We start from the raw sequence: 57671 nt of genomic DNA, 5'->3' as shown, positions 1-57671 counted from the left end.
GTGCACCAAGTCCGGCGATCTCGCCGGGGCGATAGACGGTGCCCAGTTCGGTGCTTTGGCTGATGCTCAAAGCACGCGGCTTGGGGAAATGCAGGTCATTGCGGCTGGTGGCGATGCGTTCCACATCCGCAGGGTCCAGTTTGCCAAGGGGACTGCGGGCGAGCAGGATTTTCGAGCCGTGGCTGAAAAACTCCGGCGCGCCGCATTCATCCGTCTCCACATGCGCCTCATGCGCGGTGATGATGCTGTTGTAGCTGCGGCACAGCGTCGCAAGCGCGAGCGAATTGGCCGCCGTGCCGTTGAAGACGAAGTACACATCGCAATCGGTCTCAAAGAAGCACCGGAAGGTCTCGCAAGCTTCCGCCGTGATCGAATCGGCCCCGTAGCTCGGCTGGTAGCCCTGGTTCGCCTCTTCGAGCGCCTGCCAGGCCTCAGGGCAGACGCCGGAGGTGTTGTCGGAGGCGAAGTGGTATTTCAATTCAGTGCTCATGCCTTGGATTTCGGTTTGCCGTGCCAGACCAGCACGATGCCCGCCGCCAGCAGCAGCAGGTCACGCAGAATAAGGTCGCGGTAATTCGAAGACGCGTCCGAGTGTCCGAAACAACCGCAGCGGATGTCGATACCACGCCACCAAGAGATGCCGATGGCAATGAGGAAGACCAGCAACGAGGCGTTCAGAATCATGAGGCCGCCGGAGCGCATGAAACCGCTCATCACGGCCAGTCCGGCCAGGATTTCCAGCCAAGGAAGCCCCATCGCCACCCATGCGGCCCAGGGATCTCCCAGCAGATCAAAACTGCGCACGTCATCGAGGAAGGAAATCGGGTCAGCGACTTTTAACAAGCCTGAATATACAAACACGCCGCCGAAGAAAAAGTGAAGAAGGAGTCGAAGCATGGGTTGGCAAAACTTACGGCACCAGTTCCGTCATCGGCAACAGCCAGATGACGAGCTTTTTGTCCTCATAACCTTCACCAGCCCGTGGCAGGCCGCGCACCTCCACCGGACGCCCGAGCAGCATGCCAAGCTGCGTGGCGAATCCGGCCTTGGGCGATTCGGCACCTCCGCCAAAGCTGAGCTGCGGATCGTCAAAGACGCGCAGCAATTCGCTGCCATGCAGGACAATGGGGGATTTCGCACTCGGCTCGATGCCCTGGATGGAAATCAGGTCCGCGCCTTCATCACCCAGCAGCCGAGCGGTGTTGAGAGGATCGAGCCTGCGGCTCAGATCACCGGAATCCGCCTGCTCCAGAATGGTGGCGTTGATGATCGGCGTCTCGGTGCTGACGAGGCGCGGGAATTTTTCACGCACCTGCTTGTTCACCGCCAGCGCGACGGCTTTCATTGCCTCCGGGGTCCAGTGGCTGTCCTGCGCGAAGAACACCTGCTGCCGGTCGCGGAATTCCCACAGCGCGTCGGTCATGTCCATCACCTCAATGCCTGCCGCCTTGAGCTCCGCGACTTGGGCATTCTCCTCCTTCAGACGCACCGGGCCCGTGTAGCGCCCATCGCGGATCTGCTCGGGATAAAGCGCCGCGCGTCCGGGGATCAGCACCACGAGCAGGCTTGTCTCCTGTGCTTTCAGACGCGAAGCCAGCGCAGTCAAACGGGCCTGGGTCTCGTTGCTTTCGCGTTTCGCATGCACCAGACGGTCGATCTCGGCGTGGGGGAAGAGCCAGCCCTCGCGTGCGAGATACACGTCGCGATTGCCCTCATGCAGCACATGCGTCAGCACCCACTGCATGCCGCTGCGCACGCAGGCGGCGGCCAGATTGGTCCTTGAAGGCGTGAAACAGGTAGCGATCTCAAACACCAGCGGCACCACGAGCGCGATCACAAACACGCGCACGAGTTTCAGCGCCTCCTGGGGGCTGAATTCCGGCTCCGGCGGCACCACAGTGCGCTTGGCGGGATCAATTTTGGGCAGGGCGGGCTTCATCACGCGGGAGGGGAATGAGTCCACAGCAGCGCCATGGCGAAGAAGAACACACCGAGGCAGATCGCGCCCTTCCAGAAGGCGGGAGTGCGCAAAAAGTCACGCGAGTAAGGCAGGCCAAGAAAGCAGGCCAGCGCTGCGACCATCGTGATGGTGTGATAATCACTCCACACACGCGCTTCCTGGAACACCGTGGCAATCGTTTTGACCGGAGGCGTGAACAGCGCCCGCAGATGCAGCCAGGCATCGCCCCAAGTTACCGCGTCCGCCGACAGGCTCAGTACCGTGAGAAGGATCAACAAAGGAAGCAGCCGGATAAGTTTGCCATGCGTGAGGAAACGCAGATCGATCAGGGACTGCACCTTGTCCTCAATCTTGACGCCCATCATGCCGCCGAGACCAGCGATCAAATCTCCCGCGCTCGTGAAGGCGAAGTGCAGGCTCAGCAGCCGCGCCAGAAATCCCATCCATGCCACGCCCTTGCTCAGGCTTTCTGTGCCGCCAAGCATCACCATGCCGGAGAGATGCCACAGCGGACCGACCAACAGCACCCACTTGCCCATGCCTAGGCAGAAGCGCATCACGCCCTGCGCCACGTCCAGCGTGGCCGGTCGCGGCTTCAGCGCCATGCGCGCCGCCAGCGCGAGCGGCAGCAGCACAAACAGCAGATGGTGGGTGGTCGGAAACACGGCGTATGCAGATGGCGACGGCTTCACGGCAGTCAATGGCGGAATCTTGGGGGCTGACACAAGTCTGGAGTTCCTTGCAACACTCCCCTTGGGCTGTTTCGTTTGAATGATATGCACGATCTCGATCCCAACCTCCCAGAGCACCTTGTCCGCCGCGATTTCTTGAAGAAGCTCGCCGCCGCTTCCACCGCCGCGTGGATGACTGGCGCGCCGAAGGCGATCTGGGCCAAAACCGGCGACAAAGTCACGCATCCACCTGCGAAAGCCGACGCCTGCATCTTGCTCTGGATGGCGGGCGGGATGGCGGCACCAGACACGTTTGACCCGAAGGGTTATCTGCCGTTCGAGAAGGGTCTCGAAGTGAAGCGGATGCTCAGCACCTTCCCGGCAATCAACACGAGCGTGGACGGCATCAAAATCTGCCAGGGTCTCGAAAACATCGCCAAGGTCATGGATCGCGGCACGCTGATCCGCAGCGCGGTGCAGCCGGATCTCGGCAGCATTTTGCACTCGCGGCACCAGTATCATTGGCACACGGGTTATGTCCCTCCGCAGACGGTGGCGTGTCCGCACATCGGCTCGTGGATGGCGAAGGTGCTCGGCCCGCGCAACAAGGTGATGCCCGCGTTCATCAACATCGGCCAGCGGCTCGAAGGCGTGGGCGAAAGCGAGGAGTTGAAGGCCTTCACCACCGCCGGATTCTTTGGCAGCGAGTTCGGACCGATGAATCTCCCCTTCCCCGAGGAAGCGGCGCAGTCCGTGAAACCGCCGAAGGGCATGGACGCGAACCGTTTCGCCAATCGCGACCGTCTGTTCCGTAAACTCGTCGATCAAAGCCCGCAGCGCGAGTTCATGAGCGATTACCAGCAGGAATCCATGCTACGCAGCATGGACAACGCCTACCGACTGCTCAGCGCGAAGGAGCGCGAGGCCTTCGACATCACGCTGGAGCCGAAGGAGAGTTACGCGAAGTATGACACGGGCCGCTTTGGCCGTGGCTGTCTGCTCGCACGTCGTTTGGTCGAGGCGGGCACACGATTTGTCGAGGTCACCACCGAGTACGTCCCCTTCTTCCAATGGGACACGCACAAGGACGGCCACACGACCGTGGACGCCATGCACAAGGAAATCGACGCACCCATCGCTCAGCTCGTGCTCGATCTGGAGGCGAAGGGCCTGCTCGACCGCACGCTCATCGTCATCGCCAGCGAGTTCAGCCGCGATGCGCTCATGGAAGGCAAGCCCGGCTCCACCGCGAACGACCAAACCACATTCAAGGTCGATACGCTCAGTGAGATGAAGCACTACGGCCTGCACCGCCATTTCACCGGCGGCACCAGCGTCATGACCTTCGGCGGCGGTGTGAAGAAAGGTTTCCTCTACGGCGAAACCGCCGACGAACGCCCGCTCATCGCCACGAAGAACCCCGTCAGTGTCATGGACTTGCATGCCACGATCATGACTGCGATGGGCATCAGCCCGAAGACCGAGTTCGAAATCGAAGGCCGACCGTTCTACGTCACCGAGGACGGGAAAGGGAAGGCTGTGACAGAAATCTTCGCGTAAACGATTGTCAGCGGTGGTTTGCCCCGTTTAGGCTGGCTCATGAACGCGCACCGCCTTCTCCGCATCGGGGTCACGACTTTGGTCCTGGCCGTTTCTTCCATAACTCTTGCTGCTGACGGCGATGCCGAATGGCAGAAGGTCAATGACAGCATTGAGGGCATCAAAAATCCAAAGGAGAAGCCACAGTCGCGTGAGCAGGCCATCGAGCTGCTCAAAACCGGTCTCGTCAGCTTCGACGCGGCCTACGCAGCTGCCATGAAGGCGGCCCCGGCCAATGTTGCTCGTTATGACGCGGCCTTGTTTGAAGCAATGGTGGGACGTGCGCGTGAGATAGCGGGTGTGCCAGCGCCTACCAAAGCCGCCATCAGCCTTGCTGATATCATCAAAGCCGAGGACGCCAAACCCGAGACCAAATCACAGGCAAGTCTGATTGATGTCATGGAATCTGCGGAGGCTGCCGAAGGCCCCGGTGGAGACACTGCCGCTTGGATCGCCAAGGCGGAGAAGCACCTGAAAGACTTCCCGGCTGAGAAAATGAACAAGATGGTCGAAGGCAAGGTGAAGAGCATCAAGGCCGCCGCCGAGATCAAGACCAAGCCGCTGGAGATGAAATTCACCGCCGTGGATGGCCGTGAGGTCGATTTGGCGAAACTTCAGGGCAAGGTCGTGCTCATCGACTTCTGGGCCACCTGGTGCGGACCGTGCGTGGCTGAGCTGCCAAACGTGATCAAAGCCTACAAGGAACTGCATCCGAAAGGTTTCGAGATCGTCGGTATCTCGCTCGATTCCGATAAAGCGGAGTTGCAGGCATTCGTGAAGGACAAAGGCATGGAGTGGCCGCAGTACTTCGACGGCAAGGGCTGGCAAAACGAGATCTCCACCAAGTATGGCATCAACTCGATCCCGGCCATGTGGCTGCTGAACAAGAAGGGCATGGTCGTGAGCACCAATGCGCGCGGCGGTCTGGAGGAACAGGTGGCAAAACTGCTCGCGGAGTAAGCTCATGATCCAGCGCTCGTTGTTCACGGCTGTCTTGCTGGCTGCCTCGTTGCTGCATGGGCAAGAGGCGGCTCCCGAAGTCCAAAAGAACGTCATGGTGCCGATGCGCGACGGCGTGATGCTTGCCACGGACATCTACCTGCCTGCCGGAAACAAGGACAAGCTGCCCGTCATCCTGACGCGCCTGCCTTACAACAAGGACGGCGCGAAGAGCTTCGGTGAATACTTTGCCGCGAATGGCTATGCCTTCGTGGCGCAGGACACGCGGGGTCGTTATGCTTCGGAAGGCGTTTGGCACTGGATGACCGATGATGGCGTCGATGGAGCCGATTGCGCCGCGTGGATCGCCGCGCAGCCGTGGTCGAACGGCAAGATCGGCATGGTAGGAACCTCGTATGTCGGCGGCACGCAGCATGCGATGGCGCTCGAAAAAGTGCCACAGCTCACCACCGTCATTCCCGTCGATGCCGTGTCCAACATGGGCCGCCAGAGCATGCGCAACGCGGGCGCGTTTGAAATGCGCTTCTGGAACTGGATCATGCTCAACGCGGGCAAAGGCAGCAACGCCGCGCTCGATCCCGCCACGCAGGCCGAGTTGAAGGAGATGGCGGACAACCGCTGGGATTATCTGAACCATCTGCCGCTGCGTCCAGGCTCCACGCCGCTCAAGCTCGCTCCCGAATACGAGGACTGGCTCATCCAGGCCATGCGCCACGGCAAGGACGACGCTTTCTGGGCGCAGAACAACATCCTGGCCGATCCCACGCGCTACAAGGACATGCCCGTCTATCTCGTCGGCGGCTGGTATGATTCATGGGCCGGCAACACCTCTGCCAACTTCACCACGCTCTCGAAGACGCTGAAAAGCGATGTTTATTTGATCATGGGGCCGTGGATTCATGGCGCGCAGGGCAAATCCGCGCACGGCCAGGTCGAGTTCGGTAGCGAGGCGGCCATCGCGGATCAGCTCGCGTGGCGCAAAGAGTGGTTTGATCACTGGATGAAGGGTCTCGACAACAGCGTCGGCAAATCCGCGCCCTTCGCCAAGAAAGTGCGCATCTTCGTCATGGGCACCGGCGATGGCAGCAAGACCAAGGACGGCCTGCTCAATCACGGCGGCCAGTGGCGCGATGAAAACGAGTGGCCGCTCGCTCGTGCGAAGCCCACGCCGTTCTATTTGCATGCCGACGGTCTTTTGAGCGACGTGAAGCCAAAAAACGAAGGCGGAGCGACGACCTACGCCTTCGATCCGAAGAATCCTGTTCCCACGCTCGGCGGCAACATCTCCTCCGGCGACGGCATCATGCAGCAGGGCGCGTGGGATCAGCGTGGCGGTGAAAAATTCTGGAACTGGACGAAGCCCATCCCGCTTTCTGCCCGCAGCGACGTGCTCGTATTTCAGACGGCACCGCTTGCCGAAGACATCGAAATCACCGGCGAGATCGAGGTGAAGCTTTGGGCCTCGTCTTCAGCCGTGGACACCGACTTCACCGCCAAACTCATCGACGTTTATCCGCCCAGCGCCGACTGGCCGCATGGCTTCGACCTCAATCTCCAGGACGGCATCGTCCGTGCCCGTTTCCGCGACTCGCTCCAGGAAGAAAAGCTCATGGAGCCGGGGAAGGTCTATCCTTTCACCATCAAGCTCTACCCCACGAGCAATGTCTTCAAAAAGGGTCATCGCATCCGCGTGGACATCAGCAGCAGCAACTTCCCACGCTTCGACGTGAATCCAAACACCGGCGAGCCGCTCCAGCAGCACCGCCGCACGGTCATCGCCACGAACACGATTCATTACGGTGCCGAGCATCCCTCGCACATCGTGCTGCCGTGGGTGCAAAAGTGAAGTACACGCCCAACGGCCTTTAAGGATCCAATCACTTTTTCATCAAACCCAGCACCGCAGAAGTCATCGCCTTCACTCCCGTTTCAATGCTGGGCTCGGGAACCGGTTTGAAGAAGGGGGAATGCAGTGAGGGCAGCGTGGTGCCTTTCGCCTTGGCCTCGGCGACGACCTCCGGCGGCTGTGTGCCGAGCCAGAACATGCACAGCGGCACTTTTTCCTTGGTGAGGCCGTATTCGGCAAAGTCTTCGGCTCCCATCACGGGTTCGCGGGTGAGGACCTTGTCAGGACCGATGGCGGAGCCGACCAGGCCGCGCACTTCAGCGCACAAGGCGGGCTGGTTGTAGAGCGCGGGCGCTTGGTCGTCGGAGACGATGACCTCGGGCATTTTGTCGACGGGCATGTTGGCGGACTCGGCCTGGGCTTTGACGATGCGCTTGATGGATTCGACGAGCTTCTTGCGCGTGTCCGTCTGATAGCTGCGCAACGTGAGCTGGAGGCGCACCTCGTCGGAGATGATGTTGCTCTTCGTGCCACCGTGGATGCTGCCGACCGTCACCACCGCCGGATCACCGGGCCGCACCTCGCGGCTGACGATGGTCTGCAAGGCCAGCACGATGTGTGAGGCGAGCACGATGGGGTCTCTGGTCAAATGCGGCATGGAGCCATGCCCGCCGACGCCTTTGACGACGATCTCGACGCTATCGACATTCGCCAGCGCGTAACCTTCGACGATGCCGATCTGGCCATGCGCCATGTCGGAGGCGCAATGCAACGCGATGGCCTTGTCCGGCTTCGGAAACTTGGAAAACAGGCCCGCTCGCAGCATGAGTCGAGCGCCGAGCACGCGCTCCTCCGCATGTTGCCCGATCATGACGACCGTGCCCTTCCATTGATCGCGCAGCTTGCTCAAAGCCCGCGCCGTGCCGATGAAGCTCGCCATGTGGATGTCATGCCCGCAGGCGTGCATCACGTTCACCTCGCGACCGAGATCATCCTTCACGACCTTCGTGCTCGCGTAAGGCGCACCGGTTTGCTCCTTCACCGGCAGTCCGTCCAAATCGGTGCGCACCAGGATCACCGGGCCATCGCCATTTTTGAGCACGCCGACGATGCCGTTGCCACCAACCTTCTCCGTGACCTCCAATCCGGCCTCGCGCAGCTCCTTGGCGATGCGGGCCGCCGTCTCGACCTCATGCAGCGACAGCTCCGGGTTCACATGCAGTTCTTTATAAAGCTCCACGAGCGAGGGCAGCTCCTGATTCGTCACGGAAGCGACATCAGCAGCGAAAAACGAGGAGGTGGCGAGCAGGGACAGGAAGATCGGCTTCATGGGGAAAGTTTCAGGTTTCAAGTTTCAGGTTCCAAGCAGGTGCTGAAGTCGCAAACGACTTGGAACTAGAAACCAGAAACGCGAAGCCATTCTTACAGCCTCGGCTTCTCCGGCTTGATCGGCGCGTCAGCCGACCGCACGCCCTTCACCGTCGTCTTGCGTTTGAAAATCTTGTCGCTGCTGCACACGAACAGCTCGTCGAAGTTCGCGCCGCCGAAGACCGCGTTCGCCAGCCACTTGCGCTGCGGTTTGGCGATGATGCCGTTCACGCGACCCGCCTGGTCGCAGAACTGGAGGCCCGCATGCGTCGTGACGTAGAGTCGGCCCTTGGCATCCAGCGTCATGCCGTCCGCGCCGCTTTCCATCACGCCATCGGGCAGGCGCAGATGATGATACGGCTGCTTCGCGCTCAGCGAGCCGTCCGCCTCGATGTGATAGCTCCACACAAACTGCCCGCGCATGTCCGCGACGAGCAGGAGACTTTGATCCGGCGTCAACCGCACGCCGTTCGGGAAGGCGATGCCGTTTTTGTCATTCGTATCGACCACACGCTTCTCGCCCTGCGGCGTGATGAGCCACACCTGCTTGTGCGGCGGATCGGTGACGTAGAGATTGCCGTTCTGCGCCACGCACAGGTCATTCGAATCGATGTCGCTGGCGATCACGCTCCCCTTCCCCGCTTCGTCGTAGGCCACGATCTGCTTCTTGCCGCTCGCGCAGGCAAACAAGCGCCCGTCCGGGCCAAACATCAGCCCGTTGGCCTCGCCCGTGTCTTCAGCGAAGACGCTGACCTTACCATCGAGCGCGACCTTGTGGATGTGGCTGTTCGGGATGTCGGTGAAGAACACCTCGCCCTTCGCGTTCACCGCCGGGCCTTCAGTGAAGCCGTGCCCTTCGCTCACGAGCTGCCATTCGCTGTCCGCACCGAGCACCTCCATCACCGGAGCGCGTGAGTTCACGCCCTTCGTCACCGGTTTCGGCCAGTCTTTCCACAGCCAGCGCATCGCGTCCGGGAAAATCGCCGTGGCATGCTTGCCGTTGTGGCCGCCATCGCCCCAAACGTGGTTCACCTCGTAACCGGCGAACTCAAAGGCCGACAGCATCTCCTGGTTCGCGAGGAACCAGTTCCCGCCCGTGCCGTTCGCGTCATTGCTGCCGTCTTGCAGGAAGACTCGCAGCGCCTTTGGCTCGTTCTTGCGGATCATCACCGGGTAATCATTCCCACCGCGCTGATCCACATAGGTGCCGATGGTGCTAAACACCCGGCTGAAAGCCTCCGGCCGCTCCCAGGCCGCCGTGAAGGCCGCGATGGCCCCGCTGCTGCTGCCCGCGATGCAGCGGTCGTTGCCGCTCTTCGAAAGGCGGATCGCCCGCCCGTCGCTCGTTTTCTGCTTCTCCACCTCGGGCAGCAGTTCTTCGAGCAGGAAGCGCGCATACGCATCGCCCAGGCCGTCATACTCCACGCTGCGGTTGAATCGATCCAGCGCCGCGTTCCCGTCCCGTGCTGGCACACGGCCATGCATCACAAAGACGCCGATCGTCACCGGCATTTCCTTTTTGGCGATGAGGTTGTCGAACACCACCGGTGCCTGATTTTGGATGCCATCCTGGTTCACATGCACGCAGGCCGGTTTCTCCGGCGAGTATTGCGCTGGCACATAGATCCAGTAATCCCGCACCGTGCCGGGAAAGATCTTGCTGCCCTTGAACTCGAGTTTGATGACCTCACCCTTCGGCACGCCGGGTTGCGGCTTGGAGTCCGGCCCTGGCACATAATCATCCACCGCGAAAGCGGCAGCGGCGGTCATCATCAACAAGGCAAGAGCAAGTGGTCGGGAGAGCATCATGGCGGCGCGACTCTGGAAACCCCGCCCCCGATGTCAAAGGAAACACCCCGTCACTGCGGCACCTCACCATTGCCCGAGGCAACCCTGGCACCACCCACAAAAACAGCCCGCCGAAAGCTCGTCTCGAACGTATCACATACCTGCGAGAACACCCGCGGCCGACCTACGCCGCTTGACCCACCCTTCGCCCCACCCACATTGACTTCCATGTCAGCCATCCCTGTGACAGCCTCTTTCGACACCCCACCCGCCCCGCGCTTTCCCTCCGTGAAGGAGTGGAAGGCTATCGTGGCCGAATTCCAGCACCCGTCCGTCAAACGGGCCGTCTGGCAGTTGGTGAACACCCTCGTTCCCTATGCCGTGCTCTGGGTGCTCATGTACCATTTCCTCAGCGTCTCCTGGTGGATCGTCGTTCCGCTCGCCGTGCTCGCCGGCGCGCTCATGGTCCGCGTCTTCATCATCTTTCATGACTGCGGCCACGGCTCATTCTTCTCCTCCCGCCTTGCCAACGACATCACCGGCTTCCTGACCGGCATCCTCACCTTCACGCCCTACCACCAGTGGCGCTGGGAGCACGCCCTCCACCATGCCACCACCGGCGACCTCGACCGCCGTGGCATCGGCGACGTCTGGACCATGACCGTGCAGGAGTACCTCGAATCCTCGCGCTGGAAACGCTTTGCCTACAAGCTCGCCCGCAATCCCATCGTCCTCTTCGCTATCGCCCCCTTCGTCCTCTTCGTCATCCTCCAGCGCATCCCCAACAGCCGTGCCGACGCCCGCGAGCGCCGCTCCGTCTGGTACATGAACCTCGCCCTCCTCGCCGTGGGCGCCGCCCTCTCCTCGGTCTTCGGGCTGGGCACCTACCTCATCCTCCAGACCATCATCACCAGCGTCGCCGGCGTCTTCGGCGTGTGGCTCTTCTACATCCAGCATCAGTTTGAAGACGCCTACTGGGAGCGTCACGAAGACTGGGACTACACCGCCGCCGCCTTGCAGGGCTCCTCCTTCTACAAGCTGCCGCGCATCCTCCAGTGGTTCTCCGGCAACATCGGCTACCACCACATCCATCACCTCAGCTCGCGCATTCCGAACTACAACCTCGAGCGCTGCCACGACTCCCACCCCGTCTTTCAGCAGGTCAAGCCCATCACCCTCCGCACCAGCCTCAAATCCCTCGGCTACCGCCTGTGGGACGAGCAGCTCAACAAGCTCGTCGGCTACCGCCGCATGCGCGAGGTGCGGCGTGAGCAGGCCGCCGCCAAAGCCGCGCAGGACAAGGTCGCGGCCGTGCAAAGCTTCGAAAACGAAGGCGGGCATCCCATCGCGCCGGAGAAGCAGCCGTAAACCCGGCCGCTTCGTGCTTCCTCCCGCCTGGACCGGGAGATTCGCTGCGCTCAGGAGACTTGGAGACTTGGAGTTCCGTCTCTCCAACCTTCGGAATTCGGCAGCGATTCGCTCGCGCCTCGGCTCGGCATCCCTTGTTCGAAATTCTCTCCCTCCCCTTGTCTCCAAGTCTCCCCTTCTCCCAGTCTCCGGCTCGGCCTCACTCCACCCGCACCACGCTCTCGATCCGTCCGGTCTCAAACACCTCCGTGCCCAGACGCAGACGCAAGCCCCTGCCCTGAGTCGTCTCCTCGGCCACAAACAAGCAGCCCTCGCGCTCCCGTGCCTCGCCGCGCAGTTGCACCCGCACCGGCTTGCCCAGCGGCACGCCCCAGCGCTGCTCAAAGGCCCGCCTCGCCGCCTCCGCCTCGGATTTCCACGCCGCATAGCCCGCGCCATCGCCCTGGGCCGGCAGTTCCTCCGCGCGACGTGCCTCAGCCTCCGCCGCCCGTGCCTGGGCCACCTCCACCTTCCAGCGCGCATACCCATCGTCCGCAGACGCGCCCTGAAACAGCTCCAGCCCCGCCGTCTCCCCTTCAGGCACGTTCAAAGTCTCGGCCATGCCATCACCCGCCAAGGCCCACCGGCGTGGGGCGGCAGAAAAGAGCGATGGTTCCTCGGGTGGCATCAGAACTCGCTCCATGCCTCATCGTCTTGCCCGCTTCAACTTCTTCGCTCCGACTCACCGTCCCCAAGTCTCCCCCTCTACTTCAACCCCGCCGTCTTCATCGTCCGGAAAAACACCCCAGAACCCCCAGCCTGCTTCTCATCCGTGTCATAATAGATCGTGCCGAGCGTCTCGGCGTCGATCTCGACCGTGCGCGGGCAGGCACGTCCGCCGGTGGGACGACCGGGATTGTAAAACTCCACGGGATGCGCCAGATCCCACGTCTGCCCATCATCGCGCGAGATGATGAAATTGATGATGTCACCACCGACACCCGGTCCGACGATTTGCGAGGCGAGCAGCCAGCCGTTGTTCAGGCCCATCATCTCATGCCGCCAGCCTTGCGTGAAGACATCCGGGAAGGGCTTGATCGACTGCCAGGTCTGACCGCCATCGGTGGAGCGCTGCCCTTTGCCGCTGATCAGCGTCCCGGCAGGGGTGCGCACGAACGGCACGAGACCGTGGCTGGTCCCGTCGCCAAAGGCGGTCTCCTTTCCGGTCTTGGGATCATAGACCACCGTGCGGTCGGCCAGCGGCAGCAGCCAGGCGGTCGGCGACAGCTCGACAATGGGATGGCGGATGACGCTGTGAATCTTCGGGTCGGCATTCTTGGCGAGATTCACCGGCGCGCTCCACGTCAGGCCATCGTCGCTGCTCAGCGAATAGGCGACGTAACGCGATTTGATCTTCTCCTCCGGCGCAAACCACACATTCCAACAGTGCAGCAGCCGGCCGTCCGACAACGTCGTGAGCGACCCCGGGTAGATCGCGATTTTGTCCGTCGGCGGAAACAGCGCCGGCGGCGACCACGTCCTGCCGCCGTCCGTCGAGCGCGTGATGAGATGCGGCATGAACTCCTTCTTGCAGAACGTGGCCACCAGCGTGCCCTTCGTGCTCAGGCACAGCGCCGGATGAATGTGCCCGCTCACACCGGATTCGATGCGCACCGGCGCGGCGAGTCCTGGCTCCTGCCCCATCACCGCACTGCAGAGCAAGGCCGCGACCACCCAGGCGGCTGAAAAACGTCCAAGCGGGTGATCGAAGCGGAGTGGGGCAGAAGGGTTCATGCGTCGAACAAGTACGTCGCGAGTGGCTGCACTTCTTCGAGTTACGAGTTGCGCTCCGCCACGCGGGGCGGCTGCCTGCCGTTGGCACGGCCTGAGGTGCCGGTGGTCCGTCCACTTCCCGATGATGGTGGATACGCTAGCTCGCGAAATCCACATATGTCTGAGACTTGATTCCCCTCCTCATCGCAGCAAGACTACTTCATGGCCTACATTAATCACATCAGCCTTACTAACTTTCGCTCGTTTATGGCGGCGAATTGCCGGCTGAGTCCGTTCACATTAGTCGTGGGTGCCAACAACTCGGGGAAGACCAATTTTTTGCGTGCCTTTGCAGATTATTCATCAGCGCGATTGCTTGGAACACATCCGCCACCGCATCACAACACCCCACAGGACCAAGCCGTTGTAGCGCTTGGTGCCGGAGATCAAGCCTCCCTTGTCATTCGCCATCTTTTTCCCATCTACCGCTTTGATCCCGATACCATCAGCCGACCTGAGGCGGCTGCACAGGCCGATCCATTCGTGCGCGAGAATGGTGAAGGTGTCACGCAGGTGATTGAACGCCTCAACGAGGAAGGCTCGTCCGCCTTCGATGCCATTCTCACTCACTTCCGCTCAGCCATCAGCGAGATCGAATCACTCACTCTCCGCACCCTGCCACCCGGGGGTAAGAAGACGATCATGTTGCAGGAGCGCGGTCTCAAAGACAAAACACCGCTCAGCGAGGTTTCGGAAGGCACGCGGCTGGTACTCGCTTTGCTCACTGTGCTGTATCAAAAGGAACCGCCGCAACTGATCCTCATCGAGGATCTGGACCGTGCGCTGCATCCGCGGCTTTACGAGCGGCTCGTCGGCATCATCCGTCGCATCGTGCGTGACACTGGTGTGCAAATCATTGCCACCTCGCACAACCCTTATCTCATCGATTACTTCCAAGATGAACCCGAAGCCGTCGTCCTGGTGGAGAAGGCCGACGGCGTCAGTTCGCTGGCCAATCTCGACGACCGCCTCAAGGCCATCGACTGGGATTCTCCGACGGTGGAAGAAATGCCGCTGGGGCAGATGTGGTTCTCCGGCCTCGTGGGCGGCGTGCCAACGTTCCTGCGCAAACCGGCAGCGTAAATTCCTCACGCCATGCCCTTCATCTACATCGTGGCTGAAAGCGAGGGAGATGCGCTCTTCTACATCGCCTGCGCCGAGCGCATCCACGGCACGGCGTTCGAATCTAAGTTCTATGAGAGCCGTCGAGGCACGGGCATTGCTCAGGCGCGCCGCATGCTGCGTTACATGCTCGCCGACGTGCGGCATTCCAGTGGTGGTGGTCCCGGCATTTTCTGGATCGCCGCCCTCGACAATGACCGCTCACCACAACATCCCGATGGAGCCAGGCCTCCAGGCATACTTTCCGCCTTTGATCAACGCAAAGCCAACCGATATGCCGAACTTCAAGCGGAAGTTTCTAATCATGGCGTCTCCTGCCCAGGTGCCATTGCCGTGCCGGTGGAGATGATCGAGAGCTGGATTCTCCAAGCTTTGTCACCCAGTGCGATGTTGAATCTCCCAGCCTTTGCCGAGCAGACTGCTGCGCTCGCTATTGATTACTACCGCATCAATCTTAACTCGCCTCCTCCACCCCAACTGAAGGATCTGGCCTACGCGGCAATGAGGCAACACCATTGCCAGGAATGGTATGAGTTTCTCATTGAGGTCGCCGGCACTTTGGACGCGAACACGCTCGCGCAACAGTCACGCAGCTTCGCATTATTTCGTGATGCTCTGCTGCAATGGCAGATCACCTGATCCCACGTTCGCTTTCGATGGAGCGGCGTTCACCAGCATGCCGTTCCTTCAGCTTGGTGAGGACTTTCATCAGCCCATCTGATACTTCATGCCAGCCCAGTGATTGCGGACGGTGGTCCTTGATCGGTTTGCCGTCCTTCGGCAATGCGATCAGATGGTTGAGGCGGCCACAGGCTTTCCACTGGCAGCGGTGCAGGATCACCGGCACCACTTCGGCGCTTCTTTGTTCGCGACGTTCCAGAGCGCGGGTGATCTCCACGCGGTTGATGTAGTCGGACGTGAGCGAGTGATCGCTCACCAGCAGCACAAAGACATCCATCGCCTCCAATTGCTGGGTGATGCCACGGTTCCACTCCTCCCCCGCAGCGAGATCGGCATCCTGCCAGAAGTCCACCAACCCGGCGGTTTGCAGCACCTTGAGCTTGAGCACGAGCTGATCCTTCGCCGCGTCATCGTGATGGGAGTAGCTGATGAATACACGGGGCTTCCACACATCCGTGCGCGCATCATGCTCCGTCAGGCGGTTGTTCTCCTCCGTGGCGTTCACTTCCAGCGGGCCTTGCGGAGTGAGCATCTCGACCAGTGGCTCGGCATTTTTCTGTGCCGCCTTCTTCTCCGTATTTTCCAATCCCGTCACAGAGGCCCAGACTTCCGGTGCGTGGGAAAGTTGCAGTTCCTCTAGTGGATTAAGTCCTTTGATCTCACCATTCAAATCGCGCATCTCCGTCTGGATTGTACCGGCAAGTTGCTGACAATCCGGCTCTGGGCCGAGAACCGTGGCGGTGATGCGGCGGTCTGTCGCATCGGCACGCACCACGGCGCGGGCCTGACCCAGTTCCAGCAGCGTGCCATTCAGCCAGCGCGCGAGCCCCTCGCTCAGCGTGTGCGTGCGGGTGATGAAGCGGGGCACCAGTCCCTCCGGCAGCGCGGCATAAGTCCAGCGCAGGCGCGTCGCTTTGCCCTGCCATTCCTCTCCCAGCAGCGGTTGGGAATCGGCCAGCGCCTGCGGCACCAGCCAGAGCTGCTCATCCTCTTTCAGCGGGAAAGCCAGGTCATACTTCTGCATCAGGCGAATGAGGAACATCACTCGGCGAGGCTCTTCTATGGGCAGTTTGCGGCACGCGGCCTCCAGCGACAGCTCCGCCCGCTCGTTGGGTGCCTCGCGCAGCAGCAGGTAAATGCCATCCGTCACCCAGTGTGGGTTCAATACGGTCGTGTCGCGCAGGCGCGGATCATCGCCGTAGTTCAGCGCCAGCCCGAGGCGGTGCAGGTTTTCCGCCATCGACCTCTGCTTCTCCTTGTCCGTCACGCCGGCTGCCATGCACACTTCTTCAAAGACCGGATAGTCGAGATAATTCGTCTGCTGCTCATGCCAGCGCTGCCGCAGCGCTTCCTTCACCTGGAAATATTCCGCGCCAGTCTTCTCCCTCACGCTGGCATCGTTGCCGATGATCTCTGCTAGCTTCGCCTTCAGGTCCGCGGTGCCCTGGCCCGTCTCACAGTCCGTCTCCATGAAACCGATGATGAAGGGGTACTTCTCCCGCAGGGCCTCACGGTCCAGTCGCACTGGAGCCACGGCCCATTTATTCAGGGCCACGAGCACCTTCGAGGTCGTTCCGTCCTCGCTGCCAAAAGCACGGATCAGCCGCAGCCAGTACTCTGCATCCTCCCGCTGGCTGTCTTCCCGCGCCGTGAGCACCAGCACATAAACGCTGCGTGCGCTAAGGAAGAACTGATGCGTCGCATGGGCAATCACCTGCCCGGCAAAGTCCCACACATGCACCGTCACATCCTCACCACCCGGGCAGGGCAGCTTCCAGTCTTGCAGTGCGATCCCGGTCGTAGATACCTGCCTTTGGTCAAACGTTCCCCGGATCAGTCGCTCTACCAGACTCGTTTTTCCTGCGCCACCACGCCCCACCAGCAGCATCTTCACCTCATTGAGTGGGCGAGCTTCCTTGCTATGCTGTGCATGATAGTAATCTAGAATGGCTCGGGGATCGGCCGGCTTTGCGCTTTCGACACCTTGAACCTCCTCAAGCGTCGGCCCTAGAACTTCGAGCGGCAAACCCAACGCAGGATTATCGTGCAGGAATAAATGCGTCAAGTTGGCGAGCTGGCCGATCTCCGGCGGCAGGGTGACAAGTTGGTTGTTATAGAGATGAAGCGCCGTCAGCGCCGTGAGTTGGCCGATCTCCGGCGGCAGCGTGACAAGCTGGTTGGTGGAGAGATAAAGCGCCGTCAGCAGCGTGAGCTGGCCGATCTCCGGCGGCAGCGTGACAAGCTGGTTGGTGGAGAGATTAAGCGCCGTCAGCAGCGTGAGCTGGCCGATCTCCGACGGCAGCGTGACAAGCTGGTTGGTGGAGAGATTAAGCGCCGTCAGCAGCGTGAGCTGGCCGATCTCCGACGGCAGCGTGACAAGCTGGTTGGTGTAGAGATGAAGCGCCGTCAGCGCCGTCAGCTGGCCGATCTCCGGCGGCAGCATGACAAGCTGGTTGCTGTAGAGATGAAGCGCCGTCAACGCCGTGAGTTGGCCGATCTCCGACGGCAGCGTGACAAGCTGGTTGCTGGAGAGATGAAGCGCCGTCAACGCCGTGAGCTGGCCGATCTCCGGCGGCAGCGTGGCAAGCTGGTTGGTGGAGAGATGAAGCGCCGTCAGCGCCGTGAGCTGGCCGATCTCCGACGGCAGCGTGACAAGCTGGTTGGTGGAGAGATAAAGCGCCGTCAGCAGCGTGAGCTGGCCGATCTCCGGCGGCAGCGTGACAAGCTGGTTGGTGGAGAGATTAAGCGCCGTCAGCAGCGTGAGCTGGCCGATCTCCGACGGCAGCGTGACAAGCTGGTTAGTAGAGAGATTAAGCTGCGTCAGCGCCGTGAGCTGGCCGATCTCCGACGGCAGCGTGACAAGCTGGTTGCTGGAGAGATGAAGCGCCGTCAGCGCCGTGAGCTGGCCGATCTCCGGCGGCAGCGTGACAAGCTGGTTGCTGGAGAGATGAAGCGCCGTCAGCGCCGTGAGCTGGCCGATCTCCGACGGCAGCGTGACAAGCTGGTTTTTGGAGAGACTAAGCTGCGTCAGCGCCGTGAGCTGGCCAATCTCCGATGGCAGCGTGACAAGCTGATTGGTAGAGAGATGAAGCGCCGTCAGCGCCGTGAGCTGGCCGATCTCCGACGGCAGCATGACAAGCTGGTTGTCAGTTAGGCCGAGTTGAACCAACAATCTGAGACGACCAATTTCCCGCGGCAAGCCCGTAAGTTGGTTGTGACTGAGATCAAGCACCTTTAATGCCTTAAGATGGCCTATTTCCGGTGGTAATGTGGTAAGTCGATTGTTAGGAAGATAAAGTGATGCCAGCACCTTGAGATTCCCAATCTCGGGTGGCAAAGTTCTGAGTTCTGTCTTTGAAAGATGAAGCCCCCTAAGCGCCTGAAGTTGACCTATTTCCGGTGGTAATAATTCGAGGGGATTGCCATTAAGCCTGAGATCTCGAAGTGAATTGAGCTGACCAATTTCCGGCGGCAATGTGCTAAGACCTAGACCGCTTAAATCAAGCTCGACGCCGTCATTTCCTTTCCACCAGCACGCCTCAATTCTCTTTAGCGCCTCATCATAGGCTTTCTGGGCTTCGGGGTTTAGTATCGGCATGGCGCATGGTGAATGACGAAATCTGAATGTCGAATGCCGAATGCAGCCAGAGGGAGGAGACGACAGGGAAACGGCGTCCATTGGCAGGCCTGCCAATGGACGCATTGGCGAGGTTTGCTAAGCAGTCGGCCCGAACACCGGAAAACCGATGTCGAAATGCCGCCGCAAGCGCCCGAAACCCAAGCAGCTCTCTTGGCCGCGTTTCAAGCTCACGCTGCGCTGGCGCTTCAGCAAATCGCGTGCGCTGTCGGTTCCCGATATCATCGTTGATTGAATACTGGGCGTTCTCCCGTTCCTGACCGATGTCTTCCTCCTCCCGCGTCCGCTACCGTGTGGTCGGCTTCATGCTGGCGCTCGGGGCCGTCACTTACCTCGACCGCGCGTGCATCGCCACGCTGGCACCGGACATCCGCCGCGATCTCGGGCTGAGCAAGGATGAGATGAGCTGGATCTACAGCGCCTTCGCCATCGCGTACGCGGCGTTTGAGATTCCCACGGCCTGGTGGGCGGACCGCATGGGCACGCGCCGGGTGCTCACACGCATTGTGACGTGGTGGTCGGCGTTCACGATGGCCACCGCGGCGGCGTGGAGTTTCTCGTCGCTGCTGGTGATCCGCTTTCTGTTTGGTGCTGGCGAGGCGGGCGCGTGGCCGAACATGGCCCGGACGTTCTCACGCTGGATCCCCCGCTCCGAACGCGGCACGATCCAGGGCATCTTCTTTGCTGCGGCGCATGCCACGGGCGGGCTGACGCCGCTGATCGCGCTGGCGGTGGCGGGCCTGTGCGGGTGGCGCTGGACCTTTGTGATCTTTGGCATCCCCGGCATCGTGTGGGCCATCGCCTGGCACCGCTGGTTCCGGGATGATCCTGAGCAACATCCTGCGGTGAGTCCGGCGGAATTGGCCAAGATCGTAGCGGGTCGTGATCAGAGCACAGAGCATCACGAGGGCTGGGCCTATTGGAAGCAATTGCTGGAGCACCGCAATACGCTGCCGCTCTGCCTCATGTATTTCCCCAACAGCTTCGGCTTCTACTTCTGCATCACCTGGCTGCCGGATTATCTGCGGGAGCAGCACGGCTTTGAGTCGATGCGGCTGGGCTTTTTCACCGGCCTGCCCCTGCTGCTGAGCCCGGTGGCCGACTTGCTCGGCGGAGTGACCACGGATGCCGTGACGCGGCGCTATGGCTTGCGCATCGGGCGTGTCGGTGTCGGTGCCGCCTCCTACCTCGTCGCCGGCGGTGCCATGCTTTTGGCCACGACCACCGCGCATCCCGAGCTCGCGGCGTGGTGCATCGCCACTGCGGTGGCGGCCAGCATGTTCACCCTCGGTGCATCATGGGGAACGGTCATCGACGTCGGCGGCAGTCACACAGGGGTGGTGGGCGCGGCGATGAACACGAGCGGCCAGATCGGCAGCATCGCATGTCCGCTGATCGTGATCTGGCTGCAGCAGCACTACGACTGGAATGCTCCGCTGTATCTCATCGGTGGTCTGTTCTTGGTGGGAGCCGTCGCCTGGGGCTTCATCAACCCGCACCGGAAGATTTTTGAGTAGCGGTGGCAGGGGGTGACACAGGCAGCCTGTGGGTTCGAATCCACCGGCTGGCAGCCGGTGTCACGTTTCGGAGAGGAGCGTGGGCACTCCTGTCCGCTGTTCCAAGCTGCGGACAAGAGTGTCCGCGCTCCCTTCAAGATTCGTGGATGCTGAAGAAAAATGCACTCATGAGGGAGAACGGGTGATGAGGACGTCGATGGGGAGCGGGAGGCCTTCAGGTGAGAGGAGGACATAGGCGGGGTGAACGTCCCAGATGTCAAAGCCCTCGAAACGAAGCGAGAGGGAGCCTTCGTAACCGATGCCACGCCAGGGGAGCAAGACTTCCCAATGCAGCTTCAGCGCTCACTCACTTCCCCATCCACCCCATCGCGCCCATCCATTCGGCGCAGCGTTGCGGCCAGGCGTTGATGGGCTGCTTGTTATCGCGCATGCCGAAGCCGTGGCCGCCTTTCGTGAAGAGGTGGAGCTCGGCGGGGATCTTGTGCTTCTTGTATTCGAGGTAGAGCAGCGTGGAGGCGACGGGGTTCTGGCCGTCATCGTGAGCGCAGGCGATGAAGAGCGGCGGGGCATCCGCAGGCACGGTGAAGCCGTCTTTGAGCTTGGCGGGGTCTTTGCTGTCCAGAAAGCCGCCGCCGTAGATCATGACGCCGAAGTTGGGCAAGGCGGAGGCGGCGGGGCGATCACAGGCAATGTGGGCGAGGAGATTGCCCCCGGCGCTGAAGCCGAGCAGGCCGACGCGATTCGGATCGAGGCTCCATTCCTTGGCGTGTTCACGCACGATGGCGATGGCCTGGGCGGCATCGGCGACGGGCTTTTCATGCGGCGCAGCTTCGTCACGAGTGGGTGTGCGGTATTTGAGCAGAATGCCGGTGACGCCGATCGTGTTGAGCCATTCGCAGACCTGCGTGCCTTCGTGAACGGCGGAGAGGAAGATGTACGCGCCGCCGGGGGCGACGATGACGCTGGTGCCGTTCGGCTTCTCGGGTCGATAGACGGTGATCGTCGGCTCGTGGATGTCGGTGATCGTGCTTTTGCCGGCCTTGGTGCGGATGAAGTCGGCGGTGGCCTTGGAATGCGGCAGCATCTTTCCCGGCGCACCAGTGGGCCAGAGTTTCAGCTCGACGGGGTCGGCGGCGTGCAGGGACAGCGTGGCAAGAACAAGCAGGGGCAGGATTTTCATGAGCGGAGCAGGCGCATCCTACCGTTTGAGACTGTCATGATGAAACAACTTTCTTTGCTCCTGCTGAGTGTGGCGATCGCGAATGCGGAGATCCGCGTGATGACCGACTTTGAGGGCGGGAACGCGGAGGTGGTGAGCCTGGATCAAGCGGCAGGCAGGCTGCGGATCATGCCCGCACTGCATGAAGGGCGTGGCTGGCCGTGCTGGTGGTCGCTGCGGCTGGAGGGCGTGAGCGCGGGCCAGGAGATCACGCTGGAGGTGCAGGCGCAGGTGAAGCCATTTCGTCCGAACACGGTGCTGAACGCGTCGTGGTGCCAGCCGGACTTTGCCTCGGTGAGTCACGATGGGAAAACGTGGCGGCACACGACGCAAACGGAACGCACGGCGGAGAAGATCGCGATTTACAAGATCAAAGCCGAGGGCACGAGCCTGTGGCTGGCCTGGGGACCGCCCTTTGTGCCAGCGGACGCGGAAAAGCTGCTGGCGGAGGTGCAGGCGAAGCTGGGGGATGAAGCGGAGCGCTTTGAGCTGGCGAAGACGCGCGATGGCAGACCGGTGAACGGCATCCGCATCGGCAAATCGGACGCGCCCAAGCAGGTGTGGGTGAACGCACGGCAGCATGCCTGGGAAGCCGGAGGCGCATGGGTGGGGCGCGGGTTGCTCGAATGGATCGCCAGTGATGAGGCGAAGACGCTGCGCTCACAGTGCTGCGTGCATTTCATTCCGATCATGGACGTGGACAACGTGGCGCTCGGCGCGGGTGGCAAGGAGGCGCTGCCGCAGGATCACAATCGCGACTGGTCGGCCGCGCCGCATTACCCGGAGGTGGCTGCGGCGCAGAAACGCCTCACGGAGATCCAGCAGCAGCACGGGCTGGACGTGTTCATGGACCTGCACAATCCGGGCGCGGGAGATCGCGTGCCGTTTTTCTTCGGACCCTTCGGCTTTGAGCGCCTGACGGGGGTGCAGCGGACCAACTACCAGCGCTGGATCGAGCTGGCGGCGGCGCACATCACCGGGCCGCTGAAGGTGGACCCGAAGTATCGCTTCGCCACCTATGTGAAGACGGACGAGGAGCGCGGGCGCATGAGCAGCGGCTGGGCGCGGGCGAATGGCGGCGAGGGCACGATCTCGGTGACGCTCGAAACATCCTGGAACTCGCCGCACAGCACGGTGGAGGGTTATTTGACCGTGGGAGCGCAGTTGGGGCGGACTTTGGCCGAATATTTGACGGACTGAGTGCTTGGTTGAGTGAGGAGTGGCGACGAGTCGTCGCCTAAAATCATCGCAATGGCGACGATTCGTCGCCACTCCATACCGGGAACTTCATGGACGATGGCGTGGCAGGGCTTGGATGATCCGCCACGGGTGAAAGAGGTGTCTGTATTGCGACGATTCGTCGCCACTCCATGAATCCGCTCGACACCAACCGCCTGCATCTGACCCGCCGCTCCTTGTTTGGAAAGTCGGCGCTGGGCCTCGGCGGCGCGGCGTTGGGATCATTGCTGACGCGGGAGGGTTTTGCGATGCAGACGCCTGATCCGCTGGCCCCTGCCCTGCCGCATTTCGCACCCAAGGCAAAGCGGGTGATCTACCTGCTGCAAAATGGAGCGCCGTCGCATGTGGACCTGTTTGATTGGAAGCCAATGCTCAAAAAGATGCACGGCACACAGATCCCAGACAGCATCGCGGGCGGGAAGCGGTTCAGCACGATGACAGGCACGCAAACAGCACGGCCGGTGCTGGGCGAGATCTCGAACTTTTCACGCCACGGCCAGAGCGGCGCGACGGTGAGTGATTTCATGCCGCACACGGCGGCGATCGCGGATGAGCTGTGCTTCATCAAGTCGATGCACACGACGCAGGTGAATCACGCGCCTGCGATCACGTTTTTCATGACGGGCAGCGAGCAGGCGGGGCGTCCGGCCATCGGTTCGTGGCTGAGTTACGGCCTGGGCAGCGATGCGGAGGATATGCCGGCCTTTGTGGTGATGACTTCGCGCGACAAGGAAGCGAGCTGCGGCCAGATCTTTTATGACTTCTACTGGGGCAGCGGCTTTCTGCCCTCGAAGTATCAGGGCGTGAAGTTTCGCGGCAGCGGCGATCCCGTTTTGTATCTGAGCAATCCCGACGGCATGAGCCGCGAAGTGCGGCGCACGATTCTCGATGGCATTGCAGGCCTGAACGAAATGAAGCTGAAGGAGTTTGGCGATCCCGAGATCGCCACGCGCATCGCTCAATATGAGATGGCCTACAAGATGCAGGCCAGCGTGCCGGAGCTGACGGACTTTTCCGACGAGCCGAAGCACATCCTCGACATGTACGGCCCGGAGGTGCTGCGGCAGGGCAGCTTTGCCTACAACTGCCTCATGGCGCGGCGACTGGCGGAGCGCGGCGTGCGGTTCACGCAGCTCATGCACGCGGGCTGGGACCAGCATCGCAATCTGAACACACAGCTCAAGATTCAGGCAACCGACACCGATGCGCCGAGCGCCGCGCTGGTGAAGGACCTCAAGCAACGCGGCCTGCTGGAGGACACGCTGGTCATCTGGGGCGGTGAGTTTGGCCGCACGCCGTTTTTGCAGGGCAAGATCGAGGACACGAAGCAGTGGGGCCGCGATCATCATCCGTATGCGTTCACGCTCTGGATGGCCGGCGGCGGTGTGAAGCCCGGCATGACCTACGGCGAGAGTGATGAGTTTGGATTCAACGTGGCGAAGGACGGCGTCCATGTGCATGACTTCCAGGCCACGCTGATGCACCTGCTCGGCATCGACCACGAGCGCTTCACCTTCCGCTTTCAGGGAAGGCAGTTCCGCCTGACGGACGTGCATGGGCATGTGGTGAAGCCGGTGCTGGCTTGAGTTTCACAGTCCAAACGCCGCGCGTGCGATCTTGCGGAAGGAGCGACAGTCCTGAAGGGCATTCCGGGCCTGTTGTTCGCTGGCGTCGTGGCCGGGATAACGGAATTTCACGGCGTATTGACTGAGGTTCAACAATGCCTGGCCCATGCCGGACCACAGCGGCTCATGAGGAGCGACCAGCGCCAGCAGATAGGGGAGATCATGACTTTTGAAAATCAGCACACCCGCCTCCTCCAGCCTGGCCTTCAAATATTTCTCGGCGCATTGCAGGCAGTGATAGCAGACCGAGTTGGGCACCGGCGTTTTCCGCCTGCGCGCCAGTGACGTCGCCACGGACCAATCCTCCTCAGCCTTGGCGATCCATTCAAGCGTGGCCGTTTTCATACATCACGCGGCCATGCTGGGTCACCACCTGCATGAAGGTGTCGTTTTCACGCAGCCGCTGCGCCACCTCCTGCGGGTCACGCACCAGCAAATCCACCGGGAAGTCAGCCTGCACGCGGCGACGGATTTGGATGTCCTGCTCCTGACGGCCACCGGGCCGCTTCGGCATGACCACCATCAGGTCCACATCGGAGTTTTCATCCGGCGTGCCATAGGCATGGGAGCCAAAGAGAATGATCCTCTCCGGGCGGAACTCTCGCGCGATGCGCTGACAGTATTCCTCAATGTCTTGTGTGGCGACCATGACCGAGGCAATCAGCCTGCAACTCGTGGCCGCGCAACACGATTTCCATGGGTTTCATTCCAGAGAACACGGTTGCATCCCATGCACGCCGCGTGTTTGGATCGCCAATGCCCATCATCCGCCTCATCTCCGCCCTCGCACTGATCGTGTGCGCCATGGCGTGCGGGCGTGAGGAGGAAAAGACGAATGGAAAGCCGGATGCGGCGGCCTTTGTCTCCGACGGTGCCGGCGACGGCAGCGTCTGGGTGGTGGACGGCCCGAACGGCGGACGGTTGTTCCTCTGCGGCACGATTCACATCCTGCGCGAGAAGGATTACCCCCTGGCCCCGGCTTACGAGGCGGCCTACATGTATTCGAACAAGATCGTGCTGGAACTGCCGCCCGGAGCGGCCTCGGGCTCAGAACTGACCAGCCGCATGTCCCAGCTCGGCATGTATTCGGCGGACACGTCACTGGAAAAGAATGTGAGCCCGGAGACCTGGGCGGCGGTGAAACAATGGTGTGCGAAGCGCGGTGTGGAGTCCTCCTCGATGAACCGCTACCGCCCGTGGTTCATGGCCCTGCTGATCACTTCGATGGAATACGCGGCGCTGGGCGCGAAGCCGGACAAAGGGGTGGACACGCACTTCGAGGAACGCGCCAAGAAGGACGGCAAGCCCGGCATCGGTCTCGAAACCGTGGAGTTTCAGATCCAGCTCTTCGCCTCGCTCAGCGACAAGCAGCAGAACGAGTTGCTGGACCAGACACTGGCCGAGATCAGCAGCGTGGCCGTGGAATTCGAGAAACTGCTCAAAGCCTGGAAGCACGGCGATCTGAAGACGCTGCAAGGAATGCTCTTCAGCGAGGCGGAGAAGTACCCCGACCTCATGAACCTCTTCCTCACCGCCCGGAACCTGGCCTGGGTGGACCCGCTAGACAAGATGCTGAAAAACGGGGAGAAGGTGATGGTGCTCGTCGGCACCGGCCACTTCACCTCGGACACCGGCCTGATCGAGCTGCTGCGCAAGCGCGGCCACCGCGTGCGGCATTACAGCGAGGTGACGGATTTCTGAAGATATTGCCGGAGGCAAGTCAAGCGCGCCTGCGGCGGGTCAAGAGGTCAAGAGTTGTACAATGCCCACCATCTGCACGACTCTTGAGTTCTTGACCATTGCTTGACATGCCGCAGGCGAGCTTGACCTTCTCAAACCAGCCTCAGCCGCGTGAGATCCTGCGTATCGACCATGCCGACGGGTTTGCCGGCCTCATCGACGACGACGACATCATCGACCCGCGAATTTTGCAGCGTGGCGAGCACCTCGGCGGCGAGCTTGCCAGCCTGGATGCTGACCGGACGCGGCGTCATGAACTCGCGCACGGGCTTTTCGGCGATGGCGTTGTCCTTCTGGAAGGCGCGGACGAAGTCGCCATGCGTGAAGACACCGGCGAGCGTGCCGTCCGCGTTGGTGACCACCGCCGCGCCGCTGCGCGCCATCGTCATGGCTTGCAGGCCCTCGCGCACGGTCGTTTCGGGCGTGATGGTGGCGAGTTGATCGCCCTGGCGCATCACATCGCTTACGCGGGTGAGCAGCGCACGGCCCAGCGTGCCGCCAGGGTGCAGTTTGGCGAAATCCTCGGCCTGGAAGCCACGCGCCTCCAGCAGCGCCATCGCCAGCGCGTCGCACAGCACCAGCATGGTCGTGGTGCTGGAGGTGGGTGCGAGATTCAGGGGGCAGGCTTCCTGCGTGACATGCACATCCAGCACGACATCGGCATTTTTCGCCAGCGTGGACTGCAATCCGCCGGTGATGGCGACGACGGGAATGCTGAAACGCTTCAAATGCGGCAGCAGGTTGAGCAATTCAGAAGTTTCACCGCTGTAACTGAGCAGAATCGCCAGATCGCCGGGATCAATGACGCCGAGGTCGCCGTGCAGCGCGTCGCCGACATCGAGCAGCACGGTGGTGGCCCCGGTGCTGTTCAGCGTGGCGGCCAGCTTGCGACCAATGCTGCCGCTCTTGCCCACGCCGCAGACGATGAGTTTTCCGCGGCTGCGTACGCAGCCGAGCAGGAGGTCGATGGCCTGGCCGAAACGATCGTCAATGCGCGCGTGCAGCCGCTGCAGCTCGTCGATTTCGAGCTGGATGACGCGGCGGGCTTTTTCCGGGTAATTCATGATCTGCGGACTGTAAGCGGCAGGCGAGTTGCAGCAACCAAGTGCTTGAGCATGAGAGATTTCCCCGCCATGATCCGCTTTTCCAGCCACACTTACCTATGCCAATGTCATCCGGCTCCATCGGTTCCCACCGCGCCTTCATGGGTTTGTGCGTCACCACCTGCGTCTGCCTTTCCCTGGTGTTGTTTGTGGGATGGCGTTGGTATTTTGACAGCCTCGCTAGCCGTAAGACCCTGATCGAGATGGCACAGAAGGCCGAAACCCGCGCCCGGGAGTTGGAGAAAATGGGGCTGCTGGTCGATGCCGCCCAGCCTGGGGAAGAGCGGGTGCCGCCTGATTCATCGCAGGCCGGCCGGGGGCTCACGCATCAAAGCGAGTCCGCCATCAAGACACCGGCCAACAGCAGTGACTCGCCCCATCCTGCCGCCTCCGACATCAAGGAAATGCCTTTGCAGGAAAACGGGGATGATGTGACGCAGGCGGCGGCCCTGCTTGAGACGTTCTGGAAAACAGAAAACTGGAAGGACCGGCTGCCAATGGTGATCGACGCCGACCGAGTCGCTGGATTGATGAAGGATTTTTACGAGATCCAAGGCGGACAAGACCCCCTCCCCGGCGGCATGCTCAGCAAGGCGCGCTACATTATCGACGGTCACGAGATCCTCTACTTCAGCTACACCAGCAACCGTCCCACGAACACGCTGGAGGTCGCGCTCCGGCGAGGCCCGCAGGGCAAGTTTCTCATCGACTGGGAAAGCCTGGTCGGCTACGGCGAGATGTCATTCCAGGACTTTCGTGAGAAGCGCCCCACGAAGCCGGTGATGCTGCGCGCCTACGTCAGGCAGTTTGAATACTTCAATTTCGAGTTTTCTGACTCCTCCAAGTTCATCTGCGTCAAACTCAGCTCGGAGAGCGCAGAAAACTCCATTTATGCCTACTGCGAACGGTCTTCTCCTCTTGGCCGTTGGCTCGAAACGGAACTGGCAGGCACCGGACCTACCGACCTGAAAGGCTACACGGTCAGTGTCTCCTTCCCGCCGAACGCACAGTCGAATCAGTGCGTTCAACTTCACAAAGTCATGGCGTCTCGCTGGCTGATTCTGCCATGAGGTGCCTGCCGAGTTCATCGGCAGGCAAATACTTCAGTCTCAGGCGCAAAGCTTACTCGCCGTCGCGGCCGATCGCTTCCACCGGGCAGCCCGTCAGAGCTTCCTCGCAGAGGTTTCTCTCTTCATCCGACTCCGGCTGCTTATACACATAGGAGTGGCCGCCGTCGTCGTCGCGCTTGAAATTCGCCGGGGCCGTCTCACGGCACAGGTCGCAGTCGATGCACTGGTCGTCAACGTAGTAGGCGCCGGAGGCGTTATGGGAGTATTTGTTTGCTGCGTCAGCCATGGAATCAGGGGGTATCGGGCGGCGATAGTAGTGCCCCACCCCCCCGTTTCAAACGCTTTTTTAGCCTTGAAACAGGGGGCTGTGACTCAGGAGTGGCCGCCCATCCCCATCCAAAGCTTATTCCATGCCGGGAAGACCGTTCAATTGACACATCCTTTACAATAAAAGCTCGCCTCAGCCGTGATGCTCGCCGCATCATCCTCTCCAACCACCCACGGCCATGAAAACGCTCGCCCTTGCCCTCCTCCTGCCGCTCACTGCCCTCGCCGAAAACGAAATCGGCTTCATCGAGCGCTTCGCCCTCGCCGCCGACCGCGAAAAAGCCCTCGGTGAGCTCGTCCCCGGTTCCGAAGAGTATTATTTCTTCCACGCCCTCCATTATCAAAACATCCGCGACACCGCGAAGCTCACCGACCTCCTCAATCAGTGGCGCAAACGCACCCCCGACGAAAACGAGCAGCGTCGCATCATCGAAAACCGCGAGGCCATCATCAACTACGAGCGCGATCCGCAAGCCACCCTCAAATATCTCATTGAGCGCCTCGGCATCCGCCATGACCACCAGCAGGAGGTCCGCGACCAAAAGCCCGACCTGCCCACCAGCATCGAGCAGGCCAAAATCTCCCGCGAGGTCTTCCTCCGTGATGCGCTCAACAACGACCGCGCCTTGCAATCCCTCACCCAGGACGCTCTCGCGGCCTTGATCCGCGATCAGGTGCCGCTCACGCCAGACCAGCGCCGCAGCGTCCTGCAAAAGCTCCAGCGCCCCGACGTGCCAAATCTCGTCGCCGCTCTCAATGCGGACTTCAAAGCGGAACCGAACATCGGTTTCGGCGATTTGCCCATTCATCGCCAGCTTTTGCTGCCGCAACTCGACGAGCTGAAAGGCGAGCACGGCAGGAGCACCAACTTCATTTACACCTACCTGCGCAAACTCGCCCCCAACGCCGATGTAAACCTCGAATACGACGAAGCGGAGCGCGAGGCCTGGCTCGACCGCGTATGGGCCTTTGCCGAAGGCGTTTCATCGCACAAAACTCTCAAAGCCCGCATCCTCTACCTCCGCCTCGATCACGACCGCAAAAAAGGCGTCTATGATCGCGAGCGCTTCCTCGCCTACCTCAAACTCCCGCGCCGGTTGCCTTACATCAACGAGAACTTCCTGCGCACTTACAACTCCGACTGGAGCGACCTCGACGCCGATCTCAGCGAGCCGCTGCTGCATTCCCCGCCCATCGGCAACGATGAGGCGCTCGTCCGCGACTACTTCCTCCACCTCTTCGCCACCGCCCAAGCCGACGCCACCGCGCCGCAGCTTCTTGCTCCGTGGACCGAGCATGTGAGCGACACCTGGCTCAAACCCATCCTCGCCGAGGCGCTGATCACCAACGGCATCGGCAATCCCGAGCGCTGGGCCTCGCTCATCACGCCCACCGAGTTTCAGCAGCTCAAAGACCGCGTGGACATCGAATTCCCCGCAACGAACGCACCGCAGTTCCTGCCGGGCGACGACATCGCCTTCGATGTCATCGTCAAAAACACGCCGAAGCTCATCGTGAAGATTTTCGAGCTGAACACGCTCAATTTCTTCCAGACGCAGCAGCGCCAGCTCAACACCGATCTCAATCTCGACGGCCTCGTCGCCAACAGCGAGCAGACGCACGCCTTCGACGGCGGTCCGTTCGCCCGCACGCGGCAGAAGTTCCAGTTCCCCGACCTCAAAGGCAAACGTGGTGCCTGGATCATCGAGTTCATCGGTGGTGGCCGCAGCAGCCGTGCGCTCATCCGCACTGGTCAATACCACACGCTTCAGCAAACCGGCCCTGCGGGCGATTTGATCCTCGTCCTTGATGAAAAGAACCTGCCCGTGAAGGACGCCGCCGTGTGGTTTGAAGGTCGCAAACTCACTGTCGATGAAAAACTCGGCCGCATCGCCATTCCGTTCACGAACCAGCCTGGCTTCAAGAACCTCATCATCGGCGATGCCTCCGGCACCTTCGCCGCGCTCACGCAATTCATCCATCACGCCGAGAAATACCGTCTCGACGCTCAATTCCACATCGAGCGCGAACAGCTCCTCGCCCGTCGCGAGGCCACGCTGGCCGTGCGCACCGCTTTGATGCTCGGCGAGACTCATCTCGCCCCCGAACTGCTCACCGAGCCAAAGCTGACCATCACCAGCACCACGCACGACGGCATTTCGACGACGCGTGAAGTCAAAGACCTCAAACTCAGCGCCGGCAGCGTCCTCACGCACACGCTCACCGTTCCCGAACGCCTCGCCAGCCTCAGCGTCACGCTCAGCGGCAAAGTGGATGTCCTCAGCGCCGGTGGCACCAAAAAAGACCTCTCCGCCAGCCACACCTGGACCCTCAACGGCATCGACAAGACCGAAGCCGTCAACGACGGCCACCTCAGCACCTTCGACGGCAGCCGCGTTTTCGAACTCCTCGGCAAAAACGGTGAACCCGTCGCCGACCAGCAAATCCTCTTCACCTTCAAACACCGCGAATTCACCCGCGTGCAGACAATCCCGCTGCGCACCGATGACAAAGGCCGCGTCGCTCTCGGAAAGCTCGAAAACATCGCCCAAGTCACCGCCAAAATCCCCAACGGCCGCAGCAGCATGTGGCCGCTCGAAGACGCCGACACCACGCTCACGACAACGATCCACACCACCGAAGGCGAGCCGATCCGCATCGCGGAAAGTAGAACGGGGTTTCAACCCGTTTCCCTGCTCGCCCAAACCGTCGGAACATTCACCACCGATCACCAAGCCCTCCTCAAATCCGAAAACGGCTTCCTCACCATCACCGGCCTCAAGCCTGGCGACTACTCCCTCAAACTCGCCGACCAGCTCATCTTGATCAAAGTCACGAAAGGCGATGTGATCGGCGGCTGGGCGCTCGGCAAGCACCGGCAGCTTGAACTCAAAGGCAACGCGCCGCTGCACATTGCCAGCGTCGAGAACGACAAAGACTTTATCACCGTCAAACTCGCCCACAGCAGCCCGTTTGCGCGAGTCCACGTCGCCGCATCGCGCTTCGAACCCGGCAGTGGCATTTTCGGTGGTCTGGGTGGCTTCACACGCTTCGGCGCGGCCTCCGGCACACCTGCAAGAAACCCGAACCTCTACTCCGCAGGACGCGAGATCGGCGATGAATACCGCTATATCCTCGAGCGCCGCTACGCGAAGCTCTTTCCCGGCAACATGCTCACCCGCCCCGGCCTGCTGCTCAATCCGTGGGAAATCCGCAGCACCGATATCGCAGAACTAGCCAACAAAGCGGGTGAAGGAGCCGAGATGACTCGCGGCGGAGCTGCAGGTTCGTTGGCTGAACGAGCGTCAGAATCCGATAAAAAAATAAAAGGACGTGAGGCCGGCCCACAAGGCGGCACGAACCTCGACTTCCTCGCCACCGCCGCGCCAGTCATCTACAACCTCGTTCCAGACAAAGACGGCGTCGTCCGCATTGAGCGCAAAGCGCTTGGCGACCGCCAGCACGTCCAAATCTACGCCGAGGACCTGCAAAACGCCTCGTGGCGCACGCTCACGCTGCCGGAGGTGCCGACAAAATTTGCCGACCAGCGCCTCGCACGGAATCTCGATCCCGCGAAGCCCTTCACGCAGAAAAAAGAAATCACCGGTCTCGACACCGGCATGACGCTCACCCTTGCCGACATTCTCACCAGCGAACTTGAAACCTACGACACCCTCGGCGGCATCCACTCGCTGTTCACCACGCTCAGCGGCAACGGCCATCTAGCGGAGTTCGCCTGGCTGCTGAACTGGCCGAACCTCAAGGACGACGAGAAACGCGCCAAATACGGCGAGTTCGCCTGCCATGAACTGAACTTCTTCCTCTACCGCAAGGACAAACCGTTCTTCGAACAAGTCATCAAACCCTACCTCGCCCACAAGAAGGACAAGACCTTCATGGACGAGTTCCTCCTCGGCCTCGATCTCCAAACTTATCTCCAGCCCTGGGCCTACGCCCGCCTCAACATCGTCGAACGCATCCTGCTGGCCCAGCGCATCGAAAACGAAGCGCCGAATGCTGCGCGACATGTCCGCGAGTTGTGGGAAATGATCCCGCCGAATCCCGAGGAAGCGGACCGCCTCTTTGAAACCGCTCTGCGGGGGAGGGCGATGGAGTTTGGAAACAAAGGTGCGCTTGGGGATTTGGAGAAAGCAAAAGAACAGGCCGCCGCCGCGCCGCCACCTCCGCCGATGTCACCGATGCCAGCTGCCGCACCAGCTCCTGTCATGGCGGATTCATTCGCCGCTGGCGGAGGATTTGGCAAAGGCATGGGAATGAGTGGCGCTCCAGGTGCCCTTCGACGCTCCATGACCGCCGATGAGTTGCGGGCACTGCCTCAATTAAAAGCCGCCGATGGAGATCGCATGGCGGGCCGCAAAGAACTCAAAAAGCTCGTCGCAGAACGCGAAGTCGCTCTGGGACAAACCTTGGTTCTCGGCGGTAGCTCCACCTCCTCAGGCGCCACCGTCATCAACGGCGGCACATTGGCCTATTTTGGCACTGCTGACGCTCAGAACGCCCGCAGCCTTGTCCGCGCCTTCTTCCGAGCACTCGGCCCGACAAAGGAATGGGCGGAAAACAACTACTACAAGCTGCGCATCACCGAGCAGACCGCCGAACTCGTCACCGTGAATGCCTTCTGGCGCGATTACGCCGCGTGGGTGGCCGCAGGATCGAAGAATGGCTTCGTTTCGTCGAATGTGGCCGAGGCGAACCGCAATTTCACCGAAATGATGCTGGCGCTTGCGGTGCTCGATCTGCCGTTTGAAGCCGCGAAACACACCACGAAGGCCGACAACGGCCAGTTCACCTTCACGGCGGGCGGACCAGTCATTTTGTATCACAAGGAGATCAAACCGACGGCGAACGAAAACAACGCGCAGGGCCAGCTACTCGTGTCACAGAGCTTCTTCCGCCATGGCGACCGCTACCGGCAGGAAGGGAACGAGAAGTTCGAGAAATACGTCACCACCGAGTTCCTCACCGGCGCGACGTATGGCGCGAACATCGTCGTCACCAATCCCACCAGCAGCCCCGTGAAGGCCGTGGTGCTGCTGCAAATCCCGCAGGGTGCCTTGCCCGTGCTCGGCAGCAAGGCCACTGACTCGCGTCAGGTGCGCCTGGAGCCCTACACGACTCAGACCTTCGAATATCACTTCTACTTCCCGCTCGTGCCCGCGAAGGCAGGGCTCAAGTTTGCTCACTTCCCGGTGAATGTCGCCACCGCTACCGGTTCAGCCGCCGCGAAGTCGTTTGAGTTCAACGCCGTTGCCAAACTCACCGAGGTGGACAAGGCGTCGTGGGATTATGTCTCGCAATACGGCAGCGACGCGGAGGTGTTCAGCTTCCTCGATCAAAACAATCTCGAAGGACTCGATCTTGAACGCATCGCGTGGCGCTGCCGCAAGAGTGTCGACTTCTACCAGAAGCTCATCGCCTTCATGAATCAGCATCATGTCGTGGACGAGGCTGTTTTCAGTTACGCCTTCCTCCACAACGACGCCTCGACACTCGGCCAGATGTTGAAGGACGACGGAAGCTACGGCCCTTACCTCGCCAGCAAGCTGCTCACCATCGAGCCCATCGAATTGCGCAGCTACGAGCACCTCGAATACTCCCCGCTCGTCAATCAACGCGCCCACCGCGTCGGCAGCGAGTGGCGAATTGCGAATCCGGCGGTGCTAGAGGAATACACCCAGTTTCTCGGCATCCTGGTCTTCAAACCACAGCTTGATGCGATGGACAGCATGAGCGTGACTTACTTCCTCTTCCTGCAAGACCGCGTCGAGGAGGCGCTGGCCCGCTTCAAGGCCATCGACGCCACCAAGCTGCCCACGCGCCTCCAGCACGACTACTTCCAGTGCTACGCCGCCTTCTACGAGGGCGATCTAGCTAACGCACGCGGTCTCGCCGCCAAATACGCCGACCATCCCGTGCCGCGCTGGAAGACACTCTTTGCCAATGTGACCACGCAGCTCGATGAAATCGAAGGCAAGGCCGCGAAGAACGAAAAGACCGGCAAACCGGACCGCGAGAAGCAGCAGGCCGATCTCGCCGCCACCGAGCCGACGTTTGAGTTCAAGGTGGAAAACAAAACCATCGGGCTGAGCTGGAAAAACCTCCCCGAAGTCACGCTGAACTACTACCTGATGGACCCCGAGTTCAGTTTCAGCAGCAATCCTTTTGTCAGCCAGGATTCCGGACGCTTCAGCATCATCAAGCCGAACAAAACCGCCACGCAGACTCTGCCGAAGGATCAAACGAAACTCGATGTGGCCCTGCCCGCAGAGTTCACCAAAGCAAACGTGCTGGTGGAGGTCATCGGCGCCGGACAGCGCAAAACCCAGGCCTACCACGCCAACACGCTGAAGCTCACGCTGACTGAAAATTACGGCCGGCTCGAAACTCGCGACAGCACCACCGACAAACCGTTGCCAAAGGCTTATGTGAAGGTTTATGCCAGGCTCAACAATGGCACCGTCCGCTTCTTCAAAGACGGCTACACCGATTTGAGAGGCCGCTTCGACTACGCCAGCCTCAACGGCCCCGAAAACGGCGCCCCACAGCCCACGCCTTATGAACCCGCCCCAGCCAACGGCCTGGACTACCAGATGCTTAAACCCGCCGAGCTGAACAATGTCGAGAAACTCTCCCTCCTCATCCTCAGCGACACGCACGGAGCCACCGTGAAGGAAGTAAGCCCGCCGGGGAGATAGACTCGGCCGCCCGTCGAATCTACTTTCCACCGTGCTTCTCAAACCACTCGAACACGCGGGTGATCACATCCTCGCGGTGCGGCAGTTGTTTGATCGGGTGGCCTTCGTCGGGGTAGAGCACAAGCTGGGTTTCCACACCGTTCTCCTTGAGCGCCCGATAAAACATCCGTCCCATGGCCACAGGGCAGCGTCGGTCGTTGGTGGCGTGTAGGATGAGCGTGGGCGTGCGGACTTGGTTCGCGTAGGTGAGCGGGCTGTGTTTGCGCATGCGCTCAGGCACCTCCCAGGGCATGCCGCCGAGGTCGTATTCGGTCCAGCTTTGCAAATCGCTGAGATGCCACATGACATTCATGTCGGTGACGGCGTTTTGCGCGGCGGCAGCGCGGAACTGCGTGGTCTGGCCGACCAGCCAGGAGGTCATGTAACCTCCGTAGCTGACGCCATAGACGAACTGGCGGTCACGATCGGCGATGCCGTGCTTCACGAGATGGTCGATGCCGGTGAGGATGTCTTTCATGTCACCACCACCGAAGTCCTTGTGATCGGCGTTGAGAAATTTCAAACCGTAGCCGGTGGAGCCACGGAAGTTCGGCTGGAAGACGGCATAACCACGGGTGGCGAAGAACTGCGTATCGAATCCGGCGCCGCTCGTGGCGCGGTGATGCGGGCCGCCATGCGGCATGACAAGCAATTTGAAGGGCGGGCTAGCCACAGACGCGGGCGGACGTGTCAGCACGCCTTCGATCTCCAGCCCGTCGAAGCTCTTCCAGTGGATGATCTCATCCTCGGCGCGCAGACGTTTGCCGATCCCGGGACTGCTGCGCGGGATCAGCGGGCTGCGAACGGGCGCTGGCGGCGGTGTGTCGTCGATGGCCTGCGGACCGGCGTCGAGATTGACGGCCTGCGTCACGCTCTTCACGCCGCTGATGGCATTGAACCACACACGCTGATGGTCGCGCCAGCACTGGTCAGGCAGAGGTGTGGTGGGCGAAAGATGCGGCGACTTGTCCGTGCTTTTGCCGTGATGATCGAACACGAGCCGGGCCGTCGCCGCCTTCGAAGTGAGATCCACAACCATGAGGTTGAAGACATCCATGTGCGGACCTTTGAACCGCGGTGAGCTGAGGCAGACGAGACGTTTGCCATCCGGCGCGATGCGCGGTGAAAACTCGGGACCGGCGCCAAAGGTGAGCTGCTCCGGACGTGGATCGGCCAGCGAGAACTTCCACAGGTCGTAGTTGTGATTCACGCTGTAGCGCGCGGATTCCTGCTCGGCATTGCGATTGGCATGGCAGACGATGTAGCTGCCATCGGGCGACCATTGCGGATCGCCATACCAGTAGTCGCCGGGCGTGATCCTGGTGATCTTGGAAGCCACCACATCAGCCGGAGCAGGATTCAAATCCGCGACCCAGACCTGTGTGGGGCCGTAGCCTTCGTAGCCCTCGCCCTGGTCATCGCGCACGACGATGACGTTGTTTTTCTTCTCAGCCTCGGTGCGTGGATCGAGTCCTTCATCAGCAACGAACAGCAGCTTTTTGCCATCGGGCGAGAAAGCCACGCGACCGTAGAATTTGTCGGTGATCACGCGGCCGTACGGCTTGCCTTTGCCGCCCAGCGGGATGGCTTTGCCGCCGGTCACCGGCATGAACCAGATGTCCACCGCCGGATCGGTGTAAGGCGGCACCGGTTGAAAAGCGGGGGTGCCATCGGCAAAGGGGCGCGTGGAGAGCAACACCAGCCACTTGCCATCTGGTGAAAGGGTGAGCGACAGCACGTCGGGCTCACCGGGCTCGACCGCACGGGCGTTCCCCTCCGCATCCACCTTCCACAAAGATTGCTTCAGGCTGCGCGTCGCCTGATCCACCCGCTGACGGATGTAGAAAGCACTCTTGCCATCGCTGAGCGTGATCGCATCCAGCGCGACATCGGTTTTATAGAGATCGGAGATCTGTGGCGGCTGCAAATCATCAGCCAAGGCGACGGAGCAGGCTGCAAGCGCAAGCCAAGCGGTGAGCTTCATATCGGGCGGCGGTTAGTTCTTCTGCGTCTGAGCCTTGCGGATCACTGGAGCGAGCCACTTCGCCGTCTCGTCGGCGATGACGTTGTAACCCGCGATGTTCGGATGGCGGTCGCCGGCCCAGCCAGGGAGATGACCGAAGACGCCATCGAGGCGGTTGTCGAGCACGACGACCTTCGGTTCGGCCTCGGGCTGGATGTAAGGTGTGGCAAAGGCGCGCAGGTTCTCAGGAATCTTGGAAAGCGGGAAGCGGCGGTAATTGAGGCCGTCGGGGTTCTTCTTCAGTTCGGCGAGGTAGCGCGGGGCGATGTCGAAGAGCGTGAGCTTTTCTTCTGCGGCGACCTGTTTGATCAAGGCGTTGATGTCCTCATGCAGATTGTTGAGCGCATAAGGGATGGCGGTCATCGGGATAAGCATCGCGTTCGGGTGGTCTTTGCGCAGACGGGCGAGCAGCTCCTTGAAGTCCTTCGGGAACTGCGTTTTGAAGTCCTTGACCTTGGCCTGATCGTTCAGGCCGTAGCGGATAAAGATGTAATCGGCCTGCGGCTTGGTCTTCACGGCCTTGTCGTAGCGTGTGTCGATGAGACGGCGAATGTACTCGCCGCTGACGCCCTCATTATAGACATCGCAGGGCGGCAGATCTGAATTGGCGGCGAGGAGGATGCGTAGTGTGTCCTCGATCTGCGGTTCGTCGGACGCGAGCTTCTTTGGAATGCTGGCCTCGGTGGTGCTGTCTCCGAGCAGGATGATTTGCAGGCGCTTCCTGCCCGCCGTGGCCGGGCTGAAGGCAAATGGCTGGCCGCCGATGAGCTGGTCCGAGGTGATCGTGGGGCAGATCAACTTCTCCACATGCTGGATGAACAACTCCGTGCCACGAACGTGACTGACGAAAGGCCAGCGGGCGGGATTGTACATCGTGTCGGTCATGTCGCGCATGAGCACGACGTGCTTGCCGTTCTTCGCCATCTGCCGCAGTCCAAACGGGCGGCCGCTAACGCACATGTTGAGGTGCACGCCCATGAGGATGACATTGTCGATATTCTTCGACTCCAACAAGTTCCAAATCTCTACTCCGCTGTCGCTGATGGCGTCTTTTTGCTGGTCGATGCGCAGCGTGTCGATCTGCTTCGTCCATGGAGCCTTTGGATTCAGCCCTTTGGCTTCAAGCTCCTTGGCCCAGGCCGCGTGTTCGGCGAGATCGTCATCCTCACCACCATCGGTTTGATCGAGCGGATACACGGCCAGTTCCTCGGCGGGAATCTGTTTGCACCACTCGCCGATCTTGTCCGGCAGCCGTGCCGCCGCAGGCGCGGACTTCGCGCGTTCGCGTGCCGGAGTTCCTTCATAGGGTTTCATGCAGGCACTTGGCGCGTGGATGATGAGCACGCCGTCTTTGCGGGCTTTTTCCAGAACCTCATTGAAACGCGGAGCCATCTCGCCCTCGCGTGTCACCGCATTTTTGCAGTGATGCAGATCCCACATGTCGCAGACGATGATCGCGGTGCGGGATGGCAGCCATTGCTCTTTGACGAGCGCCGTCTTGCCGGAGGGCGAGCGGGATTGCAGCGTGAGGAACAGAGACGTGTCCGCAGCGGAGACAGACAGCGTGAAGGCGAGTAGAATGAGCGAAATGCGCATGACTTGGATACGCGATCCAACCCGGCTTTTCTCGGCAGCGATGTGAATGCCTGCTTATGACCTTCCCAGAGCACCAAGCACCTTCGCCACTGTGTTTTCGACACTGAGACCGTGCTTTTTGCGGAGAATGGCGGGGGTTCCGTGCTCGATGAACTGGTCGGGCCAGCCGATACGAACGACGGGGGTGTGAATGCCCGCGTCACTGAGCTGCTCAATGACGCCAGTGCCGAATCCGTTGCGAAGCACATGGTCTTCGAGGGTGCAGACGACCTTCACTTTTTTGGCAAAGGATTCGAAGCAGGCCATGTCGAGGGGCTTGATCCAGCGCGGATTGATGAGGGCGACGGAGAGGCCTTTGGCTTCGAGTTCTTTCTTGGCGGCCTCGGCGATGGGGAACATGTCGCCGAGGGCGATGAGGGCGACGTCGTTGCCATCGGCGATGACTTCGGCCTTGCCGATTTCGAGGCGGACGGGCTTGTCTTTGGGCGTGGCGCCGGGCCCGCTGCCACGCGGATAACGGATGGCGATGGGGCCGCTTTCGTAGCAGGCCATGGTCCAGAGCATGTCCACGAACTCGTCTTCGTTGCGCGGCTGCATATGGACGAGTCCAGGGATGCCACGAAGGTAGGCGATGTCGAAGAGGCCGTGGTGCGTGGGACCGTCGTCGCCACTGAGACCACCACGGTCCATGCACATCCGCACCGGGAGGTTTTGAATGGCCATGTCATGCAAGATCATGTCGAACGCACGCTGCATGAAGGTGGAGTAGATCGTGAGGAAGGGCTTCAGGCCGCGCGTGGAAAGGCCGCAGGCGAAGAGGGCTGCGTGTTCTTCTGCGATGCCGACATCGAAGTAGCGCTCGGGGATCTCCTTTTTGAAAACGCTCAGGCCCGTGCCTCCCGGCATGGCTCCAGTGATGGCGACGATTTTCTCATCCGCCTTGGCGAAGTCGGTGACACTGCGGGCGAAGACCTGGGAATAGGTGGGCTTGTCACTGGCGGCGGTTTCGCCGGTTTCGACGCTGTATTTGCCAAGACCGTGGAATTTGCCCGGATCGTTGAGCGCGGGGGTGTAGCCGCGCCCCTTTTCGGTGATGATGTGCAGGATCACCGGCTCATCCTGAGTCTTGAGAAATTCGAAGGTCTGGATGAGCAACGGAAGGTTGTGACCGTCGATCGGGCCGTAGTAACGGATGCCAAACTCATCGAAAAGAACACTGCGATTGGTCGGCGTCTGGCTCTGCGGAAGAATGATGTTCTTGGCATTGCCCTCAACTTTCTCGGCGAAGCGGCGAACACCTTCGCCGAGCATGAACTCGACGAATTTGGCGGCCTTCTGATGCAGATTCGCGAAGGCAGGATGGGTGGCGATGGAGTTAAAATATTTCGCAATGGCACCGACGTTGCGATCGATGGACCACTCGTTGTCATTGAGGACGACAATGAGGCGCTTGGTATGCGCGGCGACGTTATTGAGCGCCTCAAACACCGGACCGCAGGTAAATGCGGCGTCACCAGCGACACAGACGACATGCTCGTCGCCACCCGCGAGGTCGCGGCCTGTGGCCATGCCGAGCGCAGCAGAGAGCGCGGTGCCAGCGTGGCCCGCTCCATAGCAGTCATGCTCGCTTTCAGTGCGGAGAAGGAAGCCGTTGAGTCCATCGTGCTGGCGGATGGTATGGATGCGGTCCCAGCGTCCGGTGAGCATCTTGTGGACATAGCCTTGGTGCGCGACGTCGAAAACGAATCGATCCTTCGGAGTGTCGAAAACACGGTGGAGGGCAAGCGTGAGTTCGACGACTCCGAGATTCGGCCCCAGATGGCCGCCGGTCTGGCTGAGCGTTTCGATGAGAGTCTGGCGGATTTTTTCCGCGAGGGCGGGCAGTCTCTCCAGCGGCAGGGCTTTGAGATCGGCGGGGGAGGTAATGGCTGGCAATTCGGTGTCCACAGGGTCTAAAAAAGTCGTATTTCTGCGCCTTCGGCATCAGCGCTCTTTCGGCGGCGTGTTTGGGAGCGCGCTTTTTCGGCAGGTTCTACAGAATCCTCGTCTATGGCAGCCGCTTCAAAGGATGAAAGCATGGCTTTCCCCCCCTCCAAATCTCCACTGATTAACTCGACCCGGCGACGAGCGCCATCAATGCGCTGGCGGCAGAGTTTCAGCAACCGTACGCCTTCCTCGTAATGAGATATCATCTCCTCAAGGGTAGGCTGGCTGTCTTCCATGCCAGCCACGATCTCATCCAGACGCTGCATTGCGTCTTCAAAGGAGAGTTCTTCTGGCTTGGGACTGGTTTGGCTCATTGGCGTGACATCTTCAACACGGGTAGGCGGAAGGGCCGCCATTATCAGGACATCAAAGACAGCCGCAAGCAGGAAAAGCCAGAGGCTAGAGTGCGAAGCTTCACCGTAGATGCCTGAGAGCATCTGGAGGGCAGATTTCGATATTGAGCGAACCGCCGCTGCAACCACTAAAATTAAAGCGTAAACTATTGAAATTATATTTAATCACGGTAAATATAAATTTAGGTGAGCCATTGTCCATCCATCATCCGTCACAGCCTTTGTTTGTTGGCCCTCTTGGCCTGCCCACCGGCAGGCTTTGGATACTTAGGCAGCTTTGAGGAGCAGGACGGCTATCGCATCCCTTCTGATGGACAGATATTATCCGCCTTCCTAGTCGGTGACGCTCAGTTTTACCTGAACAACATTGAGGCTAACGGATACACAGGCGTGGTTCCCTTGGGGACCTATCCAAACACTTTGGGCGACGCTTCCCATGGGGCTGACCTGAGCCGTTACAACGCGGGGCAGTATGGCACAAGCAACGGGGGCCCCGGAGGAACAGCGACCGACATCGTTGACAACTCAGGCCTGTGGCAGGCATTGAGTGGGGGGCGACTGAACGAAGACGCTGCGGCCCCTTATTATTACGGGAGCAATTTCACCCGTGATTATGTGCAAGCCTACCGTTACCCAGGTGCCAGGACGGGGGCGAGTGTGCTCAACTTTCTGGGTTCAGAGACCAATCTTAGCTATGCCTATTCGCTGGATTCAAGAGACTTCAACGGGCTGGCCCCTGGCGCGTCGAACGGCCAGTTGATCCAAATGGCGTTCTGGCTGTGCCCATCGGACTGGGATGATGACGACCTAGACAACATCATGGGCATCTCGCTACATGACGCAATGGGCCAGACAGTTTTCAAGGTCGGCTACACGGGGAATAACATGTTACAGTATCAAACTCCTGGCGGCGGAATTTGGGAAACCACTTCCTACCGGCTTGGCACTCTCGGGTGGTCTGAGCTTGTGGTGATTCTGGACACCGTAAACAACACCGCCGGCATCGCCGTGCGGGCTTACGATGACAACACCTTGACGCTGGATGACCAGGCTTATGCACTGGCCAATCAATCATTGGGACTGGATGCGGGCTCTCTCTCCGGGCTGCAATGGGATTTGCGCGGTGGTCCCCTGAACAATGGCGCGGCGAGCTTCAAAAACTACTTTGACGACTTCAGTTTCGCCCTGAGCCCAGTCCTAGTTCCTGAGCCTGGTACGCTGTTGCTGACCTTGCTCGCAGCAGCGATGGCGATCAAGCGGCGCAGAAATGTTGTGGAATGAAGATCAACAAAAAAGCACCCGGCCTTTCGACCGGGTGCCTTGGCAGTCAGATGACTTGAAACAATCAGGCGAAGATGTCGAGAACCGGAGCCCCCTTGTCGCCGACCGTAAATGGGCGGTTGGATGGAGACATAACCACTTCATCAACCGGAAGACCCATAGCATGACCAATGGTGGCCTGGAAATCCGAAGGTGAAACCTGCTTGTCAGCCACACGGCGTCCATCCTTGTCGGTAGCACCGTATGTATAGCCCCCCTTGACACCACCGCCGGCAAAGACCGTGGAGTAGGCGAGAGGATAGTGGTCGCGACCTTCGTTCTCATTCACATCCGGCGTGCGGCCGAATTCAGAGCCCATGACGACCATGGTGGACTCAAGCAGACCGTTGGAAGCCAGATCCTCAATAAGAGCGGCGAAAACCTGGTCCATCGTGGCACCAGTGCCGTTAAGCGCGGTGTCGATATTGTTATGCATGTCCCAGCCACCGAATTGCACTTCAACAAAGCGAACACCTGCCTGCACAAGGCGGCGTGCGAGCAAAGCACCCTGGCCGAAGGAATTGCGACCATACTTCTCACGCAGTGCGGCGGGTTCGCTGGAAAGGTCGAAAGCCTTGAGATCCTCGCTCTTCATGAGCTTCATGGTTTCATCATAGAACTCGGTGTAGGCTTTGACCTCTTCGGATTGGAATTTTTTACGGAACGAGGAATCAAACTCATTCATGAGGGACAGGCGCTTCTGGAACTGACCTTCATCCGTAGTCGGGCGAATATTCTGAAGTCCAGTCTCAGGATTGGAGATCGGAATAGGGCTCAGCGCCGGCGGGAAGAAACCGGAGCCTGGGTAGGAACTGCCGCTGTTGACGACAACACTGTCAGGCAGAGTCACTCCTTTAATGCGTCCGTGGAAATGTGAGGCCCATGCGCCGAGGCAAGGATGCACAATGGTGCCACGAGGCTCATAACCGGTTTTCATGATGTAGGTACCTGCGTCATGCACCCCGGTTTTCGAACTCATGGAGCGAATGATGGTGATTTTGTCAGACACCTTGGCCATGTTTTCCATGGTGCCACCGAGAAAATCCACCTGCCCTTTGCCCTTGATAGGATCCGTTGGCCCCTTGGTGTCTCCGGTTTTTGGATCCCAGGTGTCAATGTGGGTCATACCTCCGTTCATCCAGAGGAAGATGACTTTCTTTGCCTTGCCGAAACCTGGAGTGCCGGGGCCTCCTTTGGAAGCTGTCTCGGCAGCGCGAACGCCATCAAGCATGCTGGGCATGACAGAAACACCCAAGGCGGTCTGAGCCGTGCGAAGCACGAATTCGCGGCGGGCGATAGGATTGAGTCGGTTCAATTCAGTTTTCATAAATCAGTTATTTGTGCGCGTTGTTTTGGTTTGTTGTGAAACAGAGTTGATGTCGTGTTATTGTACAAAGATGAATTCACGGGTGTTGATGAGCGCCCAGATGATGTCTGAATAACCAGATGATTCGCTGGCAGCGGTTTTCTTGGCGGTGGCCATCTCTGCTTCTGTCGGACGACGATTGAGCACCGACATGAACAAAGCGTCCAGCTTTGCGGACTCCGCATCTGCTTTTTCACCCTCAGGCTTCACTTTCGCCATGGTACGGAAAATCAGCGAATCCGTGTTGGTGAGCATTTCCTGGGCGCGACCGTTCATCATCATCAGCACTTGCGGGACAGAGCCGATTTTGTTGCTGCCATCAATGATATTTCGGGGAGACTGACCGAACTCAATGAGGAAGTGGCCAGCGGGCGCGGGCTGCTCCAACTCCGCAGAGCGGCGTAGCACCATGCCATTGTAGCTCAATGAGGCGTTGTCCATCATCATATCAGCTCCCGCCTTGCTGCTTTTGCCAGCTTTCTTGGCATCATCCATCATCATGTCCTCACCTGCCGTTGCGAGACCGCCGCCCATCATCGCACGCTCTTTCTCACCCATTTTACGGTAGGCATCATACTTCATGAGCACCGTTTGAGCGTCGAGCTTTGGATTGTAGAGGTCGAGGTCGATGGATTTGCTGTAAAGGTCTTCCAGCGGCTTTTTGTATTTGTCTGGGTCACCCAAAACAAGGGTCATGTAAGAGTCCCAAGCCTGGTCAGCCGTCATGCGACGAAGCAACGGACCTTGGAAATAATACGGCTCGCCCATGACGATCTGCTCGGTAGTGGCCTCGGACTGATAAGCGCGAGTATTGTAGATAATGCGCATGAAATCCTTCAGGTTGAACTTCACACGCTTCATTTCTTCAGCAAGATGCTTGAGAAGTGCTGGATTGGCGGACTGATTAGGATCGTCAATATTCGTCACCGGCTCGTTGATTCCCTGCCCGAAAGCACGCTTCCACATGCGATTGGCGATGGCCATGGCAAAACGCGGGTTGGTGGGATGAGTGGCCCAAGTGGCGAAAGCAGCACGCAGGTTCTCCTCGACTTTGGTCTTTTGCTTATAGGCGGGCAAGCTACGGTCCTCCTTGCTCCAGGCGATAAACTTTGGAGCGACCGGATCCAGCGGCTTGGCATCCTTATATTTATAGTCATGCGGCAGCTTGGTGGAATTGGTCTCCGTGTCGGTGATGGCATAACGATTGGCACCGATGAACTGCTGCAAGCCGTTGCGAATACGGGTCATATCCCCGCCGTTCTTCTCGATCATGCTTTCCATTTCCGGCATGAGCTTGTTGCCCATGTCCACCATCTCCATGCCTTCCTTGTTGCGGCGGGCTGGGGCACGACGTTGATAGCGAGTACTGGTGGCACCAAAGAACGATGCCATTTCGTAGAACTGATACTGTGTCCAGTCGGCAAACGGATGGTCGTGGCACTGAGCGCAGGCAACGTCAGTTCCAAGGAACACAGCCAGAGTATTGGCGAGGTTGTCGAGAGGCATGCCAGAATCGCGCAGGAGGTATCCAGCAGCACCATTGTGCCACATTTTGCCTGTGGCCGTTAACATATCGAAGACCATCTTATCCCAAGTGACATTCTGCTCGACCTGCTTCTGCAGCCAGTTGATGTAAGGAACACCACGAACATCATTACCGCCTTCTAGGCGATCTTTGACTCGAAGCATCTCAGCGAGGTAATTGTACATGTGACCAGAATAACCAGGGCTGTCGAGCAGCATGTCGATCAGTTTGGCACGCTTGCCAGGGTTCGAGTCCTTAATGAAAGTCGTTGCTTCATCGTAGTTGGGAATCCGACCCACGATGTCGAGATACACACGGCGGACAAACTGCTCGTCATTCGCCATCGGGTTGAAGCCCGTGATTGCTGGCTTGCCACCTTTAATACGCTCAGGGTTGGCGCGGCCAATGCCAGTGGCCACTAGCACATCAATTTTGCCTGATGCCTGGGCAACGGATGAGTTGGCCAGCATAACTGGCTGGTCAGAAGGCTTCAACGATTTAGCGAGAGCCTGATCCTCTGCGGACAGATTCGTCAGAGGGAATTTGTGCATGGTTCCGTCTGCGGTCTGCAGCATAATGTCCCCACCGGCGAGTCCGATGAATGAGGCGTTGACTTGGCGGCCCTTGGTATCCGTCCAGGTGCGAATTTCCGCAAAGGCGGATGTCGCAAAGAGAGCAGTGACGAAGAGACTGCTCAGCAGTTTCGTGGTTTGTTTCATGGTGATGTGGAATGGAGTGCGTGAACTTCCGTTCGTATGAACGGGCTGGAATTCAGTCCAATTAGACAAATTTGCGCAATTTTTGAGATTTCGGCAAGACCGAAGGCTCTCTGTTTTGAATTCGCCATCTGAGAGCGAGTCCTCAGTGGGACTCGTGTCTTTTGGGTATAGCGAGGGGTGAGATGTTTTCTGTCAATTTAGCAAGTTCGCCACTCTGTACGAGCCGCTATTTAAGTGTATTAATTATAAATACAGTAATATCCGCGTGCATCTTCGCCATGTCCGGGCGGTTCGTGTACATCATGTGACCACTCTCGTACTCGGCGAACTCGATGTTCCCCCGCAGCTCGTCCGGCAGGCGCATCTGGCGCACGCTCAGCATCATATTGTCCGGCGGTGTCACCAGATCGCGCCAGCCGACCAACGCCAGCACCTTCAGGTGCGGATTCTGCCGGATCGCGTCGGCCAGCATGCCGCTCACGCTCGTGTAGCTGTTCCCCTTGCCGTGATTCCAGTTCGGCTGTGAGGCCAGCACCTCGTAGGGCAGGTCTTTCTCATACTTCAGCTCCTCGCGTAGGTAGGCGTTCATCGACGCAGCCGCGATACTGCCCACCACCCGCATAAAGGGCTCGATCTGCGGGTGATTTTCTGATTCATCGCCATCACGTCCTGTCACGCGCGCGTCGTAGGCCCCCAGCACCAGTTTTTCCTTCCGCAGCAGCATTTCGCGAAAGACACCGCTGTCGATCCGCAGTTCCTGATCCTCGATCAGCTTCGGCTCCAGCCCCGTAAGCCGCGCCAGTTTCTTCACCACTGCGTCGCGCTCCGCCTTCGTCAAATCCGCTCCCTTCAGCAACGCCGACGCATACTCGCCGAAGGCGAACTCACGCGACTCCGCCACAGCCTTCTTGAAATCCGCCTGTAAATCCGCTGGCAGCTTCTTGTGATAATGCGCCGTCGCAGTCATCGTCGGCAATCCCACAAGAAACGGCGTCTCATTCAACGGTCCCGAGATCAATGTCGCATAATCCAGCAGCCCCGAAACGATGATGATCCCGTTCAAGTACATCCGATGCCGCTGCTGAAGGTGCTGCGCCAAGCCACCGCCGCGAATGCCGCCATAGCTCTCGCCCGCGATGAATTTCGGCGACCGCCAGCGCTGCTCACGCGTCACCCACAGTCGCATGAACTCGCCCACGCTTTGGATGTCCTCCTGCACGCCGAGGAACTCATTCACCGCCTTCGGATCTTCCGCGCGGCTGAAACCCGTGTTCACCGGGTCGATGAAAACCAAGTCCGTCACATCCAGAAGCGAGAATTCATTGTTCACCAGCCCGCCCGGCGGTTTCGGCGGTGTCAGACCGTCCGCTGGCAGATCCACCCGCTTCGGACCGAAGGCACCCAGATGCAGCCACACGCTGCTGCTGCCCGGCCCGCCGTTGAAACAAAACGTCACCGGCCGGGTCGCCGCGTCCTTCACACCTTTCATCGTGTAAGCCGTATAAAACACCTGCGCCGAAGGTTTCCCATCCGGCTTCAAAATCGGCAGCGTCCCCGCTTTCGCCTCATAGGCAATCTCCTTCCCGCCAATCGTCACCTTGCCCTCCGTGACCACCGGTTTGTCGTCCTCGGACTTCTTTTCATCCTTTTTCTCCTCCTTCTTCGGCTCCTCTGGCTTTTCCTTTGTGGCCTCTTCGGCAAAAAGGAACATAGGCAGCGCACAGGCGCTCAAAACGGCAAAAAAGGTGGGGCGGTTCATCATGGCGGCTCACAGCATGGCATGCACCTCTGACGATGTGAATCAGAAACAGCGAGGGCATCGCGAATCACTGCCTCTTTGCCGCGGCTGACTTCACCGTGATACCTGCGGCCTCCATGACGAGCCGTTGGAAAGCATCCTTCGGCTTGCCGCTGTCCGGCACGAGCACGTTTTGCACGAGGAAGACGGTGACGATGCCGCTTTGCGGATCAATCCAGCCATTTGTCGCAAAGGCACCGCCGTGGCCGAAGCTGCCTACGGGCATGGCGGCGCAGACGCGCTGGGTTTCGATGTTGCACTGCCAGCCGCAGGCGTAGTTGAGCTGTTTCCCGCCTGCGCTGAACGGTTTGGTCATGTCAGTCACGCTTTTCGCGCTCAGGATGCGTTTGTCGTCGAGTTCGCCGCAATCGCGATCATCGCGTAAAAGCGGCCCATGTCCTGCGCGGTCGAAAAGAGGCCGCCCGCAGGCTCCGGCATGTGCTGCACGCTCGAATCGCTCGTGACGAAGGGGTTGTAGCCGGGCACGAGCTCGCGCGTGTCCTCGTCCATCTTGTAGGTGCCGGCGATTCGCGCACGCTGCGCGTCGTTCGGATGAAAGGTCGTGTCCTTCATGCCCAGCGGCTCGAAAATCCGTGTTCGCATGAAGTCCTCGTATTTCATGCCACTGACGATCTCGATGATGCGCCCGGCCACGGTGGGACCGAAGCCGTATTCGTAGCTGCTGCCCGGCTGGAAGGCCAAAGGCGTCTTGATGAGCGTGGCAACATACGATTTGAGCGAGATCGCGCCATCAGTCGGTTTGCGCGGAGGGAAAGCGATGCCTGCCGTGTGGGAGAGCAGCATGCGCAGCGTGATCGATTTCTCTGGCTTCGCGCCGCCCGCAACGGTCACTTTGGTCAGATCTGGCAGCCATTTTGACGCTGGTTCGTCGAGTGAGAGCTTTCCTTCATCCACCAGCGCCATCACCGCCGCGCCATTCACCGATTTCGTCATCGAGGCGATCCAGAAAAGCGCGTCCTTCTCCATCGCACGCCCTTGAGCGATGTCTGCCATGCCTGCGGCATCATGATGAACGATTTTGCCCTTCTCCATCACCAACGTGACGATTCCCGCCGCCTGTTTGGCCTTCACCGCCACCTCCATCGCCGGATGAATGGCGGCGAGTTTGGCAGGATCGAGCGCGAGGGCTTGGGAGATGATGAGAAGGAGAGCGAGGCAGATTTTCATGCGCTCACTCAACGCCCGTCAAGGCATGCGTCATGCAGCCTGCTTACAGGCTTTGATCGTGTTCGCCATCAGCATGGCAATCGTCATCGGGCCGACGCCGCCGGGAACCGGCGTGATGGCGCGGCATTTCGGCGCGACTTCGTTGAAGGCGACATCGCCGACGAGTTTGTAGCCTTTCTCGCTGCTGGGGTCGTCCACACGATTGATGCCGACGTCGATGACAACCGCGCCTTCTTTGACGTGTTCAGCCTTGATGAAATGCGGACGGCCAATGGCGGCGATGATGATGTCGGCGGTGCGGGTGATCGCGCCTAGGTCGCGTGTGCGGGAATGCGTGACGGTCACGGTGGCGTCACCGCCTTTGCCCTTTGCCATCAGCAGCAGCGCCATCGGTTTGCCGACGATCATGCTGCGGCCGACGACCACAGCATGCGCACCGCTGGTTTCGATGCCCGCATCAATCAGCAAACGCTGACAGCCCAGCGGCGTGCAGGGAACGAAGCCCGTCGGATCTTCGAGCGCGAGCTTCGCCACGTTTACCGGATGGAAGCCATCGACATCCTTCGCTGGATCAATTGCCCGCACGATGGCGGCCTCGTCGATGTGCCTCGGCGGCGGGCTTTGCACCAGAATGCCATGAATCGCCGGATCGTTGTTCAGCGCACGCACGTGCGCGAGCAACTCGTCCTGCGTGGTGCTGGCCGGCAGCTCCAATTTGACCGAGTGCAGGCCCAGATCGCGGCATTTTTTGTCCTTGGAGCGGACGTAGGCTCGGGAGGCGGGATCATCACCGATCAAGACGACGGCCAGGCCGGGTTTGCGGCCTTGAGCAGCGAGTGCCGCGATGTCACGACGACATTCTTCGAGGACTTTTTCAGCGACGGCGGCTCCAGAGATGAGGGTCATGCGCTTTGTTGGCGCAGAGCAGGCGGCATTTCAAGCCGCGAGCATCTTCCGCTTGCCGCCTTGGGCGAGCATGGCGGCCAGTTCCGGCATGTAGCGGGTAATCTCGTGAGAGAGCATCGAGAGGCGGGTTTCGGACTTCCAGTTGCCCTTGAGGCTGCGGTCGGTGTCGGTCATTTCGACCTCCACGAGGGTGGAGAAGACGGTGGAGTCGGCTTGAAGATCGAGTTGCAGAGTCATGATGAGAGGGAAGGTTGATCCTGCGTCAGAAGAACGAGCTGGCCGTCCTTCAGAGTCCATTTGCGTCTATCCAAAGCACCCGAGTTCAACATGGCATCGATCCCATTGCTCAAGAGCATCCGCGCTGCCTCGGCGGGGCTGCTGCCGAACGTGCCCTTCAGGGTCATGTCTTCGAGGTACTGCTTGATCTGCGGTGTGATCGCGATCGTCAGCGTAAGTGAGTCGAAGGTGTTTGAGGGGCGGGCCATCCAATTATAACCGGGTAATAACGGCATTTTAATTCCAACCTGACCCAATGGTCAAGGTTGGTTTCCATTTATTTGAGGTTTTTACCCGGTTAAAACTGCCCAGTTATTTAAGCCCCCTTAAGTAACCGGGTGTTTTCGATGGAAATAGCCGCCTTCGTGCGTTGAAAGCGGCCCCAATCATGAAAACTCGCTTCCTCACCTCACTCTCCGCCGCAGCCCTGTTAACCGCTGCATTTCTCAATCTCCAAGCCAAGGACGAAGGCGCGGACTGGCAATATTGGTTCGCCGACGGTTCGCTGCAAGGCGGCCAGATCATCAGCGGCCAAGCTACCTACAAGGTGGAAAACGGCGTGCTCATCGGCACCACGGTCGATGGCAGCCCGAACACCTTCCTCGCCATCGGACCGTTCAAGGACTTTGAACTCGAGTTCGAGGTGAACGTGGACAATGAACTCAATTCCGGCGTGCAGGTGCGCAGCCATATCGCCAAAGAGGGCGACCCCGCCCCCGAAGGTAGCAAAGGTGGCAAACCACTGCCTGCCGGGCGCCTCTACGGCCCGCAGTGCGAGATCGCGATCGATGGCTCCGCTGGCAATTTCTATGACGAGGCCCGTCGGGGCACATGGTGGAGCCTGCTGACGGGAACCGAGGCTGTGCGAACCGAAGAAGCGAAGGCTGCCTTCAAAAAGGGAGAGTGGAACCACTACCGCATCGTGGTGAAGGGCGACCATTACCAGAGCTTCGTGAATGGCGTGAAAACCGCCGACTTCAGCCAGCCCGGTGATCCCGAAGGCCACATCGGCTTCCAGGTTCATGGCATCAAGAAAGGCACCGGCCCCTACAGCGTGCGCTGGCGCAGTGTGAAGTTCCGCGAGACGAAGTAACCGAGCGCGAGAACGAAAACCGACGAGGCCATCACCGTCTGCCAGCGCTGCCACCAAGGCGGCCAGTGGATGGCGATGGCCTTTGATTTATCGCCCGCGAGCAGCAGCATCCATTTCGGCGGCGCGTCGGGGTTGGTTTGATCACGCGTCCAGAGCAGCACGTCGTGCAGTTTGCCTTTTGGCATCTCAAAGACGATTTCCGGCTCTTCGCTGCGCCAGCGCCACGCGGCGGTGATCAAGGTGTGGGGCTGGGCCTCCGTAACGGAAGGTAAATACGATGCGGGGGCGAATTCCGCCCAGTTGTCGTGCTGCGTGACGCTGGCAGCCGACAGTTCCGCCAGTGGCACAAGGGTTTCATCACGGCGAAGCCGGATGGGATCAATCAAAGCTTCACGGGCTACTAATTCATCCGTGATGAGCGGATTGCCGCCGTAGTCGGCGGTGATTTCGAGCAGCACCTCGGCATCCGGCAGCAGTGTGAGCTTGGCGCTCAAAAACTCCGCTCCATGCCCAAAAGCACACAGGGGGGCCAGAACGGCTCCCCCTGCGGCGAGAATGAGGATGGATCGCGCAGCGCGCATTATTTCTTGAGGTTCCAGCGCAACACACGGCCCCACTTGTTCCACTCGGTTTCGAGGATGTTGCCGTCGTTGTCGAAGGTGATGCCGTGCGGGCTGGTCACCACGCCCTGCTGCCAGTCTTTCGGCTCAATGCCAGGTGTGTTCGTTGGTTTTGGGCTCGTGCCGAGATCGGCGACGCGTTTGTTGTTCTTATCCCAGACGCTGACATTGCCAGCAATCTCGGCCACGCACATCAGATCGCCATGGAAGCTGGCGGAGGAGGGATTGCGCATCTCGGTGGCGATCTCGCCGATGAAGGTGCCGTCAAGCTGGGTATGCAGCATGCGCTTGTGACCGCGGTCGCAGATCATGACGCGGGCAGGCTCAAAGCGGCGATCGATGAAGACCTTGTGTGCGTTGGCGAGTTTCAAAGGCTCACCAGGACCGCCGAAGACGCTCTTGAATTTGCCTTCAGCGCTGAACACGAAGATGTGGCTCTGACCGTAGCCATCGACGACATAAATGTCGCCGTTTGGAGCCACATCGCAGTTCGTGAGCTTGAGGCCTTTGCCGATCTTGTCGGCAGGGAATTCGCTGGTTGGGATGGTCATGACGACCGTGCCGTCGAGATTGCATTTGATGACCTTCTGCTCGCCCAGCACGGCAGCGTAGAGGTGCTCGCCGTCGCCATACTTGCGAATCACGAAGCCGTGCAGTGAAGGCGGCAACGCCAGCGCTTTGATGAACTTGCCGTCCTTGCCATAGACCTGGATGCCGGCGTTCGCTTCTTGCACGCTCACATAGATGTTTCCGGCGGAATCGACGGCGATCTCACCGTGACCATTGCCAATGGTTTCTTTGCCTGGAGGCGGCGTGATGAAATTAGGGACGAATTCATAGGCGACTTCAGCAGCGGCGCTGCCAGCAAGGGCCATGACGGACAGGAGGGAGAGGATGCGGTTGTTCATCGGGGTGATTCAAACGGACGAGAACTGCGGCGTCAATCGTGGAGGTGTGAATTTGACTGGATGATCCTGTCATACAGCAGGAAACTTCCGGTCACAGATCGAGTTCACATTCCACTCTCCCCCCATGAAAAAGCTCGGTTTCATCCTCCTCGGCGGCGTCCTGCTGGCCGTTTCAGCCATCGGTCTCCGCGCACAATCCCAGCTCGCGGAATTTGACGCACGTTTCAAAGCCCTCGATAAAAACAACGATGGTGTCATCAGCGGCGACGAAATGAACAGCGCGGACTATTTGAAAATGCTCGACGCCGACAAAAACGGCACGCTCACCCGCGACGAGGCGCTGCAAAGCGTGCGCAAAACGCAAAACCTCGGCGGCGGCTCCGACACCGGCGGCCTGTTCAAGCGGCTCGACAAAAACGCGGATGGCAAACTGACAGAGGATGAACTGCCGAACAAACGCTGGTTCACCGGCTTGGACACCGACAAGGACGGCAGTGTGACACTGGACGAGGCCGTCAAAACACTCGCCAGCCTGCGCAAACGCGGTGCTGCTGACAGTCCGAGCACCAGCAGCCCGATCAAGCCTGCGAGTGAAGACCCTTCCTTCAAAGAAGCGCCGCAGATGCTCAAAGGCAGCGATCACGGCGTGGGCCGCATGGTCGATGACCTCGCGCTGAAGACGCTGGATGGCAAGGACATCAAACTCAGCGCCGCCGCAGGCAAAAACGGTCTCGTGATCGCCCTGTTCAGCGCCAGTTGCCCGATCAGCGGCAAGCTCGCTCCTGAAACGGTGCGGCTGGAAAAGGATTTGGCGGCTCAAGAGGTGAAACTTCTCCTCGTCAACGCGCCTCCCGGCCAGAAGGGCGATGAGATCACGAAATTCATCACTGATCACGGTTTGAAATCCACGGTGGCCCTCGATGCCGATGGCAAGCTGGCTCAGTCACTCGCCGCAACAACGACCACGGAGGTCTTCCTGCTCGATGCGACGCGTACGCTCGTCTATCGCGGCGCTTTGAATGACCAATACGGCCTCGGCTACGCCAAGGAGCAGCCTGCGCACCATTACCTGCGTGATGCCGTGGCGTCGATGCTGCGCGGAGAATCGGCGGAAATCGCAGCCACCAGCGCACCGGGCTGTGCGCTTGATTTGCCTGCTCAATCGACCGTCGCCAGCACGAATGTCACCTATCATCGCGACATCGCCCGCATCATGCAGGCCAACTGCGTGGAGTGCCATCACAGCGACGGCGTGGGGCCGTTCGCGCTCGATTCTTATGATGCGTTGATCGAACACGCGGGCATGATCCGCAAACAGGTGGAGCGGAGAGCGATGCCACCGTGGTTCGCGGCGGCATTGGAAGGCCAGACGCATTCGCCGTGGGCGAATGATCGCTCGCTTTCCGAACGAGATCGCGCCGAATTACTTGCCTGGCTGGCATCGGATCGTCCGAAAGGTGATGTGGCTGACGCACCGAAGCCGCGCCAGTTCCCCTGTGAGTGGAGCATTGGCAAACCGGACGCCATCATCGCCGCCGCCAGGTCAATTTCGATCAAGGCCGAGGGCACCATGCCTTACCAGCACGTCACGGTGACGACGGACTTCCCTGAAGACCGCTGGGTGCGTGGTTATGAAATTCTGCCCACGGAGCGGCAGGTGGTGCATCACGTCATCGTCACCGTGTTTGAAAAAGGCCGGAAAGTGCGCGGCGGCGGCGAGGAAGGCAGCGAAGGCTACTGGGCCGCCTATGTGCCAGGAAACACGAAGCAGATCTATCACGAGGGCTTTGCCCGCAAACTGCCTGCCGGGGCGACGGTGAGCTTCCAGATTCACTACACGCCGAATGGCAAGGCCGTGCAGGACACGATGCGCATGGGCCTGCTTTTTGCCAAAGAGCCGCCGAAATACGTCGTCCACACCACCGCTATGCCCAACGCTCGCATCCACATCCCCGCCGGAGCCGCGAACCACATCGAGACCGCACAGCGCAAACTGCCCACGGACATCAATGCGATGGCCTGGATGGCCCACATGCATGTGCGCGGCAAAGCCTTCAAATTCGAGGCCATCTCACCCGATGGGAAGACCGAAACGCTGCTCGACATCCCGCGCTACGATTTCAACTGGCAGCTCCGCTACGACTATGCCATGCCGCGCTTCCTCCCACGCGGAACGACGATCAAAATCACCGCCGTCTTCGACAACAGCTCCGCCAATCCCGCGAATCCCGACCCGACCAAAAGCGTCCGCTGGGGCCAGCAGACCTTCGATGAGATGATGATCGGATACCTGGAACACTACACGCCGCTGAACCCGGATGTGGCGGGCGGGGAGTGAGGATGGTTATTTCTGCTTTGCAGGCTCCGCGAGCGAATCCGCCAAGCGCCGCAGTTGCTTCGCCAGGCCACTCAATCCCATGTCAAATTTTTGGATCATTTCAGGCGGCAACTCGTCAACCTGGAGCCGCAGATTGGCCACGCCATCGTCGTGCATGAAGGTAATCGCGATATCTTCGATCTTGAGGATTTTTGCATTTTGCAGCGCAGGGCGGCCTGAGAGACTGAGTTCTCTAGCCATGGTGCCGACGGCGGCTGCGCGGGCTTTCTCCACGGTGTCGTGCATGGACAGGGCGAGATACTTGATTTCCCCGCTGAGCTTGCGTTCGAGCTGATCAATCTGGTCTCGTTGTTTCAGTTCCGCCTCCTCGCGCTTTTGCAATACCTTGATCTGGCTCTGAGCCGTCTCCAGTTCTTGCCAGAGGGATTTAAGTGAGGAAACGGCGTCTTTCTTTTCCTGGGCAGTGTTTTTTTTGTCGGCGATCTCAATCTTCATCTGCTCAACACGGCTGTAGTACTCATATCCGCCAAGAGCACATGAGACCAAGAGCAGGGCCTTCAGAAGAAAGGAGCCGAGTCGGAATTCAAACATCGCGAAAGGTGGGCACGGGGTTACTGCGGCTGCGATGCTTTGAAAGTTTCGGCGGCGGGTCTGAGTTTCGAAAATTTGGCATCAATACCGGCCCATTTTTCCCGACGCGAGCTGTTTTGTTGCCCCAACGCATCGACGCGGATGCGCAAGATCTCCGCCTGAAGACGAAGCTTTTCCAGACCTTCGCGACCACCTAGAGGACGAATGCTTTGCTCGTAGTGCTCGACGGCAGCCTGGTCCTTTTGAATCATCGCGTCCAACGCCGCCACCTCCATCTTCAACTCGCCGATTTTTTCGCAAGAGGCAGATGAAAGCCCGACGAAAATGCAGATGATCAGATGCGGTTTCATGGATAATCACGGACTTTGATGAGGCTGATCTAAGCCCGGTACCTCAATGGCGCAACCTCCTTGCCAAGTGGCAAACACGCACCAGCTACTTTCCGAGGTTCATCACAGATCGATCCTTAAGCTTCAGCGCCACGATTATAATAGCGAAAAAACTGCCCTTGACGATATGGATTCAAAATGTTGAAGTCGAGATTATATGAAAGCATTCTTAATTCTTGCTCTGGGTTTGTTCACAACTCTTTCGCTGGCTCAGGATCAATTTACCGAATTGAACACGCTTGATGGAAAAGTCTTCAAGCAGGTGAAGGTAATGAACAAGTCACCCACGGAAATCCGCATTATGCATGCAGATGGATTTGCGACGATACCGCTGTCAGCGCTCCCGCCCGAAGTTCGTCCTAAATATGGGGAGGCTAATCCAGAGGCGTAACAGGCCGCAGCAATGCAGCGCAAGGCTTAGGGCTTCGCGGCGGCGGTTTATCAAAGGCAGGAGAAGGAAGCTATTCGCGCCGCTGAACTGAGCCATCAATCCATTGAGGTCTGCCGACAGGCAATCGTTTTAAGGGATTGGTGTCTAGCCAATCTGACGGGCGGCATGTTGAATGGACAAAATCTGGATCAAAAGGCACGTGATGCGAATCTTGCGGAGGCACTCGCCGTACTGGCTCGCCGCCCTTCCACAACCGAAGCACTGGTGATGACCCCCGCAGGTGCAAATCCAGTGGGAGGTACCAATTCTACAACCGAAACTCCCCCGGCCTCCGCAGCGAGCGCTGCTCCTGCAGGCACGGTTGGTGTCTTTCAGCCTAGAATTATCGAGCTTGTCAGCGCCCGCTACACGTTGCCCGGCAACCTGCCTCGCAACGTGAAAAATAGACTCTCAAAGCTCATACCTACGACAGTCATCAGCGCACCTGTTTCCATCCTGGTAACTGATTCGTTGAGTGATGCCGCGAAAGCCCAAGCAGACGTAACTACAACCGTTGTCATTGGTGCCACCGCCACAAACGCAGAGGCGACCACTATTGGCACAACCACGCCACAGGGGAACAGTGCGAGCATCACGGAGGTCAACGGGGTAACTGTCGGAGTGGCTGCGGCGCAGTCTCAGACCACGGAAAAGAACCTTCTCACCGTCGAATACCTCTACAACGGTGTCCGGTATAAGAAGCAGGCTCTTGAATGCACTCAGTTGGTGCTGCCGTGAAGTCATGCGTTCGCTCGTGCTATAATCAGCATTTTTTGTCACCACGGTGTTTTTTAACGATGCAGAGCGTTTTCGCGCTGCTAGCCTCGGAGCGTGATCGC

Annotated in this window: 48 protein-coding genes and 2 pseudogenes (1 of these 50 running past the window's edge); 19 read left to right on the top strand and 31 right to left on the bottom strand. The window is 59.8% G+C overall.

Annotation, left to right across the window (positions count from 1 at the left end):
* The 4 genes in view from ACILSI_RS04835 to ACILSI_RS04820 are tightly spaced (at most 13 nt apart) and all read right to left on the bottom strand, a layout consistent with a single transcriptional unit that may run on beyond the window.
* Positions 1–490: the start of a threonine aldolase family protein gene (locus ACILSI_RS04835; RefSeq protein WP_395720718.1), read on the bottom strand. 545 nt of this gene lie to the left of the window's left edge; only the first 490 of its 1035 coding nucleotides appear in the window; its start codon is at positions 488–490; the stop codon falls past the left edge of the window.
* Complete coding sequence (locus tag ACILSI_RS04830; protein ID WP_395720717.1) at positions 487–897, bottom strand: MauE/DoxX family redox-associated membrane protein; 411 nt, start codon at positions 895–897, stop codon at positions 487–489. The genes ACILSI_RS04835 and ACILSI_RS04830 overlap by 4 nt, the downstream gene beginning before the upstream one ends.
* A gap of 13 nt (positions 898–910) precedes the next feature.
* A complete protein-coding gene (locus ACILSI_RS04825) occupies positions 911–1939 on the bottom strand; it encodes a hypothetical protein (protein WP_395720716.1) in 1029 nt (342 codons plus the stop codon).
* Positions 1939–2625: a hypothetical protein gene (locus tag ACILSI_RS04820; protein ID WP_395720715.1), complete on the bottom strand. Its 687-nt coding sequence runs from the start codon at positions 2623–2625 to the stop codon at positions 1939–1941. Before ACILSI_RS04820 ends, ACILSI_RS04825 begins: the two co-directional genes overlap by 1 nt.
* A gap of 111 nt (positions 2626–2736) precedes the next feature.
* On the opposite strand from ACILSI_RS04820, the gene ACILSI_RS04815 reads away from it, so the two are divergent.
* The 3 genes from ACILSI_RS04815 to ACILSI_RS04805 are packed head-to-tail and all read left to right on the top strand — an operon-like array spanning position 2737 to position 7036.
* Positions 2737–4191: a DUF1501 domain-containing protein gene (locus tag ACILSI_RS04815; RefSeq protein ID WP_395720714.1), complete on the top strand. Its 1455-nt coding sequence runs from the start codon at positions 2737–2739 to the stop codon at positions 4189–4191.
* 39 nt (positions 4192–4230) lie between these two features.
* Complete coding sequence (locus tag ACILSI_RS04810; protein ID WP_395720713.1) at positions 4231–5190, top strand: TlpA family protein disulfide reductase; 960 nt, start codon at positions 4231–4233, stop codon at positions 5188–5190.
* 4 nt (positions 5191–5194) lie between these two features.
* Positions 5195–7036, top strand: coding sequence for a CocE/NonD family hydrolase (locus tag ACILSI_RS04805; protein ID WP_395720712.1), 1842 nt, complete (start codon positions 5195–5197; stop codon positions 7034–7036).
* A gap of 31 nt (positions 7037–7067) precedes the next feature.
* Here ACILSI_RS04805 and ACILSI_RS04800 read toward each other — a convergent pair whose 3' ends face one another.
* A complete protein-coding gene (locus ACILSI_RS04800) occupies positions 7068–8366 on the bottom strand; it encodes an amidohydrolase (protein WP_395720711.1) in 1299 nt (432 codons plus the stop codon).
* A 92-nt stretch (positions 8367–8458) separates the two neighbouring features.
* Entirely contained in the window at positions 8459–10177 is a 1719-nt protein-coding gene (locus ACILSI_RS04795; RefSeq protein WP_395720710.1) for an SMP-30/gluconolactonase/LRE family protein, read from the bottom strand.
* Between the two features lie 243 nt (positions 10178–10420).
* On the opposite strand from ACILSI_RS04795, the gene ACILSI_RS04790 reads away from it, so the two are divergent.
* The gene (locus ACILSI_RS04790; protein WP_395720709.1) at positions 10421–11560 is read left to right on the top strand and encodes a fatty acid desaturase; all 1140 of its coding nucleotides are present in this window, start codon (positions 10421–10423) and stop codon (positions 11558–11560) included.
* 199 nt (positions 11561–11759) lie between these two features.
* Here ACILSI_RS04790 and ACILSI_RS04785 read toward each other — a convergent pair whose 3' ends face one another.
* Both ACILSI_RS04785 and ACILSI_RS04780 read right to left on the bottom strand, forming a co-directional pair.
* The gene (locus ACILSI_RS04785) at positions 11760–12242 is read right to left on the bottom strand and encodes a hypothetical protein (protein ID WP_395720708.1); all 483 of its coding nucleotides are present in this window, start codon (positions 12240–12242) and stop codon (positions 11760–11762) included.
* Between the two features lie 62 nt (positions 12243–12304).
* Positions 12305–13333, bottom strand: a complete 1029-nt coding sequence (locus ACILSI_RS04780; protein WP_395720707.1) for a sialidase family protein — start codon at positions 13331–13333, stop codon at positions 12305–12307.
* Positions 13334–13534: 201 nt separating this feature from the next.
* Between ACILSI_RS04780 and ACILSI_RS04775 the strand changes: the two are divergent.
* From ACILSI_RS04775 to ACILSI_RS04765, 3 genes and pseudogenes are all read left to right on the top strand, one after another.
* Positions 13535–13651, top strand: a pseudogene (locus ACILSI_RS04775) (AAA family ATPase); the annotation flags it as partial.
* Positions 13652–13684: 33 nt separating this feature from the next.
* Entirely contained in the window at positions 13685–14455 is a 771-nt protein-coding gene (locus ACILSI_RS04770; RefSeq protein ID WP_395720794.1) for an AAA family ATPase, read from the top strand.
* 30 nt (positions 14456–14485) lie between these two features.
* Positions 14486–15133 (top strand): hypothetical protein, encoded by a 648-nt coding sequence (locus ACILSI_RS04765; RefSeq protein WP_395720706.1) that lies wholly within the window; start codon positions 14486–14488, stop codon positions 15131–15133.
* Here the strand turns inward: ACILSI_RS04765 and ACILSI_RS04760 are convergent.
* Together ACILSI_RS04760 and ACILSI_RS04755 are read right to left on the bottom strand one after the other, a co-directional pair.
* A complete protein-coding gene (locus tag ACILSI_RS04760; RefSeq protein ID WP_395720793.1) occupies positions 15126–18308 on the bottom strand; it encodes a COR domain-containing protein in 3183 nt (1060 codons plus the stop codon). The genes ACILSI_RS04765 and ACILSI_RS04760 overlap by 8 nt on opposite strands.
* A 15-nt stretch (positions 18309–18323) precedes the next feature.
* Positions 18324–18773: pseudogene (locus ACILSI_RS04755) on the bottom strand (leucine-rich repeat domain-containing protein); the annotation flags it as partial.
* Positions 18774–18921: 148 nt separating this feature from the next.
* On the opposite strand from ACILSI_RS04755, the gene ACILSI_RS04750 reads away from it, so the two are divergent.
* Together ACILSI_RS04750 and ACILSI_RS04745 are read left to right on the top strand one after the other, a co-directional pair.
* Positions 18922–19047 carry a hypothetical protein gene (locus ACILSI_RS04750; RefSeq protein ID WP_395720705.1) on the top strand — a complete coding sequence of 42 codons (126 nt, stop codon included), beginning with the start codon at positions 18922–18924 and terminating at the stop codon, positions 19045–19047.
* A 28-nt stretch (positions 19048–19075) separates the two neighbouring features.
* The gene (locus ACILSI_RS04745) at positions 19076–20329 is read left to right on the top strand and encodes an MFS transporter (RefSeq protein ID WP_395720704.1); all 1254 of its coding nucleotides are present in this window, start codon (positions 19076–19078) and stop codon (positions 20327–20329) included.
* A 346-nt stretch (positions 20330–20675) separates the two neighbouring features.
* On the opposite strand, the gene ACILSI_RS04740 is transcribed toward ACILSI_RS04745, so the two are convergent.
* Entirely contained in the window at positions 20676–21509 is an 834-nt protein-coding gene (locus ACILSI_RS04740; RefSeq protein WP_395720703.1) for an alpha/beta hydrolase, read from the bottom strand.
* Positions 21510–21545: 36 nt separating this feature from the next.
* On the opposite strand from ACILSI_RS04740, the gene ACILSI_RS04735 reads away from it, so the two are divergent.
* Both ACILSI_RS04735 and ACILSI_RS04730 read left to right on the top strand, forming a co-directional pair.
* Positions 21546–22748, top strand: coding sequence for a M14-type cytosolic carboxypeptidase (locus tag ACILSI_RS04735; protein ID WP_395720702.1), 1203 nt, complete (start codon positions 21546–21548; stop codon positions 22746–22748).
* A gap of 170 nt (positions 22749–22918) precedes the next feature.
* A complete protein-coding gene (locus ACILSI_RS04730) occupies positions 22919–24373 on the top strand; it encodes a DUF1501 domain-containing protein (protein ID WP_395720701.1) in 1455 nt (484 codons plus the stop codon).
* 3 nt (positions 24374–24376) lie between these two features.
* Here the strand turns inward: ACILSI_RS04730 and ACILSI_RS04725 are convergent, their stop codons facing one another.
* Positions 24377–24757 carry a HEPN domain-containing protein gene (locus ACILSI_RS04725; RefSeq protein WP_395720700.1) on the bottom strand — a complete coding sequence of 127 codons (381 nt, stop codon included), beginning with the start codon at positions 24755–24757 and terminating at the stop codon, positions 24377–24379.
* Positions 24738–25061, bottom strand: coding sequence for a nucleotidyltransferase domain-containing protein (locus ACILSI_RS04720; RefSeq protein ID WP_395720699.1), 324 nt, complete (start codon positions 25059–25061; stop codon positions 24738–24740). Before ACILSI_RS04720 ends, ACILSI_RS04725 begins: the two co-directional genes overlap by 20 nt.
* A gap of 107 nt (positions 25062–25168) precedes the next feature.
* Between ACILSI_RS04720 and ACILSI_RS04715 the strand changes: the two genes are divergently transcribed.
* On the top strand, positions 25169–26113 hold the full coding sequence (locus ACILSI_RS04715; RefSeq protein WP_395720698.1) for a TraB/GumN family protein: 945 nt from the start codon (positions 25169–25171) through the stop codon (positions 26111–26113).
* A gap of 131 nt (positions 26114–26244) precedes the next feature.
* Here ACILSI_RS04715 and ACILSI_RS04710 read toward each other — a convergent pair whose 3' ends face one another.
* Complete coding sequence (locus tag ACILSI_RS04710; RefSeq protein WP_395720697.1) at positions 26245–27216, bottom strand: SIS domain-containing protein; 972 nt, start codon at positions 27214–27216, stop codon at positions 26245–26247.
* Between the two features lie 104 nt (positions 27217–27320).
* On the opposite strand from ACILSI_RS04710, the gene ACILSI_RS04705 reads away from it, so the two are divergent.
* Positions 27321–28325, top strand: coding sequence for a hypothetical protein (locus tag ACILSI_RS04705; protein WP_395720696.1), 1005 nt, complete (start codon positions 27321–27323; stop codon positions 28323–28325).
* A 52-nt stretch (positions 28326–28377) separates the two neighbouring features.
* Here ACILSI_RS04705 and ACILSI_RS04700 read toward each other — a convergent pair whose 3' ends face one another.
* Positions 28378–28611 (bottom strand): ferredoxin, encoded by a 234-nt coding sequence (locus ACILSI_RS04700; RefSeq protein WP_395720695.1) that lies wholly within the window; start codon positions 28609–28611, stop codon positions 28378–28380.
* 220 nt (positions 28612–28831) lie between these two features.
* Between ACILSI_RS04700 and ACILSI_RS04695 the strand changes: the two genes are divergently transcribed.
* Positions 28832–35368 carry a hypothetical protein gene (locus ACILSI_RS04695; RefSeq protein WP_395720694.1) on the top strand — a complete coding sequence of 2179 codons (6537 nt, stop codon included), beginning with the start codon at positions 28832–28834 and terminating at the stop codon, positions 35366–35368.
* Between the two features lie 19 nt (positions 35369–35387).
* Here the strand turns inward: ACILSI_RS04695 and ACILSI_RS04690 are convergent, their stop codons facing one another.
* Genes ACILSI_RS04690 through xseB form a run of 4 tightly spaced genes read right to left on the bottom strand, consistent with a single transcriptional unit; the run spans position 35388 to position 41449 of the window.
* Positions 35388–37391, bottom strand: coding sequence for a prolyl oligopeptidase family serine peptidase (locus ACILSI_RS04690; RefSeq protein WP_395720693.1), 2004 nt, complete (start codon positions 37389–37391; stop codon positions 35388–35390).
* 12 nt (positions 37392–37403) lie between these two features.
* On the bottom strand, positions 37404–39026 hold the full coding sequence (locus ACILSI_RS04685) for an SGNH/GDSL hydrolase family protein (RefSeq protein ID WP_395720692.1): 1623 nt from the start codon (positions 39024–39026) through the stop codon (positions 37404–37406).
* Between the two features lie 54 nt (positions 39027–39080).
* Positions 39081–40973, bottom strand: a complete 1893-nt coding sequence (dxs, locus tag ACILSI_RS04680) for a 1-deoxy-D-xylulose-5-phosphate synthase (protein WP_395720691.1) — start codon at positions 40971–40973, stop codon at positions 39081–39083.
* A gap of 5 nt (positions 40974–40978) precedes the next feature.
* The gene (gene xseB, locus ACILSI_RS04675) at positions 40979–41449 is read right to left on the bottom strand and encodes an exodeoxyribonuclease VII small subunit (protein WP_395720690.1); all 471 of its coding nucleotides are present in this window, start codon (positions 41447–41449) and stop codon (positions 40979–40981) included.
* A 153-nt stretch (positions 41450–41602) separates the two neighbouring features.
* Between xseB and ACILSI_RS04670 the strand changes: the two genes are divergently transcribed.
* On the top strand, positions 41603–42646 hold the full coding sequence (locus ACILSI_RS04670) for a PEP-CTERM sorting domain-containing protein (protein ID WP_395720689.1): 1044 nt from the start codon (positions 41603–41605) through the stop codon (positions 42644–42646).
* Positions 42647–42710: 64 nt separating this feature from the next.
* Here ACILSI_RS04670 and ACILSI_RS04665 read toward each other — a convergent pair whose 3' ends face one another.
* The 8 genes from ACILSI_RS04665 to ACILSI_RS04630 all read right to left on the bottom strand — a co-directional run bounded on the left by ACILSI_RS04665 (position 42711) and on the right by ACILSI_RS04630 (position 50672).
* Positions 42711–44012 carry a DUF1501 domain-containing protein gene (locus tag ACILSI_RS04665; protein ID WP_395720688.1) on the bottom strand — a complete coding sequence of 434 codons (1302 nt, stop codon included), beginning with the start codon at positions 44010–44012 and terminating at the stop codon, positions 42711–42713.
* 57 nt (positions 44013–44069) lie between these two features.
* Positions 44070–46295: a DUF1549 domain-containing protein gene (locus tag ACILSI_RS04660; protein ID WP_395720687.1), complete on the bottom strand. Its 2226-nt coding sequence runs from the start codon at positions 46293–46295 to the stop codon at positions 44070–44072.
* 226 nt (positions 46296–46521) lie between these two features.
* Positions 46522–48057, bottom strand: coding sequence for a S10 family peptidase (locus tag ACILSI_RS04655; protein WP_395720686.1), 1536 nt, complete (start codon positions 48055–48057; stop codon positions 46522–46524).
* Between the two features lie 64 nt (positions 48058–48121).
* A complete protein-coding gene (locus tag ACILSI_RS04650; RefSeq protein WP_395720685.1) occupies positions 48122–48409 on the bottom strand; it encodes a hypothetical protein in 288 nt (95 codons plus the stop codon).
* Between the two features lie 20 nt (positions 48410–48429).
* The gene (locus tag ACILSI_RS04645) at positions 48430–49281 is read right to left on the bottom strand and encodes a serine hydrolase domain-containing protein (protein WP_395720684.1); all 852 of its coding nucleotides are present in this window, start codon (positions 49279–49281) and stop codon (positions 48430–48432) included.
* 30 nt (positions 49282–49311) lie between these two features.
* Positions 49312–50187, bottom strand: a complete 876-nt coding sequence (gene folD, locus ACILSI_RS04640) for a bifunctional methylenetetrahydrofolate dehydrogenase/methenyltetrahydrofolate cyclohydrolase FolD (protein WP_395720683.1) — start codon at positions 50185–50187, stop codon at positions 49312–49314.
* Between the two features lie 30 nt (positions 50188–50217).
* Positions 50218–50424 carry a hypothetical protein gene (locus ACILSI_RS04635; protein WP_395720682.1) on the bottom strand — a complete coding sequence of 69 codons (207 nt, stop codon included), beginning with the start codon at positions 50422–50424 and terminating at the stop codon, positions 50218–50220.
* Positions 50421–50672: a hypothetical protein gene (locus tag ACILSI_RS04630; protein ID WP_395720681.1), complete on the bottom strand. Its 252-nt coding sequence runs from the start codon at positions 50670–50672 to the stop codon at positions 50421–50423. Before ACILSI_RS04630 ends, ACILSI_RS04635 begins: the two co-directional genes overlap by 4 nt.
* Positions 50673–50851: 179 nt before the next feature.
* Here ACILSI_RS04630 and ACILSI_RS04625 point away from each other — a divergent pair, with 179 nt between their 5' ends.
* Positions 50852–51556: a DUF1080 domain-containing protein gene (locus ACILSI_RS04625; protein WP_395720680.1), complete on the top strand. Its 705-nt coding sequence runs from the start codon at positions 50852–50854 to the stop codon at positions 51554–51556.
* Here ACILSI_RS04625 and ACILSI_RS04620 read toward each other — a convergent pair.
* Positions 51511–52050: a hypothetical protein gene (locus tag ACILSI_RS04620; RefSeq protein ID WP_395720679.1), complete on the bottom strand. Its 540-nt coding sequence runs from the start codon at positions 52048–52050 to the stop codon at positions 51511–51513. The two genes, ACILSI_RS04625 and ACILSI_RS04620, sit on opposite strands and share 46 nt — an antisense overlap.
* Before the next feature lie 86 nt (positions 52051–52136).
* Complete coding sequence (locus ACILSI_RS04615; protein WP_395720678.1) at positions 52137–53084, bottom strand: hypothetical protein; 948 nt, start codon at positions 53082–53084, stop codon at positions 52137–52139.
* Between the two features lie 124 nt (positions 53085–53208).
* On the opposite strand from ACILSI_RS04615, the gene ACILSI_RS04610 reads away from it, so the two are divergent.
* The gene (locus ACILSI_RS04610) at positions 53209–55422 is read left to right on the top strand and encodes a redoxin family protein (protein ID WP_395720677.1); all 2214 of its coding nucleotides are present in this window, start codon (positions 53209–53211) and stop codon (positions 55420–55422) included.
* 6 nt (positions 55423–55428) lie between these two features.
* Here the strand turns inward: ACILSI_RS04610 and ACILSI_RS04605 are convergent, their stop codons facing one another.
* Together ACILSI_RS04605 and ACILSI_RS04600 are read right to left on the bottom strand one after the other, a co-directional pair.
* Positions 55429–56013 (bottom strand): hypothetical protein, encoded by a 585-nt coding sequence (locus ACILSI_RS04605; protein WP_395720676.1) that lies wholly within the window; start codon positions 56011–56013, stop codon positions 55429–55431.
* Between the two features lie 20 nt (positions 56014–56033).
* On the bottom strand, positions 56034–56363 hold the full coding sequence (locus ACILSI_RS04600; protein ID WP_395720675.1) for a hypothetical protein: 330 nt from the start codon (positions 56361–56363) through the stop codon (positions 56034–56036).
* 196 nt (positions 56364–56559) lie between these two features.
* On the opposite strand from ACILSI_RS04600, the gene ACILSI_RS04595 reads away from it, so the two are divergent.
* The gene (locus ACILSI_RS04595; RefSeq protein WP_395720674.1) at positions 56560–56793 is read left to right on the top strand and encodes a hypothetical protein; all 234 of its coding nucleotides are present in this window, start codon (positions 56560–56562) and stop codon (positions 56791–56793) included.
* 165 nt (positions 56794–56958) lie between these two features.
* Positions 56959–57570 carry a hypothetical protein gene (locus ACILSI_RS04590; RefSeq protein ID WP_395720673.1) on the top strand — a complete coding sequence of 204 codons (612 nt, stop codon included), beginning with the start codon at positions 56959–56961 and terminating at the stop codon, positions 57568–57570.
* The last annotated feature ends 101 nt before the right edge of the window (positions 57571–57671 follow it).

It is taken from the genome of Prosthecobacter sp., from assembly GCF_044232965.1.
GTDB lineage: Bacteria > Verrucomicrobiota > Verrucomicrobiia > Verrucomicrobiales > Verrucomicrobiaceae > Prosthecobacter.
The sequence above is the reverse complement of the archived record's forward strand: the minus strand, read 5'-3'. Positions and strand labels throughout refer to the sequence as shown.

Excerpts from the sequence above, each read along its gene's own strand:
- ACILSI_RS04830 (WP_395720717.1), bottom strand. The coding sequence starts at position 897 with ATGCTTCGACTCCTTCTTCACTTTTTCTTCGGCGGCGTGTTTGTATAT.
- ACILSI_RS04825 (WP_395720716.1), bottom strand. The coding sequence starts at position 1,939 with ATGAAGCCCGCCCTGCCCAAAATTGATCCCGCCAAGCGCACTGTGGTG.
- ACILSI_RS04815 (WP_395720714.1), top strand. The coding sequence starts at position 2,737 with ATGCACGATCTCGATCCCAACCTCCCAGAGCACCTTGTCCGCCGCGAT.
- ACILSI_RS04810 (WP_395720713.1), top strand. The coding sequence starts at position 4,231 with ATGAACGCGCACCGCCTTCTCCGCATCGGGGTCACGACTTTGGTCCTG.
- ACILSI_RS04805 (WP_395720712.1), top strand. The coding sequence starts at position 5,195 with ATGATCCAGCGCTCGTTGTTCACGGCTGTCTTGCTGGCTGCCTCGTTG.
- ACILSI_RS04800 (WP_395720711.1), bottom strand. The coding sequence starts at position 8,366 with ATGAAGCCGATCTTCCTGTCCCTGCTCGCCACCTCCTCGTTTTTCGCT.
- ACILSI_RS04795 (WP_395720710.1), bottom strand. The coding sequence starts at position 10,177 with ATGATGACCGCCGCTGCCGCTTTCGCGGTGGATGATTATGTGCCAGGG.
- ACILSI_RS04790 (WP_395720709.1), top strand. The coding sequence starts at position 10,421 with ATGTCAGCCATCCCTGTGACAGCCTCTTTCGACACCCCACCCGCCCCG.
- ACILSI_RS04785 (WP_395720708.1), bottom strand. The coding sequence starts at position 12,242 with ATGGAGCGAGTTCTGATGCCACCCGAGGAACCATCGCTCTTTTCTGCC.
- ACILSI_RS04780 (WP_395720707.1), bottom strand. The coding sequence starts at position 13,333 with ATGAACCCTTCTGCCCCACTCCGCTTCGATCACCCGCTTGGACGTTTT.
- ACILSI_RS04760 (WP_395720793.1), bottom strand. The coding sequence starts at position 18,308 with ATGCTGCCGTCGGAGATCGGCCAGCTCACGGCGCTGACGGCGCTTCAT.
- ACILSI_RS04750 (WP_395720705.1), top strand. The coding sequence starts at position 18,922 with ATGTCGAAATGCCGCCGCAAGCGCCCGAAACCCAAGCAGCTCTCTTGG.
- ACILSI_RS04745 (WP_395720704.1), top strand. The coding sequence starts at position 19,076 with ATGTCTTCCTCCTCCCGCGTCCGCTACCGTGTGGTCGGCTTCATGCTG.
- ACILSI_RS04740 (WP_395720703.1), bottom strand. The coding sequence starts at position 21,509 with ATGAAAATCCTGCCCCTGCTTGTTCTTGCCACGCTGTCCCTGCACGCC.
- ACILSI_RS04735 (WP_395720702.1), top strand. The coding sequence starts at position 21,546 with ATGATGAAACAACTTTCTTTGCTCCTGCTGAGTGTGGCGATCGCGAAT.
- ACILSI_RS04730 (WP_395720701.1), top strand. The coding sequence starts at position 22,919 with ATGAATCCGCTCGACACCAACCGCCTGCATCTGACCCGCCGCTCCTTG.
- ACILSI_RS04725 (WP_395720700.1), bottom strand. The coding sequence starts at position 24,757 with ATGAAAACGGCCACGCTTGAATGGATCGCCAAGGCTGAGGAGGATTGG.
- ACILSI_RS04720 (WP_395720699.1), bottom strand. The coding sequence starts at position 25,061 with ATGGTCGCCACACAAGACATTGAGGAATACTGTCAGCGCATCGCGCGA.
- ACILSI_RS04715 (WP_395720698.1), top strand. The coding sequence starts at position 25,169 with ATGCCCATCATCCGCCTCATCTCCGCCCTCGCACTGATCGTGTGCGCC.
- ACILSI_RS04710 (WP_395720697.1), bottom strand. The coding sequence starts at position 27,216 with ATGAATTACCCGGAAAAAGCCCGCCGCGTCATCCAGCTCGAAATCGAC.
- ACILSI_RS04705 (WP_395720696.1), top strand. The coding sequence starts at position 27,321 with ATGTCATCCGGCTCCATCGGTTCCCACCGCGCCTTCATGGGTTTGTGC.
- ACILSI_RS04700 (WP_395720695.1), bottom strand. The coding sequence starts at position 28,611 with ATGGCTGACGCAGCAAACAAATACTCCCATAACGCCTCCGGCGCCTAC.
- ACILSI_RS04695 (WP_395720694.1), top strand. The coding sequence starts at position 28,832 with ATGAAAACGCTCGCCCTTGCCCTCCTCCTGCCGCTCACTGCCCTCGCC.
- ACILSI_RS04690 (WP_395720693.1), bottom strand. The coding sequence starts at position 37,391 with ATGAAGCTCACCGCTTGGCTTGCGCTTGCAGCCTGCTCCGTCGCCTTG.
- ACILSI_RS04685 (WP_395720692.1), bottom strand. The coding sequence starts at position 39,026 with ATGCGCATTTCGCTCATTCTACTCGCCTTCACGCTGTCTGTCTCCGCT.
- xseB (WP_395720690.1), bottom strand. The coding sequence starts at position 41,449 with ATGCTCTCAGGCATCTACGGTGAAGCTTCGCACTCTAGCCTCTGGCTT.
- ACILSI_RS04665 (WP_395720688.1), bottom strand. The coding sequence starts at position 44,012 with ATGAAAACTGAATTGAACCGACTCAATCCTATCGCCCGCCGCGAATTC.
- ACILSI_RS04660 (WP_395720687.1), bottom strand. The coding sequence starts at position 46,295 with ATGAAACAAACCACGAAACTGCTGAGCAGTCTCTTCGTCACTGCTCTC.
- ACILSI_RS04655 (WP_395720686.1), bottom strand. The coding sequence starts at position 48,057 with ATGATGAACCGCCCCACCTTTTTTGCCGTTTTGAGCGCCTGTGCGCTG.
- ACILSI_RS04650 (WP_395720685.1), bottom strand. The coding sequence starts at position 48,409 with ATGACCAAACCGTTCAGCGCAGGCGGGAAACAGCTCAACTACGCCTGC.
- ACILSI_RS04645 (WP_395720684.1), bottom strand. The coding sequence starts at position 49,281 with ATGAAAATCTGCCTCGCTCTCCTTCTCATCATCTCCCAAGCCCTCGCG.
- folD (WP_395720683.1), bottom strand. The coding sequence starts at position 50,187 with ATGACCCTCATCTCTGGAGCCGCCGTCGCTGAAAAAGTCCTCGAAGAA.
- ACILSI_RS04635 (WP_395720682.1), bottom strand. The coding sequence starts at position 50,424 with ATGACTCTGCAACTCGATCTTCAAGCCGACTCCACCGTCTTCTCCACC.
- ACILSI_RS04630 (WP_395720681.1), bottom strand. The coding sequence starts at position 50,672 with ATGGCCCGCCCCTCAAACACCTTCGACTCACTTACGCTGACGATCGCG.
- ACILSI_RS04625 (WP_395720680.1), top strand. The coding sequence starts at position 50,852 with ATGAAAACTCGCTTCCTCACCTCACTCTCCGCCGCAGCCCTGTTAACC.
- ACILSI_RS04615 (WP_395720678.1), bottom strand. The coding sequence starts at position 53,084 with ATGAACAACCGCATCCTCTCCCTCCTGTCCGTCATGGCCCTTGCTGGC.
- ACILSI_RS04610 (WP_395720677.1), top strand. The coding sequence starts at position 53,209 with ATGAAAAAGCTCGGTTTCATCCTCCTCGGCGGCGTCCTGCTGGCCGTT.
- ACILSI_RS04605 (WP_395720676.1), bottom strand. The coding sequence starts at position 56,013 with ATGTTTGAATTCCGACTCGGCTCCTTTCTTCTGAAGGCCCTGCTCTTG.
- ACILSI_RS04600 (WP_395720675.1), bottom strand. The coding sequence starts at position 56,363 with ATGAAACCGCATCTGATCATCTGCATTTTCGTCGGGCTTTCATCTGCC.
- ACILSI_RS04595 (WP_395720674.1), top strand. The coding sequence starts at position 56,560 with ATGAAAGCATTCTTAATTCTTGCTCTGGGTTTGTTCACAACTCTTTCG.
- ACILSI_RS04590 (WP_395720673.1), top strand. The coding sequence starts at position 56,959 with ATGTTGAATGGACAAAATCTGGATCAAAAGGCACGTGATGCGAATCTT.